Source organism: Dactylosporangium sp. NBC_01737 (assembly GCF_035963215.1).
Lineage (GTDB): Bacteria > Actinomycetota > Actinomycetes > Mycobacteriales > Micromonosporaceae > Dactylosporangium.
Map to the genome: position 1 here is coordinate 6,167,503 of NZ_CP109153.1, position 56,305 is coordinate 6,223,807.

Consider the following 56,305-nt stretch of genomic DNA (forward strand, 5'->3'; position numbering starts at 1 on the left):
GGACCGCCGGGTAGGGCGACGGCGGGTTCGAGGGTGATCGGTTGCCAGCGGATGGTGCCGCCCTTTCTCTCGCAGCAGGAGCAGTCCCCGTGTTGCGTTAAGGTCCTTCAGGCGTAGCCAAGGGCGCCGCCGCGTCGGCAGGCGGTCTCCGTGTGCAGGCGGAGCAGGAGCGCGTGGAGGACGGTGTCGTTGCCGCTGGTGCGGGCGACCAGATTTATCTCGGTGATTTCGTTTGGTGTCAGCGCTCGCCGGGTGCTGGGCAGTCGCCGGGGCTCGCCGACCCGGTGCGCGGAGCTGTCCGCAGCTTGGATGAGTCCGTCGGCGATGGCGTGGTTGTAGAAGGCGCGGGCGGCGGCGACGAACATTTCGCCGGCGTGGCGGCCCGTCGCGGCTGTTGCGTCGGGTGCGGGCGTGGCGACGATGCGTCGCTGGAGCACCTGGATGTCGCTGGCGGTCACCGTGTCGAGGGGGAGGTCGCCCAGGCCGTGGTCATCCGCTGCCAGTAGCTGCGGTAGGCGCGCAGCGCGCCCGAGCCGGCTGCGGCGAGCACTTGCGGCAGATAGTCGGTGAACGTGGGCAGCGTCGGTCGGGCGTCGCGCTGCAGGTCGGCAAGGGTGACGCCGAGCTCGGCCAGGGCCGTCCAGGCGGCGTCGAGCCGTTCACGGTCAGGCGTCATCGGCTGTGGCGAACTGCTCGGCGAGCAGCTGTGCGACGGTTCGGGCCGGGTGGATGAGCAGCAGGTCACGGCCGGGGTCGGCGAGCAGGACGACCACGTCGCCGGCGGTCAGGTGACACAGTTGCCGGACCGCTCCGGGGATGGCAAGGAGACCGGTGGCGCCGATATTGTGCCGGCCCGCCGCGGCAGAGGTGACCGTGATGACGCCGTGTGCGATGTCGAACGTGACGCGGTGCCCCGGTGGCCAGCCCAGCAGGTGCAGTAGCAGGCGGGCTGAGATCCGGCCGGACGGGTCGAGCCAGCCGAGGTCAAGGTATGGCTCAACCTGGTCAGGTCCGGCGGGTTTTGCGGGCAGGCGGGGCAGCGGTGGTCGTGGCGGGCGGGCGCGGGGGAGTGGCGCGGGGATGAGTGCCGCGATCATCTGCTCGGCCGGGGCCGGACTGCTGCGCCGCACGCGGGTCATCGTCGCCGCTTGGGCGCAGCGGTGCGGGTCGCCACCGACCCGAACCGGCATCAGGAATCCCCGCTCCTCCTGAGCCGCTGCCGGCGCCGGCGGTCCGGTACCGTGGATCGATGATCCCCGTGCTCGTCGGCGTCGCAGGGGCGTTGGCCGGCACGGTCATCGGTGCCCTGCTCACGCAGCTGCTGCAGCGCCGCAACACCGCCTCGGCGAAGGTGCACGACGCCCGCCTGGATGCATACCGCACGTTCGCCGCGGTGACGATGAACTACCGCAGCGCTCTCATGGGCCGGTGGCTGCTGGAGCACGGGGGCCGCGCGGGCGCCGAGGCCGAGCACGTGTACACGCTGCGCAGCGCGGTCTGGGCAGCCTACTTCCAGGTGGTGCTGGTCGCGGGCGACCGGGAGATCGCGGACCGCGCGGAGCGGGCGCGGGAGGCCACGCACGCTATCAAGCGGGCGGCGAGCCGCGACGAGCTGGAGGCCAGCGACGTGGCCAGCCGGGAGGCGGTGGGGCGCTTCGCCGACCTCGCCCGGCACGAGGTGTCAGCCGTTCGGGGCGGACGCGGCAACAGCCGTCCTTGATCGACAACCGTAGGTCTATCGTGGCCGGATGCGGCAACGGCACCAAGCGCATCGGTTGAGCGAGGTCTCGCAGCGGTACGCCGACCTGGGCCTCGCCTTGCCACCGGACCTCGCCGCCCGCCTGGGCCGCCTGGTGGTGCCGTATGCGCTCGACGATCTCGACCGGCACGGCAGCGCCGAAGGCCTCGTCGGCGCCTGGCTGGCCACCAGGACCAACCGCCGGTTCGAATCCGACGACGCGGCCTGGCTGGTCCTGCTGCGCATGTTCTACGAACGGTCCAACGAGTATGTCACCGGGCTCAAGGAAGTCCTGAAGACCCACCGGATGACCCTGACCAAGACCCGCGTCGAGATCAGATTGCAGCTCGCCAGCAGGTGTTTCTTCCTGGGGCGCGCGCTCGACCACCGCGACAAGGGATCGACCGTCGGCATGCTCCTGCTCGACGAGTGCGTGCAGGTGTCCCGGGAGGTGCTCCGGTTCGAGGACGCGCTACACCGGCCGGGCGGCGGGGGACCGGACCGCCGCAGCACCCTGCGGGGGCAGCTGGCCAACGCGCTGACCATCTTGGCGCGCACCGCCACGGACGCCGCGGCGCTGCTGATGCTCGAAGAGGCGGAGGAGCACGCTGCGGCCGCGGAACGGTTCGGCGACCGCACCGAGGAGCATTTCGCGTACCGGATCGAGGTCGGCCTGCGGCTGTTCACCATCACGGGGGACGGCACGCACCTGGAACGGGCCCGGGACCTGGTTGCAATGGTCGGAAACCCGAGCTCCAAACGGCTGCGGGCAACCGCCGCGGACGTCGTTGCGCAGCTCGGGTTCATGGCTGACGGTGCAGCCGGCGCCGTTGCCGACCGGGCCGCCGCGATCGGCTGGCTCACCGACGCCGAACGCCGCTACACCGAGGCCCTGGCCATGCCCGGCCAGGAGAGCAGCGGCATCGCCGACGGCTACCTGCTCGCCAAGCGGGCACAGGTCCGCAACCACCGCTACCGCCTCGGCGACGAGCACGGCCGGCGCAGCTCCCGACTGCTGGACGAGGCGCTCGCCGACTGGCTGGACGAGCGCGCTGAACCGCACCGGCACGATCCGGCCGTCGTCGGCGCGCTGCTGGACCGCTCGCGGGTGCGCGCCCGGCGCAACGACAGCGCGGGCGCTCGCGCGGACCTCGACCTGGCCCGGCAGCTGCAGACCGCGCAGGCGTCCGCCGAGTCCGGCGCGAAGCTGCGGGTGACCGAGCTCGAGGACCTGGTCGAGGCGGCGTCGGCCGGAAACGATTTCGAGGCGCTGTACACCACCGCCACCGACATCACCCAGCTGCCGGCGGACGATCCGATCCCCACCGCCGCCCTCATGCGTGCCTGCAAGATCCTTGCGGGGAAACTGCCGGAGGAGTCCTGGCGTCCGCTGCTGTCCGTCGCTCTGGACCGCATCGAGGTGGATCTGGCGCATCCGTCGCTGACCCCGCCGGCCGTCCGGCACGTCGCCGGGCACGCCGCCCTCCTGGCGTGGCTGCTCGGGCGGGGTCCCTACGACCCGGACCTGCTCGGGCGGGGTCCTGCCGACCCGGACCTGCTCGGCCGGGCGGTGCAGCTGTACCGCACGTCGTTCGCCGCGCACGACGCCGACCCGCCCAGCGTCGACGCCCTGGTCAACGCCGGCACCTGCGCGCTGCAACTGGGCAAGCTGGCCCAGGCCGGTGACGAGGCGGACGCGGAGGAGGCCGCCAGCCTATTCGGTGAGGGCGTGGCTTGGCTGTCGACCGGCCTGCAGCGGGCCCAGGCGGGCACCGCCGTCCGCCTGGACTTCGACCCTGTCATGACGCACAGCCGGCTGGGCGAGCTGGCGCTGCGGCTGTACCCCTTCACCTGGGACGCCAATCACCTCGACACCGCAGTCACCCACCTGACCACGGCCCGCGACCTCGGCCACGGCGCCTGGCAACTGACCGGCCTGCTCGGTGACGCCCACTACCGCCGCGGCGTCGCCCAGAACGACGCCGACGACCTGCGCCTGGCGATCACGCTCAAGGACGCGGTCTTCGACGCCGGCACCGGCACCGGACACCGTGAGAACCGCAGCCTCACCGCCGCCGCTGCGCTGCGCCTGTCCCGGCTCACGGCCGACGACCGGCTCGTCGTCGCCGCCGCGCAGCGGGCGCTGCAGGCCGCGCGGTGCGATCCCGCCTGGCCCTGGCCGGTCCTGCAGCTCGGCGACATCGCCGGGGACCCCACCGTGCTGGACCACCCGGAGCTGGCCGACGCCGAGCCCACGGACCTCGCCACCCTCGTCACCGCCGGCCGGCGGACCGAGCTGCTGCGCCGCGCCGCCGAGCTGGCCGTGCACAACCGCGAGTTCACCAGCTCGATCCTGGGCGGACAGCCACGCCCCGGCGAACACGGCGTGCGGTTCATGAACGACCGCCATCGGCTCGTCGAGCAGGCCCTCGTGCTCAAGCGACTGGGCCGGGCCGACGCCCATCGGGAACACGGCGACACTGTCCGGTTCCGCGACTGGCTGACCGCAACTGGCGCACCGGCCACCTGGACGTTGCCGGAGCCGCTCGCCGTCGTCGATCTCGTCGAGGGCGACAGTGTGTACGTGATGCGCCGCGCTCAGGCCCGGCTGCTCGGTGCATCGGTCGTGGACTGGCGCACCGGCCCCGGACCCGACCCGCGCCCCCGGTTCCGCGAAGCGCTGCGGTACCTCGCCGCGTTCCAAGCCTGGCGAGCGCAGTCGGACGACCGGTTCCCCCGGGTCTGCGGGCCGCAGGAGCAGGACGCGTTGCGCACCCAGCTGGCGAAGGTGGCCCGCAACCTCGGCGCGGCCGGAGACCTGCGGCGGCTGCTGGCCGCGGCCTGCGAGCCCTTCGCCGCAGCAGGCACCCCGGCGGTGGCGAAGAAGGATCCGCACCCCGGCAACTGGTTGTGGACCCGCGACGGCCGGCTGGTGCTCATCGACATCGAAGCCACCGTCGCGTTGCCGCTGCTGCGCGAGGCCGCCACCGTCATCGACGACCTGCCGCTGCTGGACGCCGACGAACTGGGCTGGCACCAGCGCGCGGAGCTGTGCAACGACTACCTCGACGCCCTCGAAGGGTCCGGCGTCCGCGCCGGGGACCGCGCCGACCTCATGGCCCGATACGAGGCCATGGTCACCCTGCACACCGCCAAGGGACTCGGGCGGCTGCGCCAGGACAACCCGGGCATATCGTCGTTCTCGCTGGCCACCGCGAAGCTGGAGCGCGACCACTACCGGGCGCTGCTGGACCACCTCGCCCGCGCCGCCACCCGGCGGGAGACCCGCGACCTGGCTACGCACCTGCTGGTCCAGCACTGAGCCAGCCGGCCGCCCGGGTTCAGGCGACGGCGGTCAGATCCCGGCTGCGGATCCATCCTGCCACGTCCGCGGCGGGCATCGGCCGGGCATGGTGGTATCCCTGCGCGATGTCACACCCCAGCGCTTGCAGCGCGGCGACATGCGCGGAGCCTTCCACGCCCTCGGCGAGGACGGTCGTCCCGAGGTTGTGGCCGAGCTCGATCGCCCCGCGCACCAGCGCGGCGTCGTCGCGGTCCGCTCGACCTCGACCCCGACCACCGAGCCGTCCGGGTCGACGGCGCCGATGCGCTGCTTGACCTCGACCGTGACCTGCTCGGCGGTGAACAGCTCCGGGTGCATTGGCGCGAACTGGGCACCGATGTGCAGCAGGAACGACCGGGCATCCGTGCCGGCCGCCGGAGACCGCTGGTCGCTGCGGATGAAGTACCGCAGCCAGCCAGGATTGTCGGCGGACGCGAAGGGTGCTGACCACGCCGTCGACGGCGATGTTCTTGGCTTGCGAGCTGAGTTCGGTAGGCAGGCTTTCCTTGCTGTACCGGGCTGCGCCGATCCTTCTGCGGTCTCCGGTCGTCCATGGGTCGAGTGGGTACCAGCCGGATCAGGTAGATGCCGGGCGAGTTGCGAGCCGCAGGCAGGTACTGGTTGGCTAGCTGCGTCTGCTGCGCGGTAGGCTCGTCCCGATTCCATGAGCCCTTGATCTCGATGACCAGGTTGGAGTCGCCTACTCCTCCAGCGGACCGCATCGTCGGGGTGCTGTGGATCCTCGGCAGTCATGGACCAGATCGACAGCATGCAGGCCCTTGATGGGATGCAAGCGGTGCGATGTGATGGCTTCTCCAGCAGGCATGTGACGTGCCAACCTCTTGGGCACGCCTTGGCGGGAATACGTCTTGGGCTGAATGACGTCTGGGTGGCCGAGTCCGGCTGATCGGTGCAGATGGATAGCCGTCACTTCGATGCAGCGGCGGGTGCCTGTGGGGCTCGTAAATCGGGCTTCGGCTATGCGGCCTGGGTGTATTCGTTGATCAGCCCGCCGAGGATCGGGCGTCGTTGAACGCGGGCGGCGGTGAGGTCGACGACCTGTGGTGGTGGGTTCGGTGGTTGCTGGCTGAGCGATCTGTGTGGGCGATGGCAGTTGTAGTGGGCGGTGTACTCGGTCAGGACGCTTGTCAGGTGTCGTTGGCCCGCGATGAGGATCCGGTCGGTGCACTCGCGTCGTACGGTGCCGACCCAGTGTTCCGCGTAGGCGTTCGCCCTTGGTGCCTGTGGTGGTGTGCGGAGTACGTCGATGCCGGCGGCGGTGAAGACCGTGTCGAATGCCGCGGTGAACTTCGTGTCTCGGTCTCGCAGCAGGAAGTGCAGCCGGTCGGTGTGCTGGCCGAGGTTCATGAGCAGGTTCCGGGCCTGCCGGGTGACCCAGGCGCTGGTCTGGTGTGCGGTGACGCCGGCGATGTGGACCTGGCGGGTGGCGAGTTCGATGAAGAACAGTACGTAGATCTGTTTGAGGAGCACGGTGTCGACGGTGAAGAAGTCGCAGGCCAGGATCGTGTGGGCCTGCGCGGTCAGGAACTGCTGCCAGGTCGGTCCGCTCCGCCGGGGTGCCGGGTCGACGCCGGCCTGGTGCAGGAGCTTCCAGACGGTACTGGCCGCGGTCCGGTAGCCCAGACGAGCCAGTTCACCTTGCACGCGGCGGTGGCCCCAGGTCGGGTTGTCCGCGGCCAGACGCAGCACGAGGTCGCGGAGTTCCGGGTCGACGGGTGGGCGGCCGGGCCGCGTATGCGGACAGGTCCAGTGTCGGGCGATCAGTTGCCGGTGCCAGCGCAGCAGCGTAGCTGGGGTGACGAAGAACGCCGACCATTGTGGTCGGGGCAGCAGCCGCGACAGCGCCGCCAGCACGACCCTGTCCGCGGGCTGCAGGTCGGGTCGGTGCACCTGCCGGCGAAGCACCGCCACCTGATGGCGTAAGACCAGGAGCTCGACGTCTTTCGCGCCGCCATCGCGGGCGAGCTGGGTCAGCATCTGCAGGATCTGGCGCAGGAGTAGGTACACCGGCGAAGCGGTCATGGCCTCGATTGTCACCGCTACCGACGGGCGAACTCCACGCAAAACCGCACGTCACAGCCGCGAACCCAATTTACGAGCCCGACAGGCAACGGCCAAGGCGCTGCTCATCGACGTCGAGGCCCTCGACGCCGCGCGGCAAGCCGGTGATGTGCTGGGCGCCAACGGGGTGCTGATGGACGCATACAACACCGACGTCCGTCCGTTGCTGGCCGAACTGCGCGCCGAACTGGGCCTGGACCCTGACCCGATGGCGGCGTACGCGTGCAGCGGGTACGCCGAGCGCATCGTCGCCGAGCGCGTCGGGGGGCGACAGGCGGGTTGGGGGGCATGACGCCGCGGATGAGCCCGGCGGCGCGTGGCCTACGCCGGAGGCGCGGCGGTGGAACGGCGCGCGGCGAGGGTCGGGGACAGTGAGATCATGGTCGAGGGTCGGTGCCGGTCGGCGATGCGTTCCAGCAGCAGGCGGCCGGCGTGGTTGCCCATTTGGTGGCCGCCCTGGTCGACGCTGGTGAGTGAGATCGTGCCGAGGGTGGCGTAGACGCTGTTGTCGTAGCCGGCGACCGAGATGTCGTCGGGCACGGACAGGCCGGCCTCGGCGACGGCCTCCAGTACGCCCATGGCGGCGATGTCCGCACCCGCGAAGATGGCCGTGGGTCGCGGCCGGCGGGCGAGCAGCTGCTGCGCGCCGAGGTAGCCGCCTTCCCGGGTGTACCGGCTGGCGATCACGTCGATGTGCGCGGCGAGCCCGTGGTCCTGCATCGCTTGGCGGTATCCGCGGGCGCGGATGGTGTTGGGCATCGAGGCGATGAGTGCCGGGGTGCGTTCGACGTGTTCGATGTGGGCGATGCGGCGATGCCCCAGTTCGACGAGGTGCTCGACGATGAGGGCGGCGCCGGCGGTGTCGTTGTCGACGACGGTGTCGTACGCCGCGGCGCTGACGTGCCGGCCGACGACGACGGTTGGCACGGTCGCGGCGGTGGCCTGCAACTGCGCCGGGGTCGAGGTCGGCACGATGAGCACCAGGCCGTCCATGCTGCGGTCGATCATGGCCTCGGTGACGAGCGCCTCGTTGTCGTAGTCGTGGCGGGCGGGTCCGACGAGCACCTGGTAGTCGGTCTCGTGCAGCTGCTTGGTGAGGCCGCTGATGATGTCGGCGAAGAACGGGTTGTAGATGTCGGGGACCATGACGCCGATGGTGTAGGTCTGCCCGCGCAGCCCGCGAGCGGCCGCGTGCGGCCGGTATCCGAGCTCGGCCATCGCCTCGCGGACCTTGGCCTGCATGGCCGGGCTTGCTCCGTAGGCGTTGCGGAGCACCTTGGACACGGCCGTGACGGAGACCTTGGCGTGTTTGGCGACGTCGACGATGGTGACCCGTCGCGGTGGTGCTGACGGTTCCATTCGGCGAGCTCCCTCGGATGTGCGGTGGAAACGACCAGCATATCGGCGTGGCCACGCAACGTCGTCGGACGTCCGTGGCGCGCGGAACCGTTCCGGCGTCAGTCCGGCAGGACGGCGGTGGTCCTGCGGGCGACGAGGGTCGGTGCGAGCTTTATGTGACTCGCTGGCCGGCGGGGTTGCGCGATGCGGTCCAGGACGAGCCGGGCGGCGTTGCCGCCCATCTGGCGGCCGCTCTGGTCGACGGTGGTGAGCGAGACGGACGCGAACGCGGCGAACATGGTGTTGTCGTAGCCGGCGACGGCGATGTCGCCGGGCACGGTGAGGCCGGCCTCGGCGATGGCCTCCAGGGTCCCCATGGCGACGATGTCGGCGCCGGCGAAGATGGCGGTCGGCCGGTGGAGCCGGGCGAGCAGCTGCTGGGCGCCGAGGTGACCGCCGTCCTGGGTGTAGGTGGTGGAGGCGATGTCGATGTGCTCGTCGAGCCGGCGGGCGCGCATCGCCTGCCGGTAGCCGTCCGCGCGGACGGCGTTGGGCATCTCGGCGATGTGTTCGGGGTCGGTCTCCAGGTGTTCGATGTGGGCGATGCGGCGGTGGCCGAGGTCGGCGAGGTGGTTGACGACCAGGGCCGCGCCGGCGAGGTCGTCGTCGGCGACAGAGTCGTAGCTCGACGAGCGTCCGTGGCGGCCGACGATGACGGTCGGCACGGACCTGGCGACGTGTTCGAGGTGCTGGCGGCTGGACACGGGGGCGATGAGGATGACGCCGTCCATACTGTGGTCGATCATGGTCTCGGTGACGCGGGCCTCCTCGGCCTCGCCGTTGCAGCCGGGGCCCATCAGCACCTGGTAGCCGGCGTCCTCGAGGACCTCGGTCGCCGCGTCGATGATGTTGGCGAAGAACGGGTTGCGGATGTTGGGCAGCATCACGCCGATGCTGTAGGTCTGGCCGCGCATGCCACGGGCCGCGGCGTGCGGCCGGTAGCCGAGCTCGGCGATCGCCTTGCGCACCTTGGCCTGCATTTCTGGGCTGGCCCCGTAGGCGTTGCGGACCACCTTTGACACGGCGGTCGTGGACACCTCGGCGTGCCGCGCGACGTCGACGATGGTGACGCGTCCGGTACGTGCCGGCGGCTTCGGCATCCTTGCTCCTTACCCGATGGGACTGTGCGGCCAGATCGTCGTCACACCCGTGGCGGCGCGGTCGTGCGCCTGGCCACGAGCGTGGGTGTGAGCTTGATGTGGCTGGCGGGTGCACTGCGGTCGGCGATGCGGTCCAGCAGGAGCCGGGCGGCGTGGGCGCCGATCTGCTGTCCGGCCTGGTCGACGCTGGTGAGCGAGACCGGGCCGAACGCGGCGATCGTGGTGTTGTCGTAGCCGGCGACCGAGACGTCCGCCGGCACCGACAGGCCTGCTTCCGCCAGGGCCTGCAGCATCCCCATCGCGACGATGTCGGCGCCGGCGAAGACGGCGGTGGGCAGCGCGGGCCGGGCGAGGAGCTGCCGCGTACCCAGATAGCCGCCGTCATGGGTGTACGTCGTGGACACCACGTCGATCTCATCGGCCAGCCCGTGGACGCGCATTGCGTCGCGGTAACCGTCGGCCCGCACGGCGTTGGGCATCTCGGCGAGGCGGACGGGGTCGGTCTCGCGGTGGTCGATGAGGGCGATGCGCCGGTGGCCGAGGCCGACGAGGTGGGCGACGACGAGGTGGGCGCCCGCGTGGTCGTCGTCGGCGACGGTGTCGTAGAGCGCGGAACGGCCGTGCCGACCGACGACCACCGTCGGCACCGCCCGGGCGATGCGTTCCAGGTGCGCGCCGGACGAAATCGGCGCGACGAGGACCAGGCCGTCCATGCCGCGGTCGACCATCGCCTCGGTCACCCGGGCCTCGATGTCCTCGCCGTTACGGCCGGTGCCGTGCAGCACCTGGTAGCCGGTGCCGTGCAGGTGTTCGGTCAGACCGGCGAGGACGTCGGCGAAGAACGGGTTGCGGATGTCGGGCAGCATCACGCCGATCGTGAAGGTCCGGCCGCGCATGCCGCGCGCACCGGCGTAGGGGCGGTAGCCGAGTTCCGCGATGGCGTGCTGGACCCTGGCGCGCATGGCTGGGCTGGCACCGGTGGCGTTGCGCAGCACCTTGGACACCGTTGTGGTGGAGACCTGGGCGTGCCGGGCGACATCCACGATGGTGACCCGGCGGGCCGGCGCGTCAATGGTCATCCGCTCGATCTCCAGGGACTGGGTAACGTTGCCCTCGCAGTGTAGGGAGGATCGAGCCGAAAATCCTAGAGCCTGTTACTGATGCGGCCAGTTCACGAGCGCGAAGCGCGGCCGACCTCTTGACGTAACAGGCGGGGCGCTCCTATGGTCGGCGTCACACATTTTGAAAAACGTTGCCCACTGATGATCGCTCTGGCGTTCGCTGCGGTGCTGTCGCCTCGTCCGGCTACGGAGCGGCTCGATCGACCCGGACCGGACCGGTTCCGGCCAAATCCGAATGAAACGTTTTAGAGAGTGGTCGCAGCCCCATGACACTGACCGAGAAAGCGGCGGAGCGTGTGCCGCGGTCGGCCCGCCGGCGTCGCACCGACCCACCGTGGTGGTTCGTGCTCCCGGCGATCGCGTTGTTCGCCTACGTCGTGCTCCTGCCGAGCGGGCGGGGCGTCTACTTCGCCTTCACCGACTGGGACGGCCTGTCGCCGGACTGGTCGTTCGTCGGCCTGGACAACTTCGGCGCCATGCTCGACGACCCCGACGCACTGCAGGCGATCCGGCACACGCTGCTCATCGCGGTCGCGATCACGGTCATCCAGAACGGCGTCGGCCTGCTGCTCGCCCTCGGCGTCAACACGATGATCAAATCGCGGAACGTGCTGCGGGTGTTCCTGTTCGCGCCAGCCGTGGTGACCCCGATCGTCACCGCGTACCTGTGGCGGAACCTGCTCGGCCCGGACGGCGCGGTCAACAGCCTGCTCGCCGCGGTCGGACTCGGCTCGTGGCAACAGGACTGGCTCGGCGACCCGCAACTGGCGCTGTGGTCCGTCGTCGCGGTGATCGTGTGGCAGTTCGCCGGCTACTCCATGGTCATCTTCCTGGCTGGGCTCCAGTCGATCCCCAAGGAGATCTACGAGGCTGCGGCGATGGACGGCGCCGGTCCCGTCCGCCGGTTCTGGTGGATCATCCGGCCGCTGCTCGCCCCCGCGATCACGATCAACCTGATGCTGTCGATCATCGGCGGGATCAAGCTGTTCGACCAGGTCTATGCGCTCACCGGCGGCGGCCCCGGGCACGCCACCGACACCATCTCCACGCTCATCTACAAGGACGCGTTCACCCTCGGCGAGTTCGGCTACAGCATCGCACTCGCCGTCGTCCTCACGATCATCGTCGCGATCGTGTCGTCCGGGCAGTACCTGGTGCTGGCCCGCAACGAACGGGCGGCGTCATGAACCGCTACCGCCGCCGCACCCTCGCCCTGGAACTGCTGATGGTCGCCGTTGCCGCGGTGATCGGCTTCCCGGTGTACGTGCTCATCAACCTCGCCGTCCGCGCACCGTCCGACACCGGCTCACCGATCCGGCCCACGACCTCGCCGACCCTGTCGAACTTCACCGAGGCCTGGCAGCAGGCCGGCCTCGGCGGGGCGCTCATCAACAGCACCATCGTCACCACGGTCAGCGTCGCGGTCGTGCTCGCCATCTCCTCGCTCGCCGCCTACCCCCTGGCCAGGATCACCGCCGTCTGGTCGAAGGGCACCTTCCTGCTGATCATGCTCGGCCTCGTGCTGCCGTTCCAGCTGGCGGCGCTGCCGCTGTACCAGACGATGCGCGACCTCGGACTGCTCGGCTCCATCTGGGCGCTCGTGCTGTTCTACGCCGGGCTGCAGGTGCCGTTCACAACCTTCCTGTACGTCGGGTTCCTGCGGTCGCTGCCGCGCGAGTTCGAGGACGCCGCCGCCATCGACGGTTGCACGCCGGTGCAGACGTTCCGGTACGTCGTGCTGCCGATGCTCAAGCCGGTGACGGTGACCGCGCTGGTGCTCAACGCCGTCGCGGTGTGGAACGACTTCTTCACCCCGCTGCTGTACCTCAGCGGCGGCACCCAGCAGACCGTGCCGGTCGCGCTCGCGGGCTTCTTCGGCCAGTACGTCTCCGACTGGAACCTCGTCTTCGCCGCACTGCTCATCAGCATCGTCCCGGTGCTGGCCGTCTACTTCGCGCTGCAGCGCAGCATCATCAACGGCTTCGCCGGAGGGCTCAAGGGATGACCATGCACCTCTACGGGCTGCAAACCGAGCAGCGCCACGAGCCGCTCGGCATCGACCACCCCCGGCCGCGGCTGTCGTGGAAGCTCGACAGCGACCGGCGCGGCGCCGCGCAGACCGCCTACCGCATCAGGGCCGCGCTACGGCCCGACGACCTCGACGACCCGGGCCGCTCGCTGTGGGACACCGGCCGGCGTGCGTCCGGCGACGGCCTGCTGATCCCGTGGGACGGGCCCGTCCTGCAGTCGGCGACCCGCTACCACTGGCGGGTCGAGATCTGGGACGAGGCAGGCCAGCCGGCCGGGTCGGCGCGGACCTGGTTCGAGACCGGTCTGCTGCACCGCACCGACTGGTCGGCGGTGTGGGTCGGCCGCGACCCCGCCCGCCACCCGGCCGTCGCGCCGCCGGTCGCCGACGACGTCGCAGGCGCCGACATGCTGCCACCACCGCTGCACCTGCGGCGGGCGTTCCACCTCGACGCCCGGCCGGCGCGTGCCCGGCTGTACGCCACCGCTCGGGGCGTCTACGACGCACGGCTCAACGGCCGCCGCGCCGGCGACCGTGAGCTCGCCCCGGGCTGGACGGAGTATCACCGGCGGCTGCAGTACCAGACCTACGACGTGACCGACCTCGTCCAGGCCGGCGACAACGTGCTCGCCGCTGCCGTCGCCGACGGCTGGTGGAGCGGCTACGTCGGCTTCGACCCGCGCCGCGCCGCCCAGCACTACGGCGACTGCCCGGCGTTCCTCGCCCAGCTGATCCTCGACTTCACCGACGGCACCCGGCAGGTCATCGCCAGCGACTCCACCTGGACCGAACGCCCGGGCGCCATCCTCAGCGCCGACCTGCTGATGGGTCAGGTCGTCGACGCCCGCCGGCATGTGCCCGGCTGGGACGCCGCCGGCACCGTCGAGGGTTTCGCGCCGGTCACGGTCCTGGACACCGAACCCGGACCGCTGGTCGCCGAGCCGGACCACCCCGTGCGCGTCACCGCGGAACTGCCGCCCGCGACCGTGCAGCACACGACGCCCGGCCGGTACGTCATCGACTTCGGGCAGAACCTCGTCGGCCGGGTCCGGCTCACCCTGCGGGCCGCGCCGCGCGGCCGGCGGGTCACGGTCCGGCACGCCGAGGTGCTCACCGGCGGCGAGCTGTACGTGGCCAACCTGCGGCGGGCGGCCGCCACCGACGTCTACGTCGCCGCCGGTGCGCCGGTCGAGGTGTTCGAGCCGCAGTTCACCACGCACGGGTTTCGCTACATAGAGATCGACGGCCATCCCGGCGAGCTGGACGCGGCCGACGTCGTGGCCCGGGTCCTGCACAGCGACACGCCGTGGACCGGCCGCTTCGAGTGCTCCGACCCCGTCACCGAGCAGCTGTCCCGCAACATCGCCTGGGGCCAGCGGGGCAACTTCGTCGCCGTGCCGACCGACTGCCCGCAGCGCGACGAGCGCCTCGGCTGGCTCGCCGACGCCCAGATCTTCGCCCCGACCGCCAGCCGCAACGCCGACGTCGCCGCGTTCTTCGCCCGCTGGATGCGCGACGTCGTCGACGGCCAGGACACCGGCGGCGCATTCCGCGACGTCGCGCCGGTCATCACCCTGCACCGCGAGGCTGCCCCGGCCTGGGGCGACGCCGGTGTGCTCATCCCGTGGCACCTGTGGCGCACCTACGGCGACCGGCAGGTCCTGGCCGACTCCTTCGAGGCGATGGCCGCGTGGGTCGGGCACATCCGCCGGCACAACCCCGACCTGCGCTGGCGCCACCACACCGGCAACAACTACGGCGACTGGCTGCAGGTCGACGCGGACACCCCGCGCGACCTGCTCGCGACGGCCTACTTCGCCCGCAGCGCCTCGATCGTGGCCGACGCCGCCGACGTCCTCGGCCGGCCCCGCGAGGCCGCGACGCACCGCGCGCTGCACGCCGCGATCCGGGAGGCGTTCATCGCCTCCTACGTCCGCGACGACGGCACCGTCGAAGGAGAGACACAGACCGGCTACCTGCTCGCGCTCGCGTTCGGGCTGCTGCCCGACGACCTGATCGCCGCCACGGTCAAGCACCTGGCCGCCGGCATCGAACAGCGCGGCAACCGGCTGACGACCGGCTTCATCGGCGCACAGCTGCTGTGCCCGGTACTGGCCGAGCACGGCCGGGCCGACCTGGCATATGCGCTGCTGCACCAGGACGAGTTCCCGTCCTGGGGGTACTCGATCCGCCACGGCGCCACCACGATCTGGGAGCGCTGGGACGGCTGGACCGAACACGGCGGCTTCCAGGCCGAGGCAATGAACTCCTTCAACCACTACAGCCTCGGCAGCGTCGGCGACTGGCTGTTCGGCCGGGTCGCCGGCATCGACCAGACCCCCGCCTCCGTGGCCTACCGCGAACTGCTGCTGCGCCCACTGCCCGGCGGCCGGCTCACCTGGGCCCGCGCCGAGCAGGACACCGCCCGCGGCCCGGTCGCCTGCGGCTGGGCCGTCACCGACGACCGGATCACCGTGACCGCCACGGTGCCGCCGGGAAGCACCGCCCTGCTGGAAGTCCCCACCGCCGACCCGGCCGGCGTGCGCGAGCACGACGAGCCGGCCCACACGCGGCCCGGGGTACTCGGGGTCGAACCGTCCGCCGCCGGGCTCACCGTGCGGCTGGCGTCCGGCCGTTACACCTTCACCGCCTCCCACACCCCCGATCACACCCCAGTCCTGGAGATGCCATGAGACTGTTCCGAACATCGGCGCTCGCCGCTGCCCTGACCGTCGCACTCGCGGTCGGCGCGTGCAGCAGCGGCACGAACGCCGGCTCCGACAGCGACAGCAAGACCCTGACCCTTGCCTCCGTCGACCAGGGCTCCATCGAGGAGGTCGTCAAGGCCTTCGAGGCCGCCAACCCCGGCGTCAAGGTCCGGTACACCACCAGCGGCGCCGACCAGTACCAGCAGCAGATCCGCACCCAGCTGGCCTCCGGCACCGCGCCGGACGTGATGACCGTCTGGCCCGGTAACGGCAACCCCGGCGCCACCTACGTCCTGGCAAAGCCCGGCTACCTGATGGACCTGTCCGACCAGCCGTGGGCGGCCAAACTGCCGGCCGGGCTCAAGAGCGTCGCGCAGTACCAGGGCAAGACCTACAACGCCGTCTTCGGCCTCAACGGCATCGGCGCCGTCTACAACGAGCAGGCGCTCACCCAATCCGGCCTCAAGGCGCCGGGCACCTGGACGGAGCTGCTGACGTTCTGCCGCGCCGCAGCCGCCAAGGGCACCCCCGCGTTCGCGCTCGGCATCCAGGACAACTGGGTCAACCAGCTGGCCCTCTACGCCCTCGCCGCCACCGTCGTCTTCGGCGCCGACAAGGACTTCGACACCAAACTGCAAAGCGGCGCCACGTCGTTCGCCAAGTCGCCGTGGACGACGGCGATGGCCAAGTACCAGGAGATGGACAAGACCGGGTGCTTCCAGAAGAACCCGCTCGGCACCAGCTACGAGGCCAGCCAGGACCTGGCCGCCACCGGCAAGACCCTCGGCATCATCCAGGGCAACTGGGTCGTGGCCCTGCTCAAGGGCAAGAACCCCAGCGGCACGTTCACCCTCAAGGCACTGCCCGCCACCGACGCGCCCGCCGAGTTCATGATGCCCGCCGCCGCCGGCGCTGGCTACGGCGTCAACGCCAAGACCAAGAACAAGGACCTGGCGCTGAAGTTCGTCAACTTCGTCATGTCGCCGGACGGCATGAAGGTCTTCAACACCAAGCAGGGCAGCCTCCCGTCCCTGTCGGACAGCGGTGCCGCGGTCGACCCCGCGTTCACCGAGCTGACCACGTATCTCAAGGACAACCGGACCGTGCCGTTCATGGACCAGCTGTGGCCGAACGCCAAGGTCCAGCAGACCATGCTCTCCGGCCTGCAGGAGATCTTCAGCGGGCAGTCCACCCCGGACAAGGTGCTCGCTGCCATGGACGCCGACTACAAGGCCGGCGCCTGACCACCCCACACCCCGCCGGCCGGTCACGGCCGGCGGGGCCCTTCGCGAAGGAGTACCAGTGTCAACCGCCAGACATCGGGTGCGCTCACTCGTCGGACTCGGGGCGTCGCTCGCCCTCATCATGTCCCAGCTGTTGAACGCCACGCCGGCCGCAGCGGCCGGAGGGCAGGGCAACGTCGAAGTCGTCGACCTGCGCATCGACGGCCGTTCGGGCCGGCCCCTGGGCCTGGACAACACCGCCCCGGCACTCGGCTGGCACATCGTCGAGACCAGCCGGGCGGCGGCGCATCCCTGCCACCGCCCGACATCACGCGCCGCGTGCCCCGCCGACCGGCAGACCGCCTACCAGATCCAGGCCGCCACCAGCGAGGCGAATCTCAAGCACGGCAAGCTCATCTGGGACACCGGCAAGGTCCCGTCCGACACCCAGACCGGCATCGCATACGCCGGACGCACCCTCGCCTCCCGGGACCGGGTCGTCTGGCAGGTGCGGGTCTGGGACGCCGACCGGCGCCCGTCCGACTGGAGCAGGACGTCGTCGTGGGAGATGGGCCTGCTGCAGCCGTCGGACTGGGGCGCGGCGCGCTGGATCGAGTACCCGGGCCGTACCGAGAACCAGCCGATGCCGATCTTCGCCCGCACCTTCACCGTCGATCACCGCAAGCGCCTGAGCTCCGCCCGGCTCTACCTGTCCGGTGTCGGCCTGCACCTGCCGACCCTCAACGGCCGGGAACTCACCGACGAGGTCCTCGCCCCCGGCAACGCCAACTACCAGCTCTCCAGCGAGTACCGCACCTACGACATCACCCGCGACCTGCGCGACGGCGGCAACACCCTCGGTGTCCAGCTCGGCAACGGCCCGGCCTACGTACGGCGCAGCGTCACCAACCCCGCGGTCGGCCGGACCGCGCCGTACTCCTGGTGGCAGAGCCAGCTCAAGGGCAGCGGCACGCTGGTCGCCGACGCCGCGTCCGGCACGACGGGCGTCAAGCTCGACAACGTCGCCAACTACCACGTCGGCGGCACGATCAACATCGACACCGGCAACGGCGGCGACAGCCTCGAATCCCGCACGATCACCGCGATCGGCACCGCCGGCGCCGACGGCACCGGCATCACGTTCACCCCGGCCCTGGCGAAACCGCACATCACCGGCACGGCCGTCACCGGCTCGGGCAACAACGTCGCCGCCAGCGACCCCTCAGCCGGCGCCGCGGTGACACCCCGGCTGATCGCCCGGCTGGAGATCAGCTACACGAACGGCTCCACCGACGTCGTCGTGTCCGACCGGTCCTGGCGCACCGCGCTCGGTCCGCTCGTCACCGACGCGTGGTACTCCGGCGCCGACTACGACGCCCGCCGCGAGCAGGCCGGCTGGGACCAGCCCGGCGCCGACCTGTCGGCCACCGCGAAGCGCCGCGACGGCACCGCGACGGGCTGGATCGACGCCGGCATCGCGCCGCCGCCGAACCTGGCCACCAGGCTCGTCGCCCGCACCGCCGAACCCGTCGGCGTCGTCGAGACGTTCACACCGGTGGCGGTGACGAACCCCGTCCCCGGCACCTGGGTGTTCGACTTCGGGCAGAACATCGTCGGCTGGCCCGAACTGCGGCTGCCCGGCGACCTGCCGGCCGGCACCGTCGTCAAGGTCGCCCCGGCCGAGTCGCTCGCCGCCGACGGCACCGTCGACCAGGCGTCCCTCATGGGTGGTGGCGGTAGCCGCGGCCGCGACCTGTTCAACACCTACACGACCGCGGGCCTGCGCGGCGGGGAGACCTGGCACCCGGACTTCAACTACTTCGGCATGCAATGGGTCCAGGTCACCGGCCTGCCGGCCGGCTACGTCCCGGCCAGGAATCTCGTCAAAGGCCTCCGACTGCAGGCCACCGTCCCGGTCGCCGGCGACGTGACCACGTCCAACGCCCGCATCAACCGCATCCACACCATGTCGCGGTACTCGTTCGCATCCAACGTCATGTCGGTGTTCACCGACTGCCCCGGCCGGGAGAAGCTGTCCTACCCGGCCGACTACACCATGCCGATGGCGTCCATCCACCGCAACTTCGAACTCGACGCCTACCTGCGCACCACCATGCGCCACCTCGTCGAGGGCCAGTCAACAGCCGACACCCCGATGTCCGGCAACGTCGCGCTGAAGACGCCGGTCTACGACTGGGGCTACACCGGCCGGTTCGGCGACGAGATCAACTGGGGCAACGCGATCATCCTCGTCCCGTCGATGCTGTACGAGCTGTACGGCGACACCCAGACCATGGCCCGGTACTACGAGCCGATGATCCGCTTCGCCGACTACATCCAGCGGCAGAAGGTCGGCACCGGCGACAACGCGCACATCGTCGACGCCGCCCTCGCCGACTGGGTCGCCGCCGACCAGACCTCGGGCCGGATCACCGGCACCTGGGGCTACTACACGATGATCAGCAAGCTGGCCGATATGGCCTCACTGACCGGTCACCAGGCCGACGCGGCGAAGTACCGGACGCTCGCCGCGGACATCAAGGCCGCGTTCAACGCCCACTTCTACAACACGACCCTGCGCCGGTACACCACCGACGGCAACGCCGGCACCACCGGCGCGACCCAGTCCGCGCAGGCCCTCGCCCTCGACGCCGGACTCGTCCCGGACAGCGAACGCCAGGCCGTCCTCGACGCGCTCGTCGAACTCGTCCACGCCTTCCACCCCAACAGCGAAGGGCCGCACTTCAGCGGCGGCACCATCGGCATGGCGCCGACCGTGCGGGCGCTCGCCGACGGCGGCCGCGACGACGTGCTGTGGGACCTGCTGCAGCGCGACGAACAGCCCAGCTACGGCTACTTCATGGCACCGACCACCGCCAACCCGGGCGGGATGACGACCATGGGGGAGCGGTGGACCCGCGGTGACTCGAAGAACCACATGATCCTCGCCCAGATCGAGGAATGGTTCCACACCGACCTCGCCGGCATCCGCTCGACCGGGGCCGCCTACCGGTCACTGACCATCCGGCCGAAGCTCGTCGGCGACCTCACCTTCGTCAACGGCAGCTACCAGACGCCGCAGGGCACCGCCCGCTCGGCGTGGAAGCTCGACGGCAAGCGACTCCGGCTCGACGTGACGGTCCCGGCGAACACCACCGCCGAGATCTGGGTGCCGCTGCGCGGCGGCCGCGTCGTCGATCAGCCCAAGCGGACCCAGTTCCTGCGCGTCGACGGCGGCTACGCCGTCTACCGCGCCGGATCCGGCTCCTACACCTTCACCACCGTCCAGCAGTAGCCCAGCCCGGAGCGGCCCGCCGCCGGCGGGCCGCTCCGGCGGATCGGAGCCACGTGCACCGCGACTTTCCCACCGACTTCCTGTGGGGTGCGGCCACCTCCGCCCACCAGGTCGAGGGCGGCAACGTCAACAACGACTGGTGGGACTTCGAACACGCTCCCGCCTCCGCCGCCCGGGAGTCCTCCGGCGACGCCATCGACCACTTCCACCGCTACGCCGAGGACTTCGCACTGCTGCGGCAGCTCGGGCACACCGCGCACCGGCTGTCGCTGGAATGGTCCCGGATCGAACCGGCCCCCGGCGAGTTCAGCCGGGCCGCCGTCGCGCACTACCGGCGGGTCCTCACCGCCCTCGCCGGCACCGGCATGACCGCCTTCGTCACCCTGCACCACTTCACGCTGCCCCGCTGGTTCGCGGCCCGCGGCGGCTGGCTCGCCCCCGACGCCGTGCACCTGTTCACGCGATACTGCAGGCACGTCACGGCCGAACTCGGCGACCTGATGCCGTTCGTCTGCACCATCAACGAACCACAGATGATCGCCCTGCACGGCTACCTCGAGGGCTACCACCCACCCGCCCTCACCAACCCCGTGCTGTGGAAACGGGTCGGCCGGACCCTGCTCGACGCCCACCACGCCGCGGTCGGCGCCGTCCGGGCCGCATCACCCGGCTCCCGGACCGGACTGGCCGTGCAACTGCCGCTGCTCGCGCCGATCCGCGCCGACCCGGCCTGCGACGCCTTCCACCGCACCATGCGGCACGAGATCGTCGACCTGTACCTCGACGGGCTCACCGGCCCCGACCGCGGCGACTGGCTCGGCGTGCAGTACTACCGCAAACAGTGGGTCGACCCGGCCTCCCCGACCCACTTCGCCGACCCGCCACCCGGCACACCGGTGACGCAGATGGGCTGGGCCGTCCATCCCGACGGCCTGCGCGTGATCCTGCACCGCGCCGCGGCGACCGGCCTGCCGCTCTACGTCACCGAGAACGGCATCGCCACCGAGGACGACACCGAACGCCTCGACTACCTCGACGGGCACCTCACGGCCACCGCCCAGGCGATCCGCGAAGGCGTCGACGTCCGTGGCTACCTGCACTGGTCCGCATTCGACAACTTCGAATGGAGCGAGGGCTACCGCCCCAAGTTCGGCCTCAGCGCCGTCAGCGACGACCACACCCGCGTCGTCAAACCCTCCGCCCACGCCCTCGCCCGCGTCGCCCGCACCGGCCGGCTCGACGTCCTCCGCACCGAAAGCCGCACATCGTGAAAGGCCGACAGACCTGCTGGGTTCGTCCGGGCAGCCGGTCTACCACTCCTGGGAGCGACATTCCACGTGATCCGGTGCCGCCGCAACGGCATCAACCCGCTGACAGCCGAACCGCGCGACCGTTACGAACAACTGCGCCGTCGCTGACGTGCACACCCGGACTTTGCAATGATCATGACGCAGGTCGCGCGGTATGCGGTAGCGGTGTTCAAGTCTGCAGGTGACCACCCGGGGGTCGATCGGTCGGTTGTGCCAGTGGGTGCGGCTGCCCAGTCATGGCCGCGAGCGCTGCCGCGACTGCTTGCAGGTCAGCTCTGATGTAGGTGGTGGTCGCTGGCCCGGTGGTGTCGGTGTGGCCGGCGTAGGCGCGGGCGACGCCGTAGCCGAAGTGGCGTTCGACCCAGGTGAGGGTGGTGTGGCGCAGCCAGTGGGTGCTGATGCCGTGCGTGGCGACCCAAGGCAGGTGAAGGCCGATACGGTTCCAGAGGTGGTCGTAACGGCGGCTGGTCAAGGCCTTACCGTCGCGGTAGCGCAGCAACGCGTCGGTGGGCAGGACCGCGCCGCGGACTGCGGCATGTCGGCTGAGGCTGGCGGCGAGGTCGAGCGTGATCGGCTGCCAGCGGACAGTGCCGCCCTTCTCTCGCAGCATGAGCAGGCCGCGTCCGGCGTCGAGGTCCTGCGGGCGCAGAGCAAGCGCGCCGCCGCGTCGGCATGCGGTTTCGGTGTGCAGGCGGAGTAGGAGCGCGTCGAGGGCGGTGTCGTTGCCGCTGGTGCGGGCGACCAGGTTGATCTCGGTGAGCTCGTCCGGGGTCAGTGCGCGTCGTGTGCTGGGCAGCCGTCGGGGTTTGCCGACCCGGTGCGCAGGGCTATCTACGGCTTGGATGAGGCCGTCGGCGATGGCGCGGTTGTAGAAGGCGCGGGCGGCGGCCACGAACAGTTCGCCGGCGTGGCGGCCGTCGCGGCTGTTGCGACGGACGCGGGCGTGGTCGGTGACCTGTTGCCGCAGGGCCTGGATGTCGCTGGCGGTGACGGTGTCGATCGCCCGACCGGCCCAGGTCGTGGTCATGCGGTGCCAGTAGCTGCGGTAGGTGCGCAGCGCGCCCGGGCCGGCGGCGGCGAGGACCTGCGGGAGGTACGCGTCGAACGTCGGCCTCGCTGGTCGGGCGTCGTGCTGCAGGTCGGCGAGGGTGACGCCGAGGTCGGCCAGCAGTGTCCATGCCTGCGCGATGCGTGCCGGGTCAGCGGCCATGGCCGCCGGCTGTCAGGCGGGTGTGGAGGTCCGCGAGCAGTCGTGCCACCGTCGCTGCGGGGTGGACGATCAGCAGGTCGTGGGTGCGCTCGGCGGCGAGGACGACGAGGTCCCCGGTGCGTATGGCGCACATCTGCCGCACCGCGACCGGCAGGGCAAGGTCACCGCGAGCGCCGACCAGGGGCTGGCCGTCGGTCGCGGGCCAGATGAGGATCGCGCCGTGGATAACATCGACCCCCAGGCGTTGGCCGGGACGCCACCCGAGGTGGTCGAGCAGCGATCGGGCGGATACCCGGCCGGATCGGTCCAGGCGCGCGATGTCCAGCGTCGGCACGACTGGCGCGGCCCCGGACGGCACGGCCGGCAACGTCGGCAGCGGTGCAGGTGCTGGCCGTGGGCGGGGGAGTGGTGTGGGTATCAGCGCGGCGATCATCTGCTCGGTGGCGGCCGGGACTTTGCGCTGTATGCCGGTCATCGTCGCCGCCCTGACAGGGCCCTGACGTGCACATACCCGACCGGGTGGTCACCCGCTCGGGTCGGTCGGCGTGCCCGCCGTCGTGTGTGCTGAGTGTTGATGTTGGTGAAAATCCACCAAGATCGGTGTCGAAGGGGGGACTTGAACCCCCACGCCCTTGCGGGCACTAGCACCTCAAGCTAGCGCGTCTGCCATTCCGCCACTTCGACCTGCTGTGAACATCCTACCCGGTGACTTTCTCACCGCCCGGATGGCCGTCGGAGACATTACACGGTGCTGGAAGATCTTGGCGAATCGGGGGGTGTGACACGCGAAGAGCCCCGGCTGAGGGGGGTCGCCGGGGCCCTGTTCGCGGGATGGCCGGAGGGGGAGCCGGTCACCCGTGACTTGCGGTTATACGTTGAAGATGCTCACGCCGCCGGGGCCGACGAGCAGCGCCACGACGATGAGGATGATGCCCCACAGGATCTGGCGGCGCAGCAGGGCTGCGACGCCGGCGATGCCGATGATCACTGCGATGATCCACAGAACAGTAGCCATGATGGTTTCTTACCTCCGGGGTGAGATCGATAAACGCGATCAGCTGGCGAGGTCCTCGGGCCAGGTGGTGCGGCGGGTGAGGACGTCGCGGACCTTGTCGACGACGGCTACGGCCGGGTCGACGAGCTTGTTGAGCGGCGGTGCTGAAGGGGTGCTCGGGTGGGGCCGGGTGGGTGCCGCGCCGCGGGCGATCTGGACCCGGTTGCCGAGCCGGACGAGCTCGGTGTCGGTGCACTGTTCGCGGAGACGGGGGAACACCTCCTCGCCGGTGCGGTGGTTGTGGTCGCGCACGTGCGACGTGACCGCCTCCAGTGCGGCCTGGTACGACGCGTCCGCGGCCGGGGTCACGTGCAGCCGCTGCAACGCCAGGATCAGCTCGGCGTCGGCCGCCACCTCCTGCGAGGCGATCGGGGCCCCGTCGGGCAGGACGGCCTTGACCGTCGGGTAGAGGTACTGCTCCTCCGCCGACAGGTGCCGGGCGAGCGTGGCGACGAGGACGTCCTCGATGTCCTGCGGCTTGGCCTTCTCCTGCTCGCCGGGCGAAATGAGCCGTTCGCACAGCGACGCGAGCTGCCGGTGGTCCTCGTCGAGGAGGTCGAGCATGTTGTAGCCGCCGAAGTCGACGTCATCGTCCTCGATACCCGGCACCGGTGGCAGTGGCGGCAGGGGTGCGGCGCTCACGGGGACCCTCCATCGATCGGTTTTGCTGGTGCCGCATCGGTACCCGGGCCGCAACTTCTTGAAACGGACGGTTACCGGCCAGTACGCTGCCATGTACCGCCTTCGATGGAAGGTGCTGGGAGCCTTCCGTCACGGCCGCCACCTGTCACGGAAAGGGGCCGCCATGTCCGTCACCAGGCGGGGACTGACCGTCCTCGCCGCAACCGCCGCCGTGCTGCTCGGGACCGCCCTCCCCGCACACGCCGCCGCCGGGCCGCCACCCGGTTCCATCGCCAGCATGGGCGACTCCATCACCCGCGGGTTCAACGCGTGCGGATGGTTCGTCGATTGCCCGTCCCGCTCGTTCAGTACGGGCAGCACCACCGCCGTCAACAGCCACTACCTGCGGATCCGGGCCAAGAACCCGGCCGTCGTCGCGTACAACGACGCCAGATCCGGGGCCAAGGTCGCCGACATGCCCGGCCAGGCGGCGACGGTCGTCTCGCAGCACGTCGCGTACGTCACGATCCTCATCGGCGCGAACGACGCCTGCACCTCGTCGGAGTCGTCGATGACCAGCGTCGCGGCGTTCCGGGCATCCCTGGACAGCGCCCTGGGCACCCTGAAGGCCGGACTGCCCGACGCGAAGGTGCTGCTCATCAGCGTGCCCGACCTCAAGCGGCTCTGGCAGGTCGGCAAGGACAGCTCGGGCGCGCGGACCGCCTGGGGGCTGTTCGGCATCTGCCAGTCGATGCTGGCCAACCCGGCGTCCACCGCCGCCGCGGACACGGCACGGCGCGACCGCGTCCGGCAGCGGGTCGTCGACTTCAACGCTCAGCTGGCCTCCGCGTGTACCGCATACGGCGCGAACTGCAAGTACGACGGCGGGGCCGTGTTCGGCTATGCGTTCCAGCTGTCACAGATCTCGACGTGGGACTACTTCCACCCCAACGCATCCGGGCAGACGGTGCTCGCCTCGGTGACCTACGCGGCCGGGTACGGCTGGTGAGAGTGTGACGGTCCGGTGACGGGTCTTGTCACGTCACCGGACCACCCGCCGGAATTGTCACAGCCGCCTGGTATGACTTCTCCATGGACGCCACCGACGAGGTCATCGAGCTCTGCCGCGACCTGCTGCGCATCGACACCACCAACACCGGCGACCTGGAGACCAGCGCCGGGGAGCGGCTCGCCGCCGAATACGTCGCGGAGAAGCTCGCCGAGGTCGGCCTCGAGCCGCAGATCCACGAGAGCGCGCCGGGGCGGGCCAACGTCGTGGCCAGGTTCGAGGGCAGCGACCCGGGCCGCGACGCGCTGCTGATCCACGGCCACCTCGACGTGGTCCCCGCCGACGCGTCGGAGTGGTCCGTCGACCCGTTCGGCGGCGAGATCAAGGACGGCTACCTGTGGGGCCGCGGCGCCGTGGACATGAAGGACTTCGACGCGATGGTCCTCGCCTTGGTCCGGCAGATGCGCCGCGAGGGTCGCAAGCCGCCACGCGACGTGGTGCTCGCGTTCGTCGCCGACGAGGAGGCCGGCAGCACCTATGGCGCCCAGTATCTCGTGGAGAAACACCCGCAGTATTTCGACGGGGTGAGCGAGGCGATCGGCGAGGTCGGCGGCTTCTCCGTCAGCGTCGGCGGCGACCAGCGGCTCTACCTCATCGAGACTGCGCAGAAGGGCATCGACTGGCTGCGCCTGCACGCCAAGGGCCGCCCCGGTCACGGCTCGATGATCAACGACGACAACGCGGTGACCGCGGTCGCCGAGGCCGTCGCCAGGGTCGGCCGGCACCGCTTCCCGGTGATCATGACGCCGACCGTGCGCATGTTCCTCGAGCAGGTCTCCGAGATCCTCGGCATCGAGCTCGACCTCGACGACCCCGAGCGGGCCGTGGAGAAGATCGGCCCGATCGCGATGATCATCGGCGCGACCCTGCGCAACACGGCCAACCCGACCCGCCTCGCCGCGGGATACAAGGACAACGTGATCCCCGGCCGCGCGTCCGCCACCATCGACTGCCGCACCCTGCCCGGCCAGTCGGAGCTGTTCGAGCAGCAGCTGCGCGACCTCGTCGGCCCCGACATCGAGCTGGAATACATCCACCGCCAGGCCGCCCTCGAAACCACCTTCGACGGCGCCCTCGTCGAGGCCATGACGTCCGCCCTCAAAGCGGAGGACCCGGGCGCCCTGCCAGTGCCGTACATGCTCAGCGGCGGCACCGACGCCAAGCAGTTCGACAAGCTCGGCATCCGCTGCTTCGGCTTCTCACCCGTGCGCCTGCCCGCCGACCTGAACTTCGGCGCGTTGTTCCACGGCATTGACGAGCGCGTTCCCCTGGAGGGACTACAGTTCGGCGTGCGAGTCCTCGACAGGTTCCTGCAGCAGTCCTGAGCACCTTCACCGTCCTGCCCGTTCCAACACCGACAGTCACCAATCAGGGGGAGTCCCATCATGACCGACCGGCACGCGGAGCTTGACGCCGCGCTCGAGCGCGTGATCACGGCGGCCCGCGACCACCTTGCCGCGGTCAAGGCCGCCGACGGGCGGGCCGACGACGACGAGGTGTGGCGCGCCTACGTCGAGCTCAACAACGCCTCCAACGCCTATGACGAGCTCCTGCTCGACGCCTTCGGCGAGGTCACCCCGTGGGACGTCGAAGCCATCGACCCGGACGAGGCCGACCGGCAGTTCGGCGTCGGCATCGGAGGCGTCGACGGCACCGAGGCCGAAGACCCGCACCCGCAGATCATCTCCGTCCGCCAGCGCCGCGACTACCGCGTCCCGAGCGTCGCCGCCCTGCTGCGCCTCGCCGACGCCGCCCGCCGCACCAACCCCGGCGACGGCGACTCCGCCCCGGTCGAGACCGTCGGCGAAGCCGTCCTCGAGCTGATGCAGGCCGGCGACGGCTCCCTCGGCGCCCTGGACATCCCCGAGCTCGAGTCCCTCGACGGCGTGGTCGTCGTCGCCGAGGTCGCCACCCCGCTCGACCCCGAGGCCTACGAGGACAACGACGGCACCGGCCCCTTCGCCGTCGGCGACGACGACCGGGTCGTGGACCGGCTCGACGAGCACGCGTTCGTCGACCTCGACGAGGACCTGGACGAGGACGAGGTCGGCATCGACGACGGCGTCGGCGAAGCCCCCGACCAGAGCACCGAGCCCGCCGACCGCCGCTGACCCGACGCCCGGCCGGATCACTGACCACCCCGGTCAGTGATCACCCGGTTCGTGGACCCACTCCGCTGTTCGTCGCTGCCCCGGCCTGAAGGCTGGGGCAGCGTCGTTTGCCGACCCCTCACCTGGTCGCGAGGCGTGCCGACCCGTGAGCACGGCGCATCCCTGGCCTGGGCCTTGTGTGGCGCGCCGACTGCCCATCGGTTCGCTCCTGCAGCGGCGTGCTGCCGCTCGTCAGCGCGGGCACACGCCTGCGCTGTGGGCCGTCGGACCACCCAAAGCGCTCGGGATCCGCCGGTCCGGGGCGCGCCGCTCGATCATCGGGCGGGGACCGGCATCAGGTGCACCGCTCGCGTAGGCGTCCGAGACGCGACCCGGTTGCAGCCCCCGTCCCCGTGCCCGAGATCGGCATGATCCTGCGGCATGGATCACTTCTGTGATCATGGCAACGAGCACATGTCGCACGCCTCGAAGTGCATACCTGAGTCGATGCGCTGCGACGTCGCGCGTGCCCGGTCTGCCGACGTCCAGTTCGGGCTCTTTGGGTTTCCCGCACGGCCGTGGATCTTGCGGGCGTGATCAAAGGACAGCAGTGGCCACCCCGGCGACCACGGGCGTCCTTCGATCACGCGGCGGGGTGAAGATCGCCGCCTGGAGTGTGGTGCTCCCTGGTCCAGGCATCGATGGCCACGACTTCCCCGCGATGCGGAGACGCCACCGCGCCGGGACCACCGATCGACCAACTCTTCGCAGATCGAAGTCGCCCTGTGGTCATGCGAGCGACCAGCGCGCGCCGCTGATCACGGCAAGGCGGCGTGCGGCGCGCGCTCTGGGGTGTCCTTGCCGATGGTCGCGTGTTCGGCCGCCGGGCAGCCGCCAGACGATCTTTGCGGGGGTGATCGAAGGACGGCGGTGGTCGCCCTAGTGGCCAGGGACGTCCTTCGATCAAGCGGCGAGGCGGCGGGTTGGCGGGGTGGCGTCCCGCGCACGGGAGCCTTCCTGGCGGGGATCGTGATTCGGTGCCGGCGGACGATCTTGCGGGCGTGATCAAGGGACGGCAGTGGCCGCACCGACGACCGCGGGCGTCCTTCGATCACGCGGGGCGGGGTGAAGATCGCCGCCTGGAGTGTGGTGCTCCCCCGTCCAGGCATCGATGGCCACGACTTCCCCGTGGAGACGGTGAGCAGGGGGAGCGGGCCCTTCGGGGGTGGGGCACCGAAGAGTTCACCGGATGTGTGCGTGCCCGTGGCTGGTCCCCGTGCGGCACTGGCGCGCACGATGTGGAGAGCCGGACAGTCGGGCCTACGTGCTGAGGCCGGGCATCGCGTCGCTGGTGAGCTTGCGGCGGAGCATGACCTGGCGGGTGCCGTCCGCGTAGAGGCGGACCCTGGCCAGCTCCCAGCCGCCGTATTCGGCCTGGATCGTCAGCTGTGCGTTGGCGGTGAGCCGGTCCACGTTCGACGGCAGCCGCAAAGGCACGTACTCGTAGTCCATGAACCGATATTGCTACGGCGAAATCCGCTGCACCAGACCCTCAGCCGACCCGGCGACCACGAGCGTGCCGGTCGTGGCGTCCACCGCGACCGCGATCGGCAGGCGTGGTGTGGGGTGGCGGGTGACTTCGCGCGGGGTGCCGCCGGTCAGGTCGTAGCCCACCACCTCGTTACGTTCCGTGAGGGTCACCCAGAGGGTGCGGCGGGTCGGGTCGTAGGCGGCGGCGTACGGGGAACCGGGGACCGGGAACCGCTGCCGCAGGATGAGCGGGCCGGTCTCGAACGCCAGCAGCTCGCCGTCCCTGGCGTCGATGACCAGGAACCGGCCGGCGCCACCAGCGGCGCCGGGATCCCCGGGACCCCCGGAGCCCCCGCCGCTCACGCTCACGGCGCCGTCGCCGGCGCGGAGGCCCTCCTTGCGGGTGCCGGACGCGGCGTCGTACACGGTGAGTGACGTCTGCGACGGGTCCAGGACGGCGAGCAGGTCACCCGCGACCGCGACGCCGCCGGGCCGGCCGCCGGGGTGCAGCGTGCGGGTCACGGAGCCGGTCGCCGAGAGGATGATCACGTCTCCGAGCGCCGGGACGGCGACCGCGGTCCACCCGGACGGGTGCACGGCGAGGGCAGTGCCGGCGGCGGGCAGCGACCACCGTGACACCACAGTGCCGTCGACGACGGTCAGCACCGTGCTGCCGGACAGGGCGCGGAACCCGCGGTCGGGCAGGGCGGCCACGGCCAGCACCGGATCCGGCACCGGCACGGACACGCCGCGTGCGCCCGCGGCGTCCAGCAGTACCAGCGCGGACGCCAAGCCGACGGCGGTCCCTCCAGCGCCTGCGGCCACCGCCAGCGGTGGACCACCTACCGGGACCACCGTCCCGGCAGGGGAGACGGACGGCACCGGCGCCCAGGTGGGAGTGGGGACGGTCGCGTCCGGGCGGCTCACCGGAGCGCCGGCGTCACAGCCGGCGGCCAGGAGCGCGACGAGTACCAAGGACAACCACGCGACACGGATCATGATCGGGTAATTATGTCTGGCGCTCCGGATAGCCCGACGTCGGAGCCGACACGTCGTCCAGGGCGGCGCGGATCTCGCGCGGCAGGTCGATCTCCTCGGTCTGCAGGGCGCCGAGGAGCTGGCCGACGGTGCGGGCGCCGAGGACCGGCGCGACGACGCCGGGGCGGTCGCGGACCCATGCGAGCGCGACCTCCAGGGGCGACACGCCGAGGCCGCCGGCGGCCGTGGCGACCGCCTCGACGATGCCGGCGCAGCGGTCGTCGAGGTACGGGGCGACGAACCGCTCGAAGTGCGGCGACGCGGCGCGCGAGTCGGCCGGGACGCCGCCGCGGTATTTGCCGGTCAGCACGCCGCGGCCGAGCGGTGACCACGGCAGCAGGCCGATGCCCAGGGCGGAGCAGGCGGGCACGACCTCACGCTCGATACCGCGTTCGAGCAGCGAATACTCGACCTGGGTGGAGACCAGCGGGGCGCGGCCGGGCCACGCCGCCTGCCAGGTCGCGGCGCGGGCGGTCTGCCAGCCGGAGAAGTTCGACACACCCGCGTAGCGCGCACGGCCGGTCTGCACCGCCGTGTCCAGCGCGCTGAGCGTCTCCTCCAAGGGGGTGTCCGGGTCGTAGCCGTGGACCTGCCACAGGTCGACGTGGTCGGTGCCGAGCCGCTCCAGGGACGTGTCCAGGGCGCGCAGCAGGTGGCCGCGGGAGCCGTCGCGGCGGCGGGCCATGCCGGGTCGCAGGCCGGCCTTGGTGGCGATGACCAGCTCGTCGCGGGGCACCAGCCGGCCGACGAGGGCGCCGATCACCGACTCCGCCTCGCCATCGGTGTAGACGTCGGCGGTGTCCAGCAGCGTGCCGCCCGCGTCGCGGAACGTCTTGAGCTGGGCGGCCGCGTCGTCGGCGTCGGTGTCACGGCCCCAGGTCATGGTGCCGAGGGCCAGCCGGGATACCGCCAGCCCGCTACGGCCTAGCGGTCTCTGCTGCATGCATGGAACGATACGGCCGGATCCCACCGAAGGCGGGTAGGTGGGCCCCCGGCTACCCTTGGTGCCGCCCCGTGCAGGGTCGCACGGGGGACCCTGGGAGGCATTGTGCGACTCGCGTTGAACCTCGGATATCTCGCCGCGTGGAATGAACCGGCCGGCCACCTGGCCCTCGCGCAGGAAGCCGACCGCCTCGGTTTCTCCTGCGTGTGGGTCGCGGAGGCGTACGGGTCCGACGCCCCGTCGATGCTCGCCTGGTTCGCGGGGCAGACGGAGCGCATCGAGCTGGGCTCGGCGGTGTTCCAGATCCCGGCGCGCACGCCCGCGATGGCGGCGATGACCGCGGCCACGATCGACAAGCTGTCCGGCGGCCGGTTCCGGCTGGGTCTCGGCGTGTCGGGGCCGCAGGTGTCCGAAGGGTGGCACGGTGTCCGGTTCGGCAAGCCGCTGCAGCGCACCCGCGAGTACATCGACATCGTCAACCTCGCGCTGACCCGCAAGACCGTCGCCTACGACGGCCAGCACTACCAGCTGCCGCTGCCCGACGGCCCCGGCAAGGCGCTGAAGCTCACCCTGCACCCGACGCGCGACCACGTCCCGGTGTACCTCGCCGCGGTCGGCCCGAAGAACCTGGAGCTCGCCGGTGAGGTTGCCGACGGGTGGCTGGCGATCTTCTTCTCCCCGGAGTACGCGACGGAGTCGCTGAAGCCGATCGAGGCGGGCCGCGCCAAGATCGGCAAGACCATGGAGGGCTTCGAGGTCTGCGCCGGGGTACCCGTGGTGATCGGCGACGACCCGCAGATGTGCGCCGAGCTGGTCCGGCAGTACGCGGCGCTGTACGTCGGCGGCATGGGCAGCCGCGAGCAGAACTTCTACAACGCACTGGCGACGCGGATGGGGTACGGCGACGCCGCCCGCGAGGTGCAGGACCTGTACCTGGCGAAGAAGCACCGCGAGGCGGCCGCCGCGATCCCGTTCGAGTTCATCGACCGCACGTCGCTGCTGGGGCCCGTCGAGCGCGTTGCGGAGCGGCTGAAGGCATACAAGGAGGCCGGTGTCACCGAGCTCGCGACGCTGATCTTCGGCGACCACGAGTACGGCACCCAGACGCTGCGGCAGCTGAAGCAGGCGTACGACATGGCAGGCTTGTCCGCGTGACAACCGTTCTCCTGCTCCGCCACGGCCGCACCACCACCAACGCCAGCGGGATCCTCGCGGGGCACCAGCCGGTCGGGCTCGACGAGGTCGGGCAGGCCCAGGCCCGCGCCGTCGGCGAGCGCATCGCGGACGCGAAGCTCCCCCTCGCCGCGGTGGTGTCCAGCCCGCTGCCGCGCTGCCGGGAGACCTTGTCGCTGGCGTTGCCCGATTTTTCCGACATCTCCATCGATGACGGAATCGTCGAGTGCCGGTACGGCGACTGGACCGGACGGCCGCTGAAGGACCTGGCGAAGGAGCCCTTGTGGGCGACCGTCCAGGCGCACCCCTCGGCGGCCGTGTTCCCGGGCGCCGAGGGCGAGTCGATGGCCGTGATGTCGGCCCGGTCCATCGCCGCGGTCCGCGGCTGGGACGCGAAGCTGACCGAGTCGCACGGCGCCGACGCGGTCTGGCTCGCCTGCAGCCACGGGGACATCATCAAGGCGATCGTCGCCGACGCCCTCGGCATGCACCTGGACCTGTTCCAGCGCATCGCCGTCGAACCCGCATCGATCACCGTCATCCGCTACACGCCGCTGCGGTCCTTCGTCCTGCGGATGAACGACACGGGGGGAGATCTGGCACCGTTCGTGCCGAAGGTCGACGACGAACCGACATCGGACGCGGCCGTCGGGGGCGGTTCGGGCGGTTCTGTGTGATCTTGCAGCCTGCTGTGCGCGGAGGCCGAAACGTGCGGATAGAGTTCTAGCATGAGCGGTCCGGAGCGAAGCGGAGGAGCCGCGAATCGGCGGCTCAGGTTGAGCTCACGCCGGCGCCGGAGCGTAGCGGAGGTGACGAAGTGAGCCACCAGGTGTACGCGTTCGAGCCGCCGGAGCGGTTCGTCGCGGGGACCGTGGGTGCGCCGGGGGAGCGGACCTTCTTCCTGCAGGCGCGCGGTGGGGGGCGCCTGGTCAGCGTCGCCCTCGAAAAGGTGCAGGTGACGCTCCTCGCCGAGAAGCTCGAGGAGCTCCTGCTGGAGGCGCAGCGCCGCTTCGGCGTCGACCTGCCCGAGACCGCTGCCGTCGACACCAGCGACAACGAGCCGCTCGACACGCCCCTCGACGAGGAGTTCCGGGTCGGCACCCTCGGGCTCGCCTTCGACGTCGAGACCGCCACCGTCGTCATCGAGGCCATCGCCGTCGGTGACGAGGAGGTGGAGGAGGTCGAGGAAGAGGACGACGACGAGCTCACCACCGCCGACCGCGACCGGCTGCGGGTCCGGCTGACACCGCAGGCGACCCGCGCGTTCATCGACCGGGCCAAGCGGGTCGTGGCGTCCGGCCGGCCGCCGTGCCCGCTGTGCGGCCAGCCGCTCGACGCCCGCGGGCACCTCTGCCCGCGCCACAACGGCTACCGCCGGTAGTCACCGTGCCGGCACTGCCCCAGGACGAGGCGCTGGAACTGCTCCGCCACGGCACCATGGAGCTCGAGGGCCGGCTGATGGACGCGTCCAACGCGACGCTGCGCGCCGTGATTACGCACGGCGCGACCGTCGCCCGGTGCGTGTACAAACCCGTCAGCGGCGAGCGGCCCCTGTGGGACTTCCCCGACGGCACCCTCGCCGGCCGTGAGTACGCGGCCTGGCTGCTGTCCGAGGCCACCGGCTGGTCCGTGGTCCCGCCGACCGTCCTGCGCGATGGGCCCCTCGGCGCCGGCATGGTGCAGCTGTGGATCGACGACGAGCAGCAGTGCGACGACGCGATCCTCGGGTTCGTCCCCGCCGGCAAGGTCCCCCGCACCTGGAAGCGGATCCTCACCGCCCGCGACGAACGCGGCCGCCCGTTCGTCCTGGCCCACGACGACGACCCGCGGCTGGCCCGCATGGCGGTCTTCGACGCCGTCGCCAACAACGCCGACCGCAAGGGCGGGCACATCATCGACATGGTCGACGGCCGCGTCCACGGCGTCGATCACGGCATCTGCTTCCACGCCGAGGACAAGCTGCGCACCATCCTGTGGGGCTGGGCCGGCGAGCCGCTGCCGGACGAGGCCGTCGAGGTCCTGGAGAAGCTGCGCGCCCAGTACACCGCCGGGCTCGCCGAGGCGCTGTCGGAGCACCTGACCGCCGCCGAGGTCGGCACCGTCGCGCTGCGCATCAATCAGCTGCTGCGGGCCAAGCGCTACCCAGCGCCCGACGAGGACCGGCACGCCATCCCATGGCCGCCAATGTGAAACGCTGTCTACGCTAGGTTCGTCACACCTGTTTCCCCCGTGTTTCCGCACCTGCGCGCGGATAGTCTTGGCGGATGGATTCATGGTCGGCACCGGCGGTGCCCACGCTGCCCCGCACCGCTGCCGGTGCGACCACGCTCGCCCTGTTCGACTCGGCGCGCCGCGAGATCGCGCCGGTCGACCTCGCGGGCAGGCCCGCCACCATGTACGTCTGCGGCATCACCCCGTATGACGCCACCCACCTCGGCCACGCCGCCACCATGATCGCCTTCGACACGGCCAACCGGGTCTGGCGCGACGGCGGCCACGACGTCGACTACGTGCAGAACGTCACCGACGTCGACGACCCGCTGCTGGAGCGCGCTGCCCGCGACGGCGAGGACTGGGTCGTCCTTGCGATGCGCGAGACCGCCCTGTTCCGCGAGGACATGGAGGCGCTGCGGATCATCCCGCCGAAGCGGTACGTCGGCGCCGTCGAGTCCATCCCGCAGATCGCCCGGCAGGTGTCCGCGCTGCTGGCCAGCGGCCACGCGTACGTGCTGGAGGACGGCACCGGCGACGTGTACTTCAGCGTCGCGACCGCCCCCGGCTTCGGCGGCGAGTCCAACCTGTCACGCACCGAGATGCTCCGCCTGGCCGCCGAGCGCGGCGGCGACCCGCAGCGCCCCGGCAAGCGCGACCCCCTCGACCCGCTGCTGTGGCGCGGCCTGCGCGAGGGCGAGCCCGCCTGGGACGGCGGCGACCTCGGCCCCGGCCGCCCCGGCTGGCACATCGAGTGCACCGTCATCGCCCAGAGCCTCCTCGGCGACACCATCGACGTGCAGGGCGGCGGCAACGACCTGCTCTTCCCGCACCACGAGTGTTCCGCCGCGCACGCCGAGGCCCTCAGCGGCAAGGCCCCGTTCGCCTCGCACTACGTGCACGCCGGCATGATCGGCCTCGACGGCGACAAGATGTCCAAGAGCAAGGGCAACCTCGTCTTCGTCTCCCGCCTCCGCGCCGACGGCGTCGACCCGATGGCGGTCCGCCTCGCCCTGCTCGCCGACCACTACCGCAACGACCGCCAGTGGACCGACGACGTGCTCAAGACCGGCCAGCAGCGGCTGTCCCGGTGGCGGGAGGCGGCGAAGGCCGGCATCGGCCCGTCCGGGATCGAGCTGCTCGAGCAGCTGCGTGAGCGCCTCGCCGACGACCTCGACACGCCCGGCGCCCTCGCCGCCGTCGACGCCTGGGTCGACGCGACCCTCGCCGACGCAGGCGAGGACCGCGACGCCCCCGCCGTGCTGCGCCTGTCCGTCGACGCGCTGCTGGGCATCAAGCTCTAGGCCGTCGCGGTTGCAGAATTGCGTGGGCGGCCGGCCTGATCGCCGCGCCCGGGGACCGTCGGACGTCCCGGGCCGCCACTGGCGGAGGCCGCCCGCCCACGCTCACGTCCATCCCGCTCGACATGTCCACCGGGCAGTTCCTGACGGGCGACCCCGGGCAGACCGCAGGCTGGGACGGCTTCCAGCAGTACCGGGACCAGGTGCTCGGCGACCGCTGACGCCACGGCCGCTCACGGTGTGCGGGCGGCCATGATCGCTTCGAGGAGCGCGGCGGGGCCCGGAGGGTCGGGTGGGGTGCCGTACAGGGCCGCGCTGATGTGGCGGCCGCCGCCGGGGAGGGGCACCGTGCGTACACCTGCCGAACGATGCGCACGCAGCGCCAGGTCCGGCAGGATCGTCACGCCGAGGCCGGCCGCGACCAGGGCCTGCACGGCGACGTAGTCGTCGGTGGTGAACGCGATCTGCGGCGCGAACCCCGCCGCCGCGCACCGGCGGACCAGGCTCGTGCGGCACCGCTCGCAGCCGCCGATCCAGCGCTCCCCGGCGAGGCCGGCCAGGTCGCGGGTCTCGCCGGGCGCGGTGACGAGGTGCAGCGGCTCGTCGAACAGCGGCGTCAGCCGCACCCCGTCCTCCGCGGCCGGCTCGTCGAAGGAGAAGATCACCGCCAGGTCGACCTCACCGGCCTTCAGCAGGCGCAGCGCCGCCGGTGGCTCGGCCTCGACCAGGCTCAGCGCGACCCCCGGATGCGCCTGCGCGAACCGGGCCGCCGCCACCGGCACGAACGACCCCAGCGCTGAGGGGAACGCGGCGAGGCGCACCCGACCCGCCGTCAGCCCGCTCAGCGACGCGAGCTCCGCCTCGGCCGCGTCGAGCCGCCCCAGGATCTCCTCCGCGCGCTCGGCGAGCAGCCGCCCGGCGGGCGTGAGGCGCACCCCGCGGCCGACCCGCTGCAGCAGCCGCGCGCCGGTCTCCGCCTCCAGGCGGGCGAGGTGGTGACTGACCGACGGCTGCGCGTAGTGCAGCGCCTCCGCGGCGGCGGTGACCGAGCCGTGCCGGGCGACCGCGAGGAGCACCCGCAGGCGCGTCACGTCAAGCATCGATCCCACCTATGTGATTCCACGAAACTGTGCATTGGATTTATATATGGTACGGGGAGCAGGCTGGACGCATGATCACCCTCAACGATGTCCTGCGTGCCCGGCGACTGCTCGCCGGGCACCTGCCGCCGACGCCCTCCTGGTCGTATCCGCTGCTGGACGAGGCCGCGGGCCGCACCGTCGTCGTCAAGCACGAGAACGCGCAGCCGACCGGGGCGTTCAAGGTCCGCGGCGCGCTCAACCTCCTCGCCGGCCTGGACCGCGGGCAGCCGGTGGTCACGTACTCGACCGGCAACCACGCCCGGTCCGTCGCGTACGCCGCCCGCGCCTTCGGCATCCCCGCGCACGTCGTGATGCCGGCCGGTGCCGCCGGGTTCAAGGTCCGCGCGGTCAGGGCGCTCGGCGCGACGGTGACGCTGCACGGCGCGGACATGTCCGAGGCCGAGGCGCACGCCGCGACCCTCGGCGGGCGCCTGATCAGCCCCGGCGACGAGCCCGCCGTGATCGCCGGGGTCGGCACCGCCTACCTGGAGCTGTTCGAGCGCCACCCGGACCTGGACACGGTCGTGGTCCCGGTCGGCAGCGGCACCGGCGCGGGCGCCGCCTGCGTCGTGGCCGCCGCCGTCGCGCCCGGCTGCCGGGTGATCGGCGTGCAGTGGCCGCCGCGCCGGCCGCGCACGACTCGTGGCGGGCCGGCGCCTGCGTCCGCCGCGACAACCGCACCCGCGTCGACGGCCTCGCCACCGGCCGCGGGTTCGAGCTGCCGCAGTCGCTGCTGCGGGAGCGGCTCGCCGACTTCGTCCTCGTCGACGACGACGCCATCGACGCGGCCCGCGGCGTGCTCGCCGGCGCCGCGCACACCCAGGCGGAGGGCGCCGGCGCCGCGGCCCTCGCCGCCGTGCTCGCCCGTCCCGACCTGATGGGGTCGTCGGTCGCCGTGATCCTCACCGGCGGCAACGCCACGGCCGCCGAACTGGTCGCCCCGCGGGTGTGACGCAGGACACCGTCCGGCGCGCGAAACCGACCGTTCGCCGATCCGTACCCCCGCCGGTCAGCGGCCGGGCATTTGATCAGGTTACGTCGATCTGCTGGGCCACCCGCCAGGCCCGCACCCCCGTGAAGGAGGTCTGCCGTGACCGGTCCCGAAAGGCCCGCCACCCCCCGGGCCGCGGACAAGAGCCCGTGGAACTGGCTGCTGTTCATCCCGATCGTGCTGCCGCTGGTCACCGTCTGGTACAACGCCGACAGCCCCAGGCTGCTCGGGTTCCCGCGGTTCTACTGGATGCAGCTCGCCATCATCGCCGTCGGCGTCGGCACCACGACGCTCGTCTACCAGATGACGAAGCGGAAGTGACCGGCCATGTGGCGTGACCATCAGCTCGAGATCGCAATCTTCGTCATCCTGTTCCTCGGTGTCAGCGCGATCGGCTTCGTCGCCGCCCGCTGGCGCCGCCCCACCGACCTCAACCACCTCGACGAGTGGGGCCTCGGCGGCCGCAACTTCGGCGGCTGGATCACCTGGTTCCTCATCGGCGGCGACCTGTACACCGCGTACACGTTCGTCGCGGTGCCCGCGCTGCTCTTCGCGGCGGGCGCCGCCGGCTTCTTCGCCGTGCCCTACACCGTCATCATCTATCCGCTGGTGTTCCTGGTCCTGGTGCGCCTGTGGTCGGTCTCGCACCGGCACGGGTTCGTGACGCCGGCCGACTTCGTGCGGGCCCGCTTCCAGTCCCCGACGCTCGCGCTGCTCGTGGCGATCACCGGGATCGTGGCGACGATGCCGTACATCGCGCTGCAGCTCGTCGGCATCGAGTCGGTCCTCAAGACGATGGGCGTCACCGGCTCCGGCACGATCGCCCGGCACCTGCCGATCATCGTCGCGTTCGCGATCCTTGCCGCGTACACCTACTCCAGCGGGCTGAGGGCGCCGGCGCTCATCGCGTTCGTCAAGGACACCCTGATCTACATCGTCATCCTGGTCGCGGTGTTCTACCTGCCGTACAAGCTCGGCGGCTGGGGCGCGATCTTCGACGCCGCCGACGCGAAGTTCGACAAGTCCGCGCCGGTCACCGACGGCATCCTGCTCAACGCCAACAACCAGCTCCAGTACATCACCCTGGCGCTGGGCTCGGCACTGGCGCTGTTCCTCTACCCGCACAGCATCACCGGCGTCCTGGCCAGCAAGAACCGCGACGTGATCAAACGCAACATGTCGGCGCTGCCGGCGTACTCGCTGCTGCTGGGCCTCATCGCCCTGCTCGGCTACGCCGCGATCGCCGCCGGCGTCACGCCGCTGAAGAACCCGAACGGCACCAACGACAACAACACCGTCGTGCCGCTGCTGTTCGACAAGCTCTTCCCCGACTGGTTCGCCGGCGTCGCCTACGCCGCCATCGGCATCGGCGCCCTCGTCCCCGCCGCGATCATGTCGATCGCCGCGGCGAACCTGTTCACCCGCAACGTGTACCGCGAATACCTGCGCCGCGACGCCACCCCGTCGCAGGAGGCCACCGTGTCGAAGGTGACCTCGCTGCTGGTGAAGGTCGGCGCCCTGGTCTTCGTCGTCTTCGTCGACCCGCAGTTCTCCATCGACCTGCAGCTCATCGGCGGCGTCATCATCCTGCAGACCCTGCCGGCGGTCGCGCTGGGCCTGTTCACCCGCTGGTTCCACCGCGGGGCGCTCATCGGCGGCTGGATCGCCGGGATGGGCCTCGGCATGTGGATGCTCTACCAGATCCCCAACGCCGCCACGAAACGCGCCCACTTCGGCGGCTCGGCGTTCCCACTGAAGGAGTTCGGCTTCGACTCCACCAAGACGATCTACGTCGGCTTCGTCGCGGTCGCGGTCAACCTCGCCGTCGCGGCGCTGCTGACCCTGATCCTGCGGGCCACGTCGGTCGCCGACGGCGGCGACGACACCAGCCACGCCGACTACTTCGCCGACGAGGGCGACCCGCGCGCCGACACCGCCCACCCGTCCACCACCCCGGCGACGAAGGAGGTCGCCCCCGACCCGATCACCTGAGCGGGCCCGTCAGGGCAGCGTGTCCGCCAGCCTGCTCAGCAGGCCGTGCAACAGCTCCCGCTCATGCCCCGGCAGCCCGCCCAGCAGCACGTCCTCGACCGCGTCGACCTGTTCACGGAGCCTCGTGAGCAGGTCGACGCCGTCGGCCGTCAACGTCACCGTGTTCCGCCGGCGGTCCCCGGGGTCCACGGCCCGCTCCACCAGACCCCGGCGCTGCAACAGATCCACGACCGCGACCGTGTTGCGCGGGTCGACCCCGATCAGCGCACTCACCCGCTGCTGATGCACCGGCCCCACGTGCCCGAGGCTCATCAGCACCGCGAGATGATGCGGCGCGAGCTGATGCTCGGCCAGCATCCTCGCCCACCGGCGCCGCGACTCGGCGCCCAGCCGCGCCAGCAGATACCCGGTGCTCGCGTCGGGTCGCTCCTCCACGGCCATGACCCTAAGCGAGGAAGGTCATGACCCATGTTCATCCGACCGTAGACTTTCCGCCGCCGTTTCGCAGGCGGCCACCCACCGGAACCGGTAGGTGGCCGCCGCGTGCACCGCCGTCAGGGGGTGACTGCGGTCCAGGTGCTGTCGTCCTGGACGTTGCCGAGCGTGACACCCTGAAGGATCTTCTTCATCTCGGTGTCCGGCAGCCGCTTGCCGCTGCTGACCTGGATGTTCACACCGTTGACCCACCGGTTGCAGAACCCGTCACCGCAGCTCAGCCCGGGCGACGGCTGCTGGTTGGAGTTCGCCGCCGGCACCACGAAGATCTGGAAGCTGCCGGGCGGGTCGTTGCCGTCCTCGCCGCCGAACGGCTCGCTCAGCCCGGTCGTCGGCAGCGCCGGGTTGCTGAACACCAGCCCCGCATAGTCGCCCTCCCTGGCCGATGCGATCCCGTTGAGCCCGGGCATCGCGTGCACCGAGACCTCAGCGAGGTGATACCCGGCCGGCACGTAGCTCAGCTTGACCGGCAACTTCGCCGGCGCCGGGGTGATACCGGGCAGCCCGGCCGCCAGATCCCGCAGATCCTTCGCGGACGGGAACGCCGCGTCGTCGGAGCTGGCGCGCAGCACCGCCCACGCGTCCGTGGCGTACTGCCACGCCAGGGTCCGCCGCGCCGCCCAGCCGTGCTCCTGGTCGTTGACCTCGAGCCCCGGCCGCCCGCCGACGGTCACCTGCTGCGCGCCCGCCAGCTTCGACGGGTCGTACGCGCCGGCCCGGTACACGGTCAGGTACGCGTACAGGTTCGGCCCGCCCACCGCCGGCGCGTTCGGGTCGACGGGCTTGTCGTTGGTGATCAGGCCGTCCGCGTACACCGAGGCGAGCTGGTACGCCGTCGACACATCGATCGGCTTCTCCACCCGCAGCTTGCCGACCCGGTACCCGCCGAACGTGAACGTGAACGGCTCCGCCGTCGCCGCCACCGGCTGCTGTTTCTGCTGTTGCTGCGCCACCTCGGCGCCCGGCGTCCCCTCCGGCTTCCCGGTCAGCGCCGGCACCGCGACCACGGCCGCGACGACCCCCAGCACCGCCACCGCCGCCGTGCCCGACGCGGCCCAGCCGAGCCGGCGCCGCCGCTGGACACGCCGGCCCGACGCGAGGAGCTCGTCAGCGCCGTACCGCAGCGGCGGCGGCTCCGACGTGGCCAGCTCCACCAGGTCCTGCATTCGCATGGGTCCACTCTCCGAGTTCTGACGGTTCATCCAAGACCACGCCTCCGGCGGCGAGTGCCGCCCGGAGATTCGCCAGACCTCTGGTCGTCTGGCTCCTGACCGAAGCGGCCCGGACACCGAGCACCTCCCCGGCCTCCTCGGCCGTCATGCCGAGGTAATACCGCAGCACCAGCACCGCCCGCTGCCGCACCGGCACGGCCTGCAACGCCGCCCGCACGGTCATCCGTTCGTCGGTGGTGCCGCTGTGATCGACCTGCGTGACGTCGGGCACCTTGTCCCCGGCCGCCCGCTCCCGCCGCCACCACGGCCGGCGCGTCTCGTCGATCGCCGCCCGCACCACCATGGTCTGCGCGTACAGGTCCGGCCGATCAAGCCGTGACCAGCGCGGATACAGTTTCGTCAGGGTGTTGGCCACCGCGTCCTCCGCGGCGTGCCAGTCCCCGCACGTGACGTATGCCAGGTTCCGCAGCGACGCCATCCGCGACGCCACGAACTCCCGGAACCCGTCCGGATCCTCTGCTTTCAACCGGCCGCTCCCTCCACCGCGGATAGAACGGTCGCCGCCCATCCGAACGCTGCACGCCCCCAGAAACTTTTTTGAACCGCCCGGGCGTGCCCCGCCACCATCCCATGCGGGCAACAGACCCTGGTCGCACTACAAACGCATCCTGGCGCCGGACGGAAGAATGGTCATGATCGGCGGCGAGAAGGCCGGACGCATCGCCGGTCCGATGACCCATGCCGGGCGAGTCATGCTCAGAGCGATGTGGGGCGCGCAGAAGGCGAGTTCTTTCATCGCCAAGCCCAACCGTGCGGATCTGCTGTTCCTCGCCGGACTGCTCGGCAGCGGAAACTCCGCCCCGTCGCGGCCGGCGCCTACGACCTCGAACAGACCACAACGGCCCTCGCCGAGTTCCACGCAGGCCACATGCCGGGAAAGCTTGTCATCCGCTCCACTCCTTCGCACACCATCACAACCTGACGACGCCAGCGTTTCGGCAGCGCCGAGCGACGCTCGCAGCCGACCCGGGCAGAATTGGGCGATGATCGGTTACTGGGACCCGCTGCTCACGGCCCGGCGGCTCGTCGAGGGCCTCAGCGAGCCCGCCGAGCAGCTGTTCACGGGACGCTGGGAGCAGCGGAACTGGCGCAACGTCCCAGGTCCGTTCTACGCCGGCGAGACCGACAGTCTGGCCATCGGGCGGCTGGACGCACCGGGTCACATCGCCTACGACGACGACCTCGGAAACGGGTTCGGATCTGAGTTCATCTACCGGCAGCCGGTGAACTACCGCGAAGTTGAGGCTGTGGTCAGCGGCTGCCAGTTGGAGCTGTACCGCGGCTACAACTGGGACGGTGACGAGCACTGGACCGCGCATGCCGTCCGCGAGTGGTGGCGGGGCCGGGACCGGGTGCGGAAGTGGGCCGTTGCGATAGCCGCGGACTGGGGTGCCGACATCCACCCAGGTTGGGGCTTCAACGCCGCTGCCAGGTTCGCCGGCCACTACCACGATGCCGCCCAGGGTCACCGGGACTTCGTCGCCTACCTCGATGACGGCCTGGAGGGGTACCTCCGCGGCTACCTGTTCTGGCTCGACCACCATCGTGGGCCCCGGGCCGGCGAAGCAATTCCCCGCCTCTGACGTCATCGGCCGACCGCGTTTCAACCCGGGCCATGGACGTGCGCCGGGCGCCCGGTGACGCGCAGGAGGCGCCGAGGCCTCCTGCACGTCCGGTGGTCAGCTGCCGGAGCGCTGCGGCCTGCGGGTCTTCGTGCCCGGGATCGGGGCCTTTGTCCTGGTGACTGCGGCGAGGCCGTGCTGCTGGGCGTTGCCGCCGGCGGGGGACTTCGACGTCACGTTCGGCACGGTGAAGTTCTCGGTGTACTCCACGTACTTGAACACGCCGGGCATTGAGATGGCGTTGCCGCTGCCGGAGCAACCGGAGCGGACAGGATCAGGATGGCGGCCCGGTCACTGTGAGCTGGTAAGTGGCTGTCCACCCGCCGCCGCCGGACGTGCTGGCGCGACGGTGAAGGTGTACGTGCCCGGCCGGCAGTTCGGCGCTGCCAGCAGCGTGAGCGTCGCGGGGTTTCTGGCGCTCACCGTGCCCGGCGTGAACGTGGCTGTGACACCGGCCGGGAGTCCTTGCGCGCTCAGCGTCGCCGTGCCGCTGAGATCGTTGAACGGGACCAGGTGCACGGTCGTGGTCGTGGACGCACCTGGGGTGACGGTGCCTGATGCCGGGTTCAGTGCGATCTTGAAGTTGCCGGCGGGGGTCACGGTCAGTTGGTACGTGGCTGCCTGCACCGTGACGGCGGCGGCTTTGTCGGTGGCGGTGACCGTGATCGGATAGGTGCCGGCGGGGCCGCCGGCCGGGTTGTGGAACGTGATGGTGGACGGGCTGCCCACGCCGATGGTGGCGGAGGTCAGGGTGGCCGTCACGCCGGGCGGCAGGTCGCTCACCGCGAGTTCCGCCGTGCCTGTGTAGCCGGCCGCCGAGGCGAGGCTGACCTGGGTGCTGATGTCGCCGCCGGCGGCGAGCGTGCCCCCGGCCGGGCTCAGTCGGACGGTGAAGGGCGGCTTGACGAGTGCCAGGTAGTGGCTTTGACCCGCGGCAATGGCGGTCACATCGGTGAGGCCGACCGCCACCGGCGCGACGAACGCGGCGAGCACCGCGGCCGTGCGCACGAGCAGACCGCCGAAGGTGTACGACGTGGCGACGCGGTCGTCATCCATGGTCGTGCATTGCCCGCAACGCCGGAGCATTATTCGCCCCGTCAGGAACCCCGGCGGCATTCAGGTCATTGACCGGTCCCAGCGGTGTCCCCCGCCCGGCGACGACAGTGAGGAGCTGATGGTGGGCGCGAAGACGGCGATGCTGGCGTACGCCGACGGCGAGGTCGTGCCGGTGCTGCAGCACGCGACGTCGGCCGACGCCGGCGCGGCGGCTGCCGTTGTGCGACGGCTCTGGCCTGATTGCAGGCGCTGACGACGACGCCCCGGACGACCGGGTCGACGCCACCGAGATCGAGATGCACGGTTTCACGGTGGTGGAACGCCGCTGAACGGCACGTGGACCGACCGGTGGGTGCCGGCGTCACTGCCCGGACGGGGCGGCCCGCTCAACGAGCATGACGCTGCGCTTCCTGGCCTCGAACTCCGCCGGGCTCAGGGCGCCCGAGGCCTGCTGCTCGGCCAGCTGCCGGATCAGGGCGACCCGGTCGACCGCCGGCTCCGGCTCGGAGCCGGCCAGGTCGGCCTTGAGCACGTCGAACTCCTCGCGTGTGAGCGCCCCGGTGCTCCGCAGATCGTTCAGTGCCTTCAGCCGCGACCCGGGGCCGCGGACGGCACCCACCGGACCGCCTCGCCGCCGGGCACCGTTCTTTGTCCGTCGTGACCCGCTGCCGTCTCGACCCCGCTGCCGGAAGAGCTGCACGATCCCGACGATCCCGACGGCCAGGCCCATCGGAATGAACACCGCGGCCGTGATGGACGCGCCGAGCTTCGAGTCCGGTGGCATCGACGGTTGGGTGAGCACCTTGACCAGCATGGCGGCGCCGCCCCCGGCGAAGCCCGCCGTCCACAGGACCTGCCCGGCGCCCGGTTCGACGAAGACCCGTCTGCTCACGAGCATGCCCGCAACCCACAGGATCGCGCCCGCCACCGGCAGCCAGAACCATGCCGCCGAGCCCTCAGGGCAGGGGCGTGCGATCGCGTACGGACCACCCGACGCGCAGCTGCCGATGTCGAGCACGTGGTTCAGCCCGAGGCCCAGCAGCATGATGCCGGTCAGACCGATCACCAGGCTCGCGAGCTCACGCACGACCGTCTTCATCCACGCTCCCGGAAACGATCGGCCGCGACGATCGCACGCCGCGCCAAGGATGGCATCGCGGTGAGCGGCGTCCTGTCCGGAAGCCGACCGCTCCGGGGGCTGTCAGTAGGCGCAGAGCGCCTGGACGGTGGTCTGGCCTGTCGGTGTGCCGGTCATCTCGACCGTCCAGCTGCGCTCGCCGAACGGATAGACCGTCTGCAGGAAGTACGGGCCGGAGTCGGTCAAGGACCCTCCGCCGCCCACCGAGTACACGTACTTGTCCGGTGGGCACTCCTGCGTGTCGCCCTGCGCGGCGATCGTGCCGTAGATCGCGGCGCCGCTGATCCGGTCGGCGCAGACGGCGTACGCGGTGACGCCCCAGTCGAGGGCGAATCCGTTGGCGTCCTCCCGGCCGGTGGCGCGGGCGATGTCCAGTGGGGCCGCCAGGCGGGACAGCTGCAGGCCGACCTGGTGGTCGCCGTTGGTGATGGCGGCACCGCCGCCGATCGCGAGGGTCGAACCGGGGCAGTCCGCGACGGCCTGCTTGAACACCGTCGAGGACTCCGTGGTGCTCGCCGAGACGATGCTGTAGTTGTCGAGTTCGTCCACGTCGGCGCAGATCGCGTACACGACGAACTGCCACTCCGACGCGTACCCTGTGTCCGGCTCCTCGGCCGTGGCCGAGTAGTAGTCGTTGTTGCCGGCGCTGCCGCGCACCGGGACGAGGCGGGTCAGCCTGACCTCGTCGCTGCCACCGCTCACGCGGGCCCCACCGCCGATCACGTGGGTGCCCGCCGGGCACGACGCCGACCGGGTCTGCGTCGAGTTCGAGTTGTGGCGGTCGTCGTAGTCGTCCAAGGTCGTCGCGACCAGCACGACATCGAGCCGCCCGTAGGCGAACGCCGGTGTGGCCGCGACGGCCTGCGTGACGAGTTGGGCGGCCGCTATGACCGACACCGCGAACGTGGCCCGGCGTCGGCGGCCCCGCAGTTGCATCACCATGATGGCTCCCTGGCGGTAGACGTTGGTGGCGCTCCAGCGCTGACGGCGATGAGCGCGCCGGAGCGATGCGCCGAGAATCGGCCACGCAGGCGCCCACCCAACAGGTCAAACGGTGCACAGCAGCTATCCAGAACCCGACCGACACCTGACCACGGTCCTGCCTACCTGGCGTCCAGGATCAGGCCCTGCCATGGCCAGAGGCCGGTTCGTGCTCGCAAGCTACAAACGCTGCCAGACAAGCGATCCGGTATTCACCACGGAGATCCGCCACGCTGTCGTCAGCACCCCGCCGGCCCGGTCCTCCGCAGCGCAATCATGCCCGGCAGGGGACCCGTCACGTTCGTAGGTTTCGGTGTCGGGCAACACGGGCGAACAGGAGCCGCAACACCGCCGGACCCGCGAGTGCGAATGCCGCCCGGTGCCGAGGTGCCGCCCTCAACCGAACGCCGCCCGCAGCAGGTCGCGGGTCGCTCAGCCGAGGGCCAGGTCGGGCTCGTCGGAGGGCAGGCCGGCCCGGACGGCAGGGATCTTGTACTCCTCCGTCAGCGACGTCATCGGGCCCGGCCATGCGGCCTGGGCTACCTCGATCGGCCGGTGCTCCGCGTCATAGGCGATGTGCAGCAGCACCAGCACCGGCGTGTCGGGCCGGATCTGCAGCAGCTCCGCCTCCTCGCGGGTCGGGAGCCTGGCGCTGACCTGGTCCTTGGCGCTCGTATACCGCCGCCCCAGCTCCGCCTCGACCTCCTGATAGAGAGGCCGGTCGAACACGTCGGGCCGCTCGATCGAGGTCCCGCGCACGTCGGCCGGGCGGAACCATGAGGCGCCGACCTCGACCGGTGCGTCGCCGGTGCGGACGAGGTGGCGGCGGACCAGCAGCGGCACGCCGACGTCGATGCCGAAGCCCTCGGCGACGTCGGCGGGGCAGGGCATGACGCCGACCTGCATCAGGTGCTGGCGATATCGCGCGGCCAGCTCGGCGTGGTAGCCGCGCTCGGCGCCATAGCGGCCCCGGGACAGCCGGTTCATCCGGCGCTTGGTGCCGCGGACGAACGTGCCCGAACCCGGACGGGTGATCAGCAGGCCTTCGATGCGCAGCTGGTCGATCGTCCGCTGGACGGTCTGCTTGGCGACGCCGAACTGGGTCGCGAGGGCCGGGATGGAGGGGAGGCGCTCGCCGGGTGCCCAGTCGCCGCGGTGGATGCGGGCCCGGAGCTGCGCGGCGATCTGCCGGTGCGGGAACTCCGCCGCTCCAGGGTTGATGGTCATGATGCAAAGCCTAGCCTCCTAGGATGCTCGGCGCAAGCGGATCCGCACCACAGGAACTGCCACATGATGGGAAGTGGCTACTGAGCTATGGGAGAGGGCCTCGTACTGTGGCTGCATGCAGGTGACTCAGTCCGCGAAGCTGGCCAACGTCTGTTACGACATCCGCGGACCGGTCATGGCCGCCGCCAAGCAGATGGAGGCCGAGGGCCACCACATCCTGAAGCTCAACATCGGCAACCCCGCGCCGTTCGGGTTCGAGGCGCCGGAGGAGATCCTCCAGGACGTCATCTTGAACCTGCCCTCGGCGCACGGATACGGCGACTCCAAGGGCCTGCTGTCCGCCCGGCGCGCGGTCGTGCAGTATTACCAGCAGAAGCAGGTATACGGCGTCGACATCGAGGACGTGTACCTCGGCAACGGCGTCTCCGAACTGATCGTCATGGCGTTGCAGGCGCTGCTCGACAACGGCGACGAGGTGCTGATCCCCTCGCCGGACTATCCGCTGTGGACCGCCTCCGTCAGCCTCTGCGGCGGTCGCGCCGTGCACTACATCTGCGACGAGACCAACGACTGGATGCCCGACGTCGACGACATCGCCGCGAAGGTCACGCCGCGCACCAAGGCGATCGTCATCATCAACCCCAACAACCCGACCGGCGCCGTGTACTCGCGCGAGATGATCGAGCGGATCACCGAGGTGGCCCGCCGCCACAACCTGCTGATCTTCTCCGACGAGATCTACGACAAGATCCTCTACGACGACACGAAGCACGTCTCGACCGCGGCGGTGGCCCCGGACCTGTTCACGCTGACGTTCAACGGCCTGTCGAAGGCGTACCGCGTGGCCGGCTTCCGCACCGGCTGGCTCGTGCTGTCAGGTCCGAAGCAGCACGCGAGCAGCTACATCGAGGGCCTCGACATCCTCGCGAACATGCGACTGTGCCCCAACGTGCCGACGCAGCACGCCGTGCAGACCGCGCTCGGGGGGTACCAGAGCATCAACGACCTCATCCTGCCCGGCGGCCGGCTGCTCGCCCAGCGGGACAAGGCGTGGCAGATGCTCAATGACATCCCGGGCGTGTCGTGCACCAAGCCGATGGGCGCGCTGTACATGTTCCCGCGCATCGATCCCGAGGTGCATCCGATCAAGGACGACCTGCAGTTCGCGCTGGACCTGCTGCGCAAGGAGAAGCTGATGGTCGTGCAGGGGACCGGCTTCAACTGGCACAACCCGGACCATTTCCGCATCGTGACCCTCCCGCGCGTGGCGGACCTTGAGGACGCGATCGGGCGCATCGGCCGGTTCCTCAGCACCTACCGGCAGGTCTGAGGGGTCAACGGGGTCAGCGGCGCAGCAGGCGGATCGTCCAGATGACCGCCGCGACACCGCCTGCGACGACGCAAATGGTGTAGCCGGCGGCCACCCCGGCGTTCGCGACGCGCAGCGAACTGAAGCCGAGCGGCCCGGCGAACACGATGGCCGCCGCGTACACGGCGGCCGCCGTGGTGAGCAGGGTCGTGCCGGCGTCGAACGGCCGGCGTCCCGGCCGGGTCAGGCGGGCGATGCGGTAATACGTGAGGACCGCGAGCGGCGCGCCGAGGATGGGTGCGATGAGCCAGTCGTCGGAGAAGCCGCCGGTGACCGGGGCGAGCGCGCCGGAGACGATCGCGGACGCGGCGGCGGTGGCGATGAGGCCGATGCCGGCCAGCTCGGCGCCCGACCGGCCGAGCGCCGGCAACGGCCCCGTGAACCGATTCAGACGCGGCGCGACCTGAGCCGGCTGAGCGGCAACCGGCGGGAGGAGCGGGACGGTCGCCTCCGCCGACGGGGAAGCGACCGGCCGAGGCGCGTAGGCGACCGCAACACCAACCGGCGGTTGCGTGACTGTCACCGGTGGTGCAGCCTGCGGCGGCGCCGGTACGGGCTCAGCCGGCGCTGCCGCCTGCGGCGCGACCGGGACGGACGGCCCGCAATGCAGGGCACCCTCGGCGACCACCAGTTGCGGCTCCTCCAACGCCGTCGCCGCCTGCCCCGTGGCCCGCAGCAGCAGGGTGGCGACCAGCGGGGTCCGCGTGGTGCCGCCGACGAGGTAGAACCCGGCCAGGCTCTCGCCCGGGACGCGGGACTCGCGCGCCGTGGCCAGGGTGACGTCCACGGTACGGCGCAGCAGCGGCTCCGCCCTCGCCTCGAACTCGGCGCGGGTGACCAGGACGTCCTGACCGGCCGCGGAGACGTACACGGTCGCGGACGCGTTGCGGGTCAGGCTCTCCCGCGCCGACCGCGCGTCCTGCCACACCAGCAGCCGCTGGCGCTGCTCGTCGGGGGACTGCGGGCGGCGCAGCCGCTCGGCGACCTCGGGTGCGGTGCGCTCCAGAGCGGTGCACACGAGCTCCAGCATGGCGACGTCCAGGTCGAGCCCGCCGACGTCGTCGAGGCCCCGGCACGCCAGGGTGTCGAAGCCGCCGGGGCCCTCCCCGGTGCGCTGCACGACGCTGGCGTCGAACGTGCCGGCGCCCAGGTCGTACACCACGACGCTCTGACCGGGCGCGACCCGCATGCCGAGGACGGCGGTGAAGTACGCCGCGGCGGCGACCGGCTCGGGCACCAGCGCCGGAGCGGGCAACCCGGCCAGTGCCGCCGCCTCCTGCAGGACGCGGCGGCGGGCGGGACCCCACGCGGCCGGATGGGTCATCGAGACGCTGCCGATGGGTCCGCCGGCGACGCGGTACGCCTCGGCGGCCACCTGCCGCAGCGTCGCGGCGACCAGCGCCGCGATCGGGTACGCGCGGGTGCCGAGCAGCACCTCCAGCTCGTCGATGCGCCGTTTCGGGTTCGGCTCGAACGACGCCGGGTCGGTGCGCATGCTGCGCTCCGCGTCCCGCCCGATCAGCAGCTCGCCGGTCGGGGTCGCGAACACCGCCGAGGGCAGCAGCGGCGAACTGTCGAACAGCAGCGCCCGGCTGCGGCCGTCGGCGCGGCGCAGGACGGCGACCGTGTTCGACGTGCCGTAGTCGATCCCAAGGTGCACATCAGACACGTGTTCAGACCTTAGGGCGCCCGCTGGCCGCGGTCCACCACCCCTGCGGCTACCAGGCGCCGGTCGCCGACGGGCCGGCCTGACCGCCGCGGCGGCGCAGATACTTCTCGAACTCCTGCGCGATCTCGTCGCCGGACAGCGGCTGCAGGCCCGCGTCGCCGGAGCGCTCCTCCAGCTCGCGGACATACTCGGCGAGCTCGGCGTCCTGCTCGGCGGCCTGCTTGAGCCGCTCCTCCCACTCCGAGGACTCCTTGGCGAGGTCGCCGGTGGGCACGGGCAGGTCCAGGACCTCCTCGACGCGGTGCAGCAGCGCGAGGGTGGCCTTCGGGCACGGCGGGTTGTTCGCGTAGTGCGGCACGTGCACCCAGAACGACACGGCCTCAAGATCGGCGCGCACGCACGCGTCGTGCAGGATGCCGACGATCCCGGTCGGGCCCTCGTACCGCGTCGGCGTGAGCCCGAGGCGCTCGGTGGCGTCGGTCGAGGCGACCCCGCGCGGCGCGGAGCCGCTCACCGGCAGCGGCCTGGTGTACGGCACGTCCGCCAGCAGCGCACCCAGCAGCACGATCCGGCTCACCTCAAGACTGTGGCAGACCTCGAGGACCTGCTCGCAGAACGTGCGCCAGCGCATGCTCGGCTCGATGCCGCGGATGAGCACGATGTCGCGCTCCGCGTCCGGCGGGGTGGCCACCGAGAAGCGGGTGGTGGGCCACTCGATGCGGCGGGTCTCGCCCTCGGACATCATCACCGTCGGGCGGTTGACCTGGAAGTCGTAGAAGTCCTCAGGGTCGAGCGCGGCGATGGGCTCGGCGCCCCACTCCTGCTCCAGATGCTCGACGACGGCGGTCGACGCGTCGGCAGCATCGTTCCACCCTTCGAACGCGGCAATCGCGACAGGGGAGCGCAGCACGGGCAGGCCGTCGAACTCGGTCACGGTCCCAGCCTACGTGGGTGACCGCCGGATGGCTTGCCGGCCGCGCCCGGGGTGTCGGTTTCCAAGATCACCTAGTACCATCCCGGGGTGCGTCGTTCTTGGCTGCTCGCCTTCCTCGCCTTCTTCCTCGTCTTCGCGGCGTGGGGCGTGGCGGCGCCGTTCGACGGACCGGCCGACGAGGTGCAGCACAGCATCCGCGCCGCGGGCGTCGGATCGTTCGAGCCCGGCCAGATCTTCGCCGAGCCCCGCACCGTGCCCGACGCGTTCGGACGCCCGGGCATGGGCGCCTACCAGCGCGTTCCCGTCGGCCTCGACGCGCACGCGGTCTGCTGGGGCTTCGACCCGACGAAGTCCGCGGCCTGCGAGAAGGGCCTCAGCGGCGGCCCGATGGCCGAGGTGAGCACCAGCGCCGGCCGGTACAACCCGCTGTTCTACCTGGTCGTCGGCCCCCCGCTGCGGTGGATGCCCAACTGGGGCGGCCTGGTCGTCGCGCGCCTGCTCAACGCCGCCATGTGCGCCGCGCTGATCGCCTCGGCGTTCCTGGCGCTGCGCCGCTGGTCCCGCTTCGGCCTGCCGGCCTCCGCCCTGCTGTGCGTCGCCACCCCGATGCTCGCCCACCTGGCCGGCGGCGTGAACCCGAACGCCCTGGAGATCGCGGCCGGCATCGCGTTCTTCGCCGCCGGCATCCCGCTGTTCCTCGAGCCACCCGACCCGTTGAAACGACCGCTGGTCACGCTGCTGGGGATCTCCTCGGTGCTGCTGCTGACCCTGCGCTCGGGCGGCCCTGCCTGGTTCGCGTTCGGGCTGCTCGCCCTGGCCGTGCCGCTGCGCTGGGCCTGGCTGAAGGAGTGGTGGCAGGTCACCCGGGTCAAGCTGTGGTCCGCCGGCGTCGTGGTCGCGGGGCTGCTGTCCGCGACCTGGATCGTCGTGATGCGCACCGGTGAGCTGGTACCCCCACCGCCCGGCCTGTGGGACTACACCACCGGCGAGGCGATCACCCAGTACATCGACAGCTGGTACCAACTGCTCATCGGCATGATCGGCGTGGCCGGCTGGTTCGACACGAAACTCTGGAGCCCCTTCTACCTGATCTGGGCCATGCTCGTCGGCGGCGTGATCATCCTCGGCGGCCTGGTCGGCGGCTGGGTCACCAGATGGCGCTACCTGGTCTTCCTCACCGGCGGCGTGGTCCTGCCCGGCGTCCTGCAGGTCAGCCAGGCCAACGTGACCGGCTTCATCACCGGCGGCCGGTACATGCTGCCCCTGCTCGCGGGCCTGCCCCTGCTGGCCGCCTGGATCCTGGAACGCAAGCTCTTCGACGCCACGCAGGTCCGCTCGCTGGGCCGCACCTTCGTGCTGTTCCTGCTGCCGGTGCACTTCGCACTGCTGGTGTTCGCCATGGTCCGCTGGCAGCGCGGCCTCGCCCCGAACGCGGGCCTCGGCTGGTTCAACCCCCTGGCCGGCGACTGGCACCCCCCGACGGGCTCGGTGCTCCCGCTGCTGCTGATGGTCGCCGGACTGGCCCTGACCGCCGCCATGATCTGGCGCACGCAGCCCCCCGCCCTCGCCCCCGACGCCCCGGCACCTGCAGCGCTGACCCCGCCGTCAGTCCCGGAGGCCGACCCGGAGCCGGCCTCCCGCTGACCGGCCAGCCCGTCACGCCAGCCCGTCACGCCAGCGCCGTGACGGCAGCGTGGGCTGCGTGACCCGAGCTTCCCGTCACCGGCCATGCATCGCGTACATGCCCCACGCGTCGGGTCAGGATCTCCTGCAGCACCTCATGTGGACGGCGGTGCGCCCGCTTCACGCCGCGGTGCCCCGCCCGGCGTTGGTTCCTGTCTGGCTTCGCGGTGGCGGCGCGCAGGGTGCGGCGGAGGGCCCTCGCAGCGACTGATCGCCGGCGAAGTGGACGGCCACCGGAGCGGTGGGCTGGGTAGTCCGGCGGGAGCGGGCGTTCACCGTGCCGTGGCGGGCTCCGGGGTGACGACGGGGTCGCCGGTCGGGTCGGTGGGGACGGGGGCGTCGCCGCGGCGGTGCAGCCAGTACAGCGCGCCGGCGAACGCCGCCGAGGCCACCACGCTGACCGCGAGATACGCCCAGTGCAGGTGGTGGCCCTTCCAGACCGCGGCAACCCAGATCAGCGCGAAGTACGCCGCCTGCAGCGCCAGCCCGGCCCGGGTCACCCACTTCGGCAGGGCGCTGAACAGCACGCCCAGGCCGGCGAAGAGCAGCAGCATCGTCGCGTAGGAACCCTGGTGCAGGCGGGTGGTGGCGGGCCCGTACATGAGCAGGATCCACAGCAGCAGCGACGCGCCGGCGAGGCCGAAGACCAGGCGGAGCCGGTCCGGGTCGGCGGCCTCGCGGACCCGCTGGCGGCCGCGGCGGGTGAGCAGGACGAGCCAGCCGAGGGTGAACGCGCCGAAGCACAGGATCAGGTAGCGGAACTCCTCGTCGCGGGCGATGCCGGTGCGGCCCTTGCCGATGAGGTGGTACTGGACGTTCTGCACGCCGAGGACGGTGGTGAGGTTGGCGGTCTTGTTGGCGATCGTGCCGCTGATGCCGTCCTCGCCGTAACGGGTGCGCAGCAGCTCGCCGAGGGACCGCTCGTCGGGGAGGGGGATGCCGGCCAGGTGCATCTTCAGGAGCCGGTCGCCGGGCGGGTCGTACAGCCGCTGGTAGGCCTGCCACGGGGCGAGCATCACCAGCGCGGCCGCGACGGCGACGAGCAGGGACGTCCATGAGGGCCGGTGCCTGGGCAGCAGCAGGGCGACGCCGATCGGCACGAGGGTGAACACGACCCCGCCGTGCGCGACCATCGCGGCGCCCGCGGCGAGGCCGCCGATGACCCAGCTCCAGGGGCCGCGCCGGTCGAAGAACCAGACGCCGCAGGCGAGGATGACCAGCGCGGCGGGCAGCAGCTTCGGCCAGGTGAAGACGGAGTTGAAGAAGAACAGGCCGGTGCAGGTGCACACGGCGGCGACGAGCGCGAACGTCCGGGTGGACACCTTCAGCGCGCGGAACAGGCCCCACAGCGCCGGCAGCCACATGGCCTGCAGCAGGACGGTGAGCACCTCGTAGCTCATGATCCGCCACGACGTCGACTCGGTCAGCGGCGCCTGCAGCAACTGCACGCCCGACTGCAGCGGCGGGCGGTCGCTGCCCTGCCAGTCCCAGGTGATCGTGCGCGGGTCGCCGTGGTGGATGTTGTCGGCGAAGATCTGCGGCAGGATGTTGTCGCCGGTGAACCCGTTGAGGTGGCAGAAGGCGTTGACCGACCCGGCGCCGGGGTCGACCGTGCAGGAGAACGTGATCGCGGTGTAGCCGAGGGTCAGCAGCAGCATCAGTGCCAGCGGCGCGGCGACGTCGAGCCGGAGGACGGCGGCGCGCAGCTCGCGGCGCACGGCGATCCACGCGGCGGAGGCGAGCGCGGCCACGGCGAACACCGCGACGGCGACGTTGCCCAGCCGGTGCGCCCCGAAGAACGCCCACAGCACCGCATAGCCGCTCACGCACCCGACCAGGCCGGAGACCGGGACCACCAGGTAGGCGGGGATGCGGTCCCGGCCGGCGAGGAGCAGCCCGACCAGGAGGCCCGGCGCGAGCAGCCAGAGCGCCTGCACGAGCAGGAGCGGCACGAGGAAGACGCTGGAGTGCATAGTGCGGGGGTACCTGAACCTCGGAGGGCCGCGCCGTCACCTCAGTTGCATCTCACCTGCCGTATCACCCGGTCGGTACGGGAAGCAGGGGAAATAGGATGAGCGGATGCGATGGGTGATCTACGGCGCCGGCGCCGTCGGGGGAGTGGTCGCCGGCAGGCTCGCGGCCGCCGGGCACGACGTGGCGGTCATCGCCCGCGGCGCGCACCTCGAGGCGATCCGCAAGGACGGGCTCACCCTGCGCCGGTCGGACGGGGACGCGGTCGTCAAGCTCGACGCGTACCAGCACCCGGCGGACACGGACAAGGACGTCGTGGTCCTCGGCATGAAGGGCATGGACACCGAGGCGGCGCTCGTCGCCCTCGAAGACTGGCAGGGTCCGGTCGTCTGCCTGCAGAACGGCGTCGCCAACGAGCGGGCCGCGCTGCGCCGCTTCGCCGACGTGTACGGCGTGCACGTCATCCTGCCCGCCAGCCACCTCGCGCCCGGGATCGTCGTGGAGCACTGCGCCCCGGTGCCCGGCATCCTGGACCTGGGCCGCTACCCGTCGGGTCTCGACGCGACCGGCAGGGACCTCGCCGCCGGCCTCGAGTCGGCCGGGTTCGTGTCGCAGCCGCGTGCGGACATCATGCGCTGGAAGTACCGCAAACTCCTGCTGAACCTCGGCAACGCGGTCGAGGCACTGTGCGGGCGGGTCGACGGCCTCGACGCGGCGGTCGAGCCCGTCCAGGCCGAGGGTGAGGCGGTGCTGCGCGCCGCGGGGATCGACGTGGCGTCGGCGGAGGAGGACCGGCAGCGCCGCGGCGACATCATGCGGTGGCCCGACGCGGCCACCAGGGCCGGCGGCTCGTCGTGGCAGAGCCTGGCCCGCGGCACCGGCACGGTCGAGGCCGACTACCTCAACGGCGAGATCGTGCTGCTCGGGCGCCTGCACGGCGTGCCGACCCCGGCGAACGAGACCGCCCGGCGGCTGGTCCAGCGCGCCGCCCGGCGGGGTGAGCAGCCCGGCACCATGACCCCGCAGGAGTTCGTGGAAGCCGTGACGTTGGGCACGATCGACCGGCGGTGACGGGATCCACGGGGCAGGATCCGTCAGGTGGCTTCTGACGACCGGCTCGCGGCCGTGCTCTTCGACATGGACGGCACCCTCGTGGACAGCGAGAAGGTCTGGTCCGTCGGCCTGACCGAGCTCGCCACGCACTACGGCGGTGAGC

Annotated in this window: 54 protein-coding genes and 1 tRNA gene (1 of these 55 cut by a window edge); 26 read left to right on the forward strand and 29 right to left on the reverse strand. The window is 71.3% G+C overall.

The annotated features are described in order from the left end of the window. Positions 1–107 precede the first annotated feature (107 nt). The 3 genes from OHA72_RS27730 to OHA72_RS27740 are packed head-to-tail and all read right to left on the reverse strand — an operon-like array spanning position 108 to position 1,190. Positions 108–458: a site-specific integrase gene (locus OHA72_RS27730; RefSeq protein ID WP_327010729.1), complete on the reverse strand. Its 351-nt coding sequence runs from the start codon at positions 456–458 to the stop codon at positions 108–110. Further along, entirely contained in the window at positions 455–676 is a 222-nt protein-coding gene (locus OHA72_RS27735; RefSeq protein ID WP_327010730.1) for a hypothetical protein, read from the reverse strand. Before OHA72_RS27735 ends, OHA72_RS27730 begins: the two co-directional genes overlap by 4 nt. Further along, a complete protein-coding gene (locus OHA72_RS27740; RefSeq protein WP_327010731.1) occupies positions 666–1,190 on the reverse strand; it encodes an AbrB/MazE/SpoVT family DNA-binding domain-containing protein in 525 nt (174 codons plus the stop codon). Before OHA72_RS27740 ends, OHA72_RS27735 begins: the two co-directional genes overlap by 11 nt. Positions 1,191–1,249: 59 nt before the next feature. Between OHA72_RS27740 and OHA72_RS27745 the strand changes: the two genes are divergently transcribed. Together OHA72_RS27745 and OHA72_RS27750 are read left to right on the forward strand one after the other, a co-directional pair. After that, positions 1,250–1,720, forward strand: a complete 471-nt coding sequence (locus OHA72_RS27745) for a plasmid transfer protein KilB (RefSeq protein ID WP_327010732.1) — start codon at positions 1,250–1,252, stop codon at positions 1,718–1,720. Between the two features lie 28 nt (positions 1,721–1,748). Continuing rightward, positions 1,749–5,060, forward strand: a complete 3,312-nt coding sequence (locus OHA72_RS27750) for a hypothetical protein (RefSeq protein ID WP_327010733.1) — start codon at positions 1,749–1,751, stop codon at positions 5,058–5,060. Between the two features lie 19 nt (positions 5,061–5,079). On the opposite strand, the gene OHA72_RS27755 is transcribed toward OHA72_RS27750, so the two are convergent. Both OHA72_RS27755 and OHA72_RS27760 read right to left on the reverse strand, forming a co-directional pair. After that, positions 5,080–5,274, reverse strand: coding sequence for an EAL domain-containing protein (locus OHA72_RS27755; protein WP_327010734.1), 195 nt, complete (start codon positions 5,272–5,274; stop codon positions 5,080–5,082). 785 nt (positions 5,275–6,059) lie between these two features. Beyond that, a complete protein-coding gene (locus tag OHA72_RS27760; RefSeq protein WP_327010735.1) occupies positions 6,060–7,124 on the reverse strand; it encodes an integrase core domain-containing protein in 1,065 nt (354 codons plus the stop codon). Here OHA72_RS27760 and OHA72_RS27765 point away from each other — a divergent pair. Next, positions 7,123–7,455: a hypothetical protein gene (locus OHA72_RS27765; protein ID WP_327010736.1), complete on the forward strand. Its 333-nt coding sequence runs from the start codon at positions 7,123–7,125 to the stop codon at positions 7,453–7,455. The genes OHA72_RS27760 and OHA72_RS27765 overlap by 2 nt on opposite strands. 29 nt (positions 7,456–7,484) lie before the next feature. On the opposite strand, the gene OHA72_RS27770 is transcribed toward OHA72_RS27765, so the two are convergent. From OHA72_RS27770 to OHA72_RS27780, 3 genes are all read right to left on the reverse strand, one after another. Beyond that, complete coding sequence (locus OHA72_RS27770; protein WP_327010737.1) at positions 7,485–8,522, reverse strand: LacI family DNA-binding transcriptional regulator; 1,038 nt, start codon at positions 8,520–8,522, stop codon at positions 7,485–7,487. Positions 8,523–8,620: 98 nt separating this feature from the next. After that, positions 8,621–9,661, reverse strand: a complete 1,041-nt coding sequence (locus tag OHA72_RS27775) for a LacI family DNA-binding transcriptional regulator (protein ID WP_327010738.1) — start codon at positions 9,659–9,661, stop codon at positions 8,621–8,623. Between the two features lie 41 nt (positions 9,662–9,702). Then, entirely contained in the window at positions 9,703–10,740 is a 1,038-nt protein-coding gene (locus OHA72_RS27780; RefSeq protein ID WP_327010739.1) for a LacI family DNA-binding transcriptional regulator, read from the reverse strand. A 308-nt stretch (positions 10,741–11,048) separates the two neighbouring features. Here OHA72_RS27780 and OHA72_RS27785 point away from each other — a divergent pair, with 308 nt between their 5' ends. Genes OHA72_RS27785 through OHA72_RS27810 form a run of 6 tightly spaced genes read left to right on the forward strand, consistent with a single transcriptional unit; the run spans position 11,049 to position 21,308 of the window. Next, entirely contained in the window at positions 11,049–11,969 is a 921-nt protein-coding gene (locus tag OHA72_RS27785; RefSeq protein WP_327010740.1) for a carbohydrate ABC transporter permease, read from the forward strand. Then, complete coding sequence (locus OHA72_RS27790; RefSeq protein WP_327010741.1) at positions 11,966–12,787, forward strand: carbohydrate ABC transporter permease; 822 nt, start codon at positions 11,966–11,968, stop codon at positions 12,785–12,787. Before OHA72_RS27785 ends, OHA72_RS27790 begins: the two co-directional genes overlap by 4 nt. Further along, positions 12,784–15,504, forward strand: coding sequence for an alpha-L-rhamnosidase (locus OHA72_RS27795; protein ID WP_327010742.1), 2,721 nt, complete (start codon positions 12,784–12,786; stop codon positions 15,502–15,504). The genes OHA72_RS27790 and OHA72_RS27795 overlap by 4 nt, the downstream gene beginning before the upstream one ends. Next, positions 15,501–16,763: an ABC transporter substrate-binding protein gene (locus tag OHA72_RS27800; RefSeq protein ID WP_327010743.1), complete on the forward strand. Its 1,263-nt coding sequence runs from the start codon at positions 15,501–15,503 to the stop codon at positions 16,761–16,763. Before OHA72_RS27795 ends, OHA72_RS27800 begins: the two co-directional genes overlap by 4 nt. Before the next feature lie 58 nt (positions 16,764–16,821). After that, entirely contained in the window at positions 16,822–20,037 is a 3,216-nt protein-coding gene (locus tag OHA72_RS27805) for a family 78 glycoside hydrolase catalytic domain (protein ID WP_327010744.1), read from the forward strand. Between the two features lie 53 nt (positions 20,038–20,090). Continuing rightward, positions 20,091–21,308, forward strand: coding sequence for a glycoside hydrolase family 1 protein (locus OHA72_RS27810; RefSeq protein WP_327010745.1), 1,218 nt, complete (start codon positions 20,091–20,093; stop codon positions 21,306–21,308). Between the two features lie 208 nt (positions 21,309–21,516). On the opposite strand, the gene OHA72_RS27815 is transcribed toward OHA72_RS27810, so the two are convergent. From OHA72_RS27815 to OHA72_RS27835, 5 genes are all read right to left on the reverse strand, one after another. After that, positions 21,517–22,557, reverse strand: a complete 1,041-nt coding sequence (locus OHA72_RS27815) for a tyrosine-type recombinase/integrase (protein WP_327010746.1) — start codon at positions 22,555–22,557, stop codon at positions 21,517–21,519. Beyond that, positions 22,547–23,032 (reverse strand): hypothetical protein, encoded by a 486-nt coding sequence (locus tag OHA72_RS27820; protein ID WP_327010747.1) that lies wholly within the window; start codon positions 23,030–23,032, stop codon positions 22,547–22,549. Before OHA72_RS27820 ends, OHA72_RS27815 begins: the two co-directional genes overlap by 11 nt. Before the next feature lie 126 nt (positions 23,033–23,158). Continuing rightward, positions 23,159–23,241: transfer RNA gene (locus OHA72_RS27825), tRNA-Leu, on the reverse strand. 184 nt (positions 23,242–23,425) lie between these two features. Further along, positions 23,426–23,572 (reverse strand): GPGG-motif small membrane protein, encoded by a 147-nt coding sequence (locus OHA72_RS27830; protein ID WP_327010748.1) that lies wholly within the window; start codon positions 23,570–23,572, stop codon positions 23,426–23,428. 39 nt (positions 23,573–23,611) lie between these two features. Further along, entirely contained in the window at positions 23,612–24,253 is a 642-nt protein-coding gene (locus tag OHA72_RS27835) for a hemerythrin domain-containing protein (protein WP_327010749.1), read from the reverse strand. A 163-nt stretch (positions 24,254–24,416) separates the two neighbouring features. Here OHA72_RS27835 and OHA72_RS27840 point away from each other — a divergent pair, with 163 nt between their 5' ends. The 3 genes from OHA72_RS27840 to OHA72_RS27850 all read left to right on the forward strand — a co-directional run bounded on the left by OHA72_RS27840 (position 24,417) and on the right by OHA72_RS27850 (position 27,412). Beyond that, complete coding sequence (locus tag OHA72_RS27840; RefSeq protein ID WP_327010750.1) at positions 24,417–25,241, forward strand: SGNH/GDSL hydrolase family protein; 825 nt, start codon at positions 24,417–24,419, stop codon at positions 25,239–25,241. A gap of 83 nt (positions 25,242–25,324) precedes the next feature. Beyond that, positions 25,325–26,626, forward strand: a complete 1,302-nt coding sequence (locus OHA72_RS27845) for a M20/M25/M40 family metallo-hydrolase (RefSeq protein WP_327010751.1) — start codon at positions 25,325–25,327, stop codon at positions 26,624–26,626. 60 nt (positions 26,627–26,686) lie between these two features. Then, positions 26,687–27,412, forward strand: a complete 726-nt coding sequence (locus OHA72_RS27850) for a hypothetical protein (RefSeq protein ID WP_327010752.1) — start codon at positions 26,687–26,689, stop codon at positions 27,410–27,412. Between the two features lie 1,299 nt (positions 27,413–28,711). Here the strand turns inward: OHA72_RS27850 and OHA72_RS27855 are convergent. The 3 genes from OHA72_RS27855 to OHA72_RS27865 are packed head-to-tail and all read right to left on the reverse strand — an operon-like array spanning position 28,712 to position 30,902. Next, the gene (locus OHA72_RS27855) at positions 28,712–28,903 is read right to left on the reverse strand and encodes a DUF5703 family protein (protein WP_327010753.1); all 192 of its coding nucleotides are present in this window, start codon (positions 28,901–28,903) and stop codon (positions 28,712–28,714) included. Positions 28,904–28,915: 12 nt separating this feature from the next. Beyond that, positions 28,916–29,920, reverse strand: coding sequence for a YncE family protein (locus tag OHA72_RS27860; RefSeq protein WP_327010754.1), 1,005 nt, complete (start codon positions 29,918–29,920; stop codon positions 28,916–28,918). A 10-nt stretch (positions 29,921–29,930) separates the two neighbouring features. Next, the gene (locus tag OHA72_RS27865) at positions 29,931–30,902 is read right to left on the reverse strand and encodes an aldo/keto reductase (RefSeq protein ID WP_327010755.1); all 972 of its coding nucleotides are present in this window, start codon (positions 30,900–30,902) and stop codon (positions 29,931–29,933) included. Positions 30,903–31,007: 105 nt separating this feature from the next. On the opposite strand from OHA72_RS27865, the gene OHA72_RS27870 reads away from it, so the two are divergent. The 5 genes from OHA72_RS27870 (at position 31,008) to mshC (ending at position 35,590) form a co-directional block, all read left to right on the forward strand. Next, positions 31,008–32,057 carry an LLM class F420-dependent oxidoreductase gene (locus OHA72_RS27870; protein ID WP_327010756.1) on the forward strand — a complete coding sequence of 350 codons (1,050 nt, stop codon included), beginning with the start codon at positions 31,008–31,010 and terminating at the stop codon, positions 32,055–32,057. Next, positions 32,054–32,752: a histidine phosphatase family protein gene (locus OHA72_RS27875; protein ID WP_327010757.1), complete on the forward strand. Its 699-nt coding sequence runs from the start codon at positions 32,054–32,056 to the stop codon at positions 32,750–32,752. The genes OHA72_RS27870 and OHA72_RS27875 overlap by 4 nt, the downstream gene beginning before the upstream one ends. Positions 32,753–32,892: 140 nt before the next feature. Then, entirely contained in the window at positions 32,893–33,456 is a 564-nt protein-coding gene (locus OHA72_RS27880; protein WP_327010758.1) for a DUF3090 domain-containing protein, read from the forward strand. A 56-nt stretch (positions 33,457–33,512) separates the two neighbouring features. Then, positions 33,513–34,265 (forward strand): SCO1664 family protein, encoded by a 753-nt coding sequence (locus tag OHA72_RS27885; RefSeq protein WP_327011674.1) that lies wholly within the window; start codon positions 33,513–33,515, stop codon positions 34,263–34,265. Positions 34,266–34,339: 74 nt separating this feature from the next. Continuing rightward, the gene (mshC, locus tag OHA72_RS27890) at positions 34,340–35,590 is read left to right on the forward strand and encodes a cysteine--1-D-myo-inosityl 2-amino-2-deoxy-alpha-D-glucopyranoside ligase (protein ID WP_327010759.1); all 1,251 of its coding nucleotides are present in this window, start codon (positions 34,340–34,342) and stop codon (positions 35,588–35,590) included. Between the two features lie 230 nt (positions 35,591–35,820). On the opposite strand, the gene OHA72_RS27895 is transcribed toward mshC, so the two are convergent. Next, positions 35,821–36,687, reverse strand: coding sequence for a LysR family transcriptional regulator (locus OHA72_RS27895; RefSeq protein ID WP_327010760.1), 867 nt, complete (start codon positions 36,685–36,687; stop codon positions 35,821–35,823). Positions 36,688–36,758: 71 nt separating this feature from the next. Here OHA72_RS27895 and OHA72_RS27900 point away from each other — a divergent pair, with 71 nt between their 5' ends. From OHA72_RS27900 to mctP, 3 genes are all read left to right on the forward strand, one after another. After that, positions 36,759–37,607, forward strand: a complete 849-nt coding sequence (locus tag OHA72_RS27900) for a threonine ammonia-lyase (protein WP_327010761.1) — start codon at positions 36,759–36,761, stop codon at positions 37,605–37,607. Positions 37,608–37,819: 212 nt separating this feature from the next. After that, positions 37,820–38,041 carry a DUF3311 domain-containing protein gene (locus OHA72_RS27905; RefSeq protein WP_327010762.1) on the forward strand — a complete coding sequence of 74 codons (222 nt, stop codon included), beginning with the start codon at positions 37,820–37,822 and terminating at the stop codon, positions 38,039–38,041. Between the two features lie 6 nt (positions 38,042–38,047). Next, on the forward strand, positions 38,048–39,712 hold the full coding sequence (gene mctP / locus OHA72_RS27910) for a monocarboxylate uptake permease MctP (protein ID WP_327010763.1): 1,665 nt from the start codon (positions 38,048–38,050) through the stop codon (positions 39,710–39,712). Between the two features lie 9 nt (positions 39,713–39,721). Here the strand turns inward: mctP and OHA72_RS27915 are convergent, their stop codons facing one another. From OHA72_RS27915 to OHA72_RS27930, 4 genes are all read right to left on the reverse strand, one after another. Next, positions 39,722–40,147: a MarR family winged helix-turn-helix transcriptional regulator gene (locus OHA72_RS27915; RefSeq protein WP_327010764.1), complete on the reverse strand. Its 426-nt coding sequence runs from the start codon at positions 40,145–40,147 to the stop codon at positions 39,722–39,724. Between the two features lie 119 nt (positions 40,148–40,266). Next, positions 40,267–41,379 (reverse strand): hypothetical protein, encoded by a 1,113-nt coding sequence (locus tag OHA72_RS27920; RefSeq protein ID WP_327010765.1) that lies wholly within the window; start codon positions 41,377–41,379, stop codon positions 40,267–40,269. Further along, positions 41,315–41,905, reverse strand: a complete 591-nt coding sequence (locus OHA72_RS27925) for a sigma-70 family RNA polymerase sigma factor (RefSeq protein WP_327010766.1) — start codon at positions 41,903–41,905, stop codon at positions 41,315–41,317. The genes OHA72_RS27920 and OHA72_RS27925 overlap by 65 nt, the downstream gene beginning before the upstream one ends. A gap of 129 nt (positions 41,906–42,034) precedes the next feature. Continuing rightward, positions 42,035–42,298, reverse strand: coding sequence for a hypothetical protein (locus OHA72_RS27930; protein ID WP_327010767.1), 264 nt, complete (start codon positions 42,296–42,298; stop codon positions 42,035–42,037). A 124-nt stretch (positions 42,299–42,422) separates the two neighbouring features. Here OHA72_RS27930 and OHA72_RS27935 point away from each other — a divergent pair, with 124 nt between their 5' ends. Continuing rightward, positions 42,423–43,022, forward strand: a complete 600-nt coding sequence (locus OHA72_RS27935) for a hypothetical protein (RefSeq protein ID WP_327010768.1) — start codon at positions 42,423–42,425, stop codon at positions 43,020–43,022. Positions 43,023–43,118: 96 nt separating this feature from the next. Here OHA72_RS27935 and OHA72_RS27940 read toward each other — a convergent pair whose 3' ends face one another. Together OHA72_RS27940 and OHA72_RS27945 are read right to left on the reverse strand one after the other, a co-directional pair. Beyond that, a complete protein-coding gene (locus OHA72_RS27940) occupies positions 43,119–43,283 on the reverse strand; it encodes a hypothetical protein (protein WP_327010769.1) in 165 nt (54 codons plus the stop codon). Between the two features lie 69 nt (positions 43,284–43,352). After that, on the reverse strand, positions 43,353–44,177 hold the full coding sequence (locus OHA72_RS27945) for a COG1470 family protein (RefSeq protein WP_327010770.1): 825 nt from the start codon (positions 44,175–44,177) through the stop codon (positions 43,353–43,355). A gap of 61 nt (positions 44,178–44,238) precedes the next feature. On the opposite strand from OHA72_RS27945, the gene OHA72_RS27950 reads away from it, so the two are divergent. Next, positions 44,239–44,370 carry a hypothetical protein gene (locus tag OHA72_RS27950; protein WP_327010771.1) on the forward strand — a complete coding sequence of 44 codons (132 nt, stop codon included), beginning with the start codon at positions 44,239–44,241 and terminating at the stop codon, positions 44,368–44,370. Positions 44,371–44,478: 108 nt separating this feature from the next. Here the strand turns inward: OHA72_RS27950 and OHA72_RS27955 are convergent, their stop codons facing one another. From OHA72_RS27955 to OHA72_RS27965, 3 genes are all read right to left on the reverse strand, one after another. Next, the gene (locus OHA72_RS27955; RefSeq protein ID WP_327010772.1) at positions 44,479–45,216 is read right to left on the reverse strand and encodes an SHOCT domain-containing protein; all 738 of its coding nucleotides are present in this window, start codon (positions 45,214–45,216) and stop codon (positions 44,479–44,481) included. Between the two features lie 102 nt (positions 45,217–45,318). Next, positions 45,319–46,197: a hypothetical protein gene (locus OHA72_RS27960; protein ID WP_327010773.1), complete on the reverse strand. Its 879-nt coding sequence runs from the start codon at positions 46,195–46,197 to the stop codon at positions 45,319–45,321. Positions 46,198–46,668: 471 nt separating this feature from the next. Next, the gene (locus tag OHA72_RS27965) at positions 46,669–47,463 is read right to left on the reverse strand and encodes a GntR family transcriptional regulator (RefSeq protein WP_327010774.1); all 795 of its coding nucleotides are present in this window, start codon (positions 47,461–47,463) and stop codon (positions 46,669–46,671) included. Between the two features lie 115 nt (positions 47,464–47,578). On the opposite strand from OHA72_RS27965, the gene OHA72_RS27970 reads away from it, so the two are divergent. Then, positions 47,579–48,793 carry a pyridoxal phosphate-dependent aminotransferase gene (locus OHA72_RS27970; RefSeq protein WP_327010775.1) on the forward strand — a complete coding sequence of 405 codons (1,215 nt, stop codon included), beginning with the start codon at positions 47,579–47,581 and terminating at the stop codon, positions 48,791–48,793. A gap of 13 nt (positions 48,794–48,806) precedes the next feature. Here OHA72_RS27970 and OHA72_RS27975 read toward each other — a convergent pair whose 3' ends face one another. Both OHA72_RS27975 and OHA72_RS27980 read right to left on the reverse strand, forming a co-directional pair. Continuing rightward, a complete protein-coding gene (locus tag OHA72_RS27975; protein ID WP_327010776.1) occupies positions 48,807–50,501 on the reverse strand; it encodes an Hsp70 family protein in 1,695 nt (564 codons plus the stop codon). 49 nt (positions 50,502–50,550) lie between these two features. Continuing rightward, complete coding sequence (locus OHA72_RS27980) at positions 50,551–51,435, reverse strand: PAC2 family protein (RefSeq protein WP_327010777.1); 885 nt, start codon at positions 51,433–51,435, stop codon at positions 50,551–50,553. Between the two features lie 87 nt (positions 51,436–51,522). Here OHA72_RS27980 and OHA72_RS27985 point away from each other — a divergent pair, with 87 nt between their 5' ends. Beyond that, on the forward strand, positions 51,523–53,079 hold the full coding sequence (locus OHA72_RS27985) for a glycosyltransferase family protein (RefSeq protein ID WP_327010778.1): 1,557 nt from the start codon (positions 51,523–51,525) through the stop codon (positions 53,077–53,079). 311 nt (positions 53,080–53,390) lie between these two features. Here OHA72_RS27985 and OHA72_RS27990 read toward each other — a convergent pair whose 3' ends face one another. Beyond that, entirely contained in the window at positions 53,391–55,091 is a 1,701-nt protein-coding gene (locus tag OHA72_RS27990; protein ID WP_327010779.1) for a hypothetical protein, read from the reverse strand. Positions 55,092–55,197: 106 nt separating this feature from the next. On the opposite strand from OHA72_RS27990, the gene OHA72_RS27995 reads away from it, so the two are divergent. Together OHA72_RS27995 and OHA72_RS28000 are read left to right on the forward strand one after the other, a co-directional pair. Further along, positions 55,198–56,160, forward strand: coding sequence for a ketopantoate reductase family protein (locus OHA72_RS27995; RefSeq protein WP_327010780.1), 963 nt, complete (start codon positions 55,198–55,200; stop codon positions 56,158–56,160). A gap of 54 nt (positions 56,161–56,214) precedes the next feature. Next, a protein-coding gene (locus tag OHA72_RS28000; RefSeq protein WP_327011675.1) for an HAD family hydrolase crosses the window boundary here: on the forward strand, positions 56,215–56,305 show its 5' end (the start). Its footprint extends 545 nt past the window's final position; the window shows 91 of its 636 coding nt (coding positions 1–91); it begins with the start codon at positions 56,215–56,217; the stop codon falls past the right edge of the window.

What these genes read in the sequence shown, in the direction of transcription:
- OHA72_RS27735 (WP_327010730.1), bottom strand. Translation starts at nt 676, where the DNA reads ATGACGCCTGACCGTGAACGGCTCGACGCCGCCTGGACGGCCCTGGCC.
- OHA72_RS27740 (WP_327010731.1), bottom strand. Translation starts at nt 1,190, where the DNA reads ATGCCGGTTCGGGTCGGTGGCGACCCGCACCGCTGCGCCCAAGCGGCG.
- OHA72_RS27745 (WP_327010732.1), top strand. Translation starts at nt 1,250, where the DNA reads ATGATCCCCGTGCTCGTCGGCGTCGCAGGGGCGTTGGCCGGCACGGTC.
- OHA72_RS27750 (WP_327010733.1), top strand. Translation starts at nt 1,749, where the DNA reads ATGCGGCAACGGCACCAAGCGCATCGGTTGAGCGAGGTCTCGCAGCGG.
- OHA72_RS27765 (WP_327010736.1), top strand. Translation starts at nt 7,123, where the DNA reads ATGGCCTCGATTGTCACCGCTACCGACGGGCGAACTCCACGCAAAACC.
- OHA72_RS27760 (WP_327010735.1), bottom strand. Translation starts at nt 7,124, where the DNA reads ATGACCGCTTCGCCGGTGTACCTACTCCTGCGCCAGATCCTGCAGATG.
- OHA72_RS27770 (WP_327010737.1), bottom strand. Translation starts at nt 8,522, where the DNA reads ATGGAACCGTCAGCACCACCGCGACGGGTCACCATCGTCGACGTCGCC.
- OHA72_RS27775 (WP_327010738.1), bottom strand. Translation starts at nt 9,661, where the DNA reads ATGCCGAAGCCGCCGGCACGTACCGGACGCGTCACCATCGTCGACGTC.
- OHA72_RS27780 (WP_327010739.1), bottom strand. Translation starts at nt 10,740, where the DNA reads ATGACCATTGACGCGCCGGCCCGCCGGGTCACCATCGTGGATGTCGCC.
- OHA72_RS27785 (WP_327010740.1), top strand. Translation starts at nt 11,049, where the DNA reads ATGACACTGACCGAGAAAGCGGCGGAGCGTGTGCCGCGGTCGGCCCGC.
- OHA72_RS27790 (WP_327010741.1), top strand. Translation starts at nt 11,966, where the DNA reads ATGAACCGCTACCGCCGCCGCACCCTCGCCCTGGAACTGCTGATGGTC.
- OHA72_RS27795 (WP_327010742.1), top strand. Translation starts at nt 12,784, where the DNA reads ATGACCATGCACCTCTACGGGCTGCAAACCGAGCAGCGCCACGAGCCG.
- OHA72_RS27800 (WP_327010743.1), top strand. Translation starts at nt 15,501, where the DNA reads ATGAGACTGTTCCGAACATCGGCGCTCGCCGCTGCCCTGACCGTCGCA.
- OHA72_RS27815 (WP_327010746.1), bottom strand. Translation starts at nt 22,557, where the DNA reads ATGGCCGCTGACCCGGCACGCATCGCGCAGGCATGGACACTGCTGGCC.
- OHA72_RS27820 (WP_327010747.1), bottom strand. Translation starts at nt 23,032, where the DNA reads ATGACCGGCATACAGCGCAAAGTCCCGGCCGCCACCGAGCAGATGATC.
- OHA72_RS27830 (WP_327010748.1), bottom strand. Translation starts at nt 23,572, where the DNA reads ATGGCTACTGTTCTGTGGATCATCGCAGTGATCATCGGCATCGCCGGC.
- OHA72_RS27840 (WP_327010750.1), top strand. Translation starts at nt 24,417, where the DNA reads ATGTCCGTCACCAGGCGGGGACTGACCGTCCTCGCCGCAACCGCCGCC.
- OHA72_RS27845 (WP_327010751.1), top strand. Translation starts at nt 25,325, where the DNA reads ATGGACGCCACCGACGAGGTCATCGAGCTCTGCCGCGACCTGCTGCGC.
- OHA72_RS27850 (WP_327010752.1), top strand. Translation starts at nt 26,687, where the DNA reads ATGACCGACCGGCACGCGGAGCTTGACGCCGCGCTCGAGCGCGTGATC.
- OHA72_RS27855 (WP_327010753.1), bottom strand. Translation starts at nt 28,903, where the DNA reads ATGGACTACGAGTACGTGCCTTTGCGGCTGCCGTCGAACGTGGACCGG.
- OHA72_RS27860 (WP_327010754.1), bottom strand. Translation starts at nt 29,920, where the DNA reads ATGATCCGTGTCGCGTGGTTGTCCTTGGTACTCGTCGCGCTCCTGGCC.
- OHA72_RS27865 (WP_327010755.1), bottom strand. Translation starts at nt 30,902, where the DNA reads ATGCAGCAGAGACCGCTAGGCCGTAGCGGGCTGGCGGTATCCCGGCTG.
- OHA72_RS27885 (WP_327011674.1), top strand. Translation starts at nt 33,513, where the DNA reads ATGGAGCTCGAGGGCCGGCTGATGGACGCGTCCAACGCGACGCTGCGC.
- mshC (WP_327010759.1), top strand. Translation starts at nt 34,340, where the DNA reads ATGGATTCATGGTCGGCACCGGCGGTGCCCACGCTGCCCCGCACCGCT.
- OHA72_RS27895 (WP_327010760.1), bottom strand. Translation starts at nt 36,687, where the DNA reads ATGCTTGACGTGACGCGCCTGCGGGTGCTCCTCGCGGTCGCCCGGCAC.
- OHA72_RS27900 (WP_327010761.1), top strand. Translation starts at nt 36,759, where the DNA reads ATGATCACCCTCAACGATGTCCTGCGTGCCCGGCGACTGCTCGCCGGG.
- mctP (WP_327010763.1), top strand. Translation starts at nt 38,048, where the DNA reads ATGTGGCGTGACCATCAGCTCGAGATCGCAATCTTCGTCATCCTGTTC.
- OHA72_RS27920 (WP_327010765.1), bottom strand. Translation starts at nt 41,379, where the DNA reads ATGCGAATGCAGGACCTGGTGGAGCTGGCCACGTCGGAGCCGCCGCCG.
- OHA72_RS27935 (WP_327010768.1), top strand. Translation starts at nt 42,423, where the DNA reads ATGATCGGTTACTGGGACCCGCTGCTCACGGCCCGGCGGCTCGTCGAG.
- OHA72_RS27945 (WP_327010770.1), bottom strand. Translation starts at nt 44,177, where the DNA reads ATGCCGCCGGGGTTCCTGACGGGGCGAATAATGCTCCGGCGTTGCGGG.
- OHA72_RS27955 (WP_327010772.1), bottom strand. Translation starts at nt 45,216, where the DNA reads ATGAAGACGGTCGTGCGTGAGCTCGCGAGCCTGGTGATCGGTCTGACC.
- OHA72_RS27960 (WP_327010773.1), bottom strand. Translation starts at nt 46,197, where the DNA reads ATGGTGATGCAACTGCGGGGCCGCCGACGCCGGGCCACGTTCGCGGTG.
- OHA72_RS27965 (WP_327010774.1), bottom strand. Translation starts at nt 47,463, where the DNA reads ATGACCATCAACCCTGGAGCGGCGGAGTTCCCGCACCGGCAGATCGCC.
- OHA72_RS27970 (WP_327010775.1), top strand. Translation starts at nt 47,579, where the DNA reads ATGCAGGTGACTCAGTCCGCGAAGCTGGCCAACGTCTGTTACGACATC.
- OHA72_RS27990 (WP_327010779.1), bottom strand. Translation starts at nt 55,091, where the DNA reads ATGCACTCCAGCGTCTTCCTCGTGCCGCTCCTGCTCGTGCAGGCGCTC.
- OHA72_RS27995 (WP_327010780.1), top strand. Translation starts at nt 55,198, where the DNA reads ATGCGATGGGTGATCTACGGCGCCGGCGCCGTCGGGGGAGTGGTCGCC.